Origin of the sequence: Arthrobacter sp. Soil736, assembly GCF_001428005.1 — a bacterium.
Classification (GTDB): domain Bacteria; phylum Actinomycetota; class Actinomycetes; order Actinomycetales; family Micrococcaceae; genus Arthrobacter.
In genome coordinates, this window is record NZ_LMSB01000023.1 from 57397 (window position 1) to 115067 (window position 57671).

Consider the following 57671-nt stretch of genomic DNA (forward strand, 5'->3'; position numbering starts at 1 on the left):
ACTGGGCAGCATGGTCGGCGGCGACGTCTTCTTCAAGTGCGAGAATCTCCAGCGCGCGGGTTCCTTCAAGGTGCGCGGTGCCTACGTCCGGATGGCGCGGCTCTCCGAGGCGGAGAAGAGGCGCGGCGTGGTGGCCGCCTCCGCCGGCAACCACGCCCAGGGCGTGGCCGTCGCGGCCAAGAGCCTGGGCATCAAAGCGCGGATCTACATGCCGCTCGGTGTGGCACTTCCGAAGCTCGCAGCCACCCGGAGCCACGGCGCCGAGGTTGTTCTTCACGGTCACAACGTGGACGAGGCCCTCGCGGAGGCGCAGCGGTACGCGGACGAGACCGGCGCCGTCTTCGTCCACCCGTTCGATAACGTGGACGTCGTGGCCGGCCAGGGCACGGTGGGCCTTGAAATCCTCGAACAGGTCCCTGACGTTGACACCGTCCTCATGGGCGTCGGCGGCGGTGGCCTGCTCGCCGGAGTGGCGGTCGCCATCAAGGCCAGGGCCAAGGAGCTGGGCCGGGAGATCCGGATCATCGGGGTCCAGGCCGAAAACGCTGCCGCGTACCCGCCGTCGCTGGCGGCTGACGCACTGGTGCCGCTGAAAAAGGTTTCCACCATGGCCGACGGCATCGCCGTTGGCCGTCCCGGGCAGCTGCCGTTCAGCATCATCCGCGAACTCGTGGATGACGTGGTCACCGTCAGCGAGGATTCCCTCGCCAGGGCACTCATCTTCCTGCTGGAGCGGGCCAAGATGGTGGTGGAACCGGCCGGCGCCGTGGGGGTCGCCGCGCTCATGGACGGCAAGATCGAAAACCCCGGAACGACGGTGGTGGTCCTTTCGGGCGGCAACATCGATCCCATGCTGATGCTCAAGGTTATTCAGCGCGGTCTGTCCGCGGCCGGCCGCTACATGACCGTCCGGATGATGCTCGATGACCGGCCGGGTTCGCTGGCCACCATCGCCCGCATCATCGCCGAGAACGACGCCAATGTGACCGGCCTTGACCACACGCGGGTGGGCGGTTCCATCAGCATGGGGGACGTCTCCATCACGGTGAACCTGGAAACCAAGGGCCACGAGCACTGCGAACAGGTCCTGGCCGCCCTGCGTGCCGAGGGATTCCAGCCGATCGTGGTGCACTAGGAACCGGCATGCTGGACACTCCGGGGGACGTTCCGGCAACGCGGGAAACCCCTGCGGCGCGGGCCAAGGGCGGGTTGCTCGTAGTCGGATCCTTCGTGGCGCTGCTGTTCGCCATTGAGCTGGTGAACATGGTGACGCTGCACGCACTGAACGGAGTGTTCGGCCTGAGGCCCCGCAGCGCTGACGGCGTCCTGGACATCTTTACCTTCCCCCTGCTGCACGCAAACCTGAACCATGTCCTCTCCAACGCGCTTCCCCTGGTTATTTTCGGATTCCTGGTCTTCATGTCCGGGTTGCGTGTCTTCCTCACCGCCGTCGCCTGCAGCTGGCTGGGTTCCGGCGCCGCCGTCTGGCTGATCGGCAACGGGGGAGTCACGGTTGGCGCCTCCGGTTTGGTCTTCGGACTGTTCGCGTTCCTCCTGGTACGGGGCTTCTTCAACCGCAACTGGTGGCAGATCCTGCTGTCCGTGGTGCTCTTCATGGCCTACGGCAGCATCCTCTTCGGGCTGATTCCCAGCGTGGCAGGCTACGTTTCCTGGCAGGCACACCTCGGCGGCGCCGCCGGCGGCGTCTTTGCGGCCGTAGTGCTGAAGGCACGGGGCGCTGCCCGCCGCCGCTAACGAGGCTGCCGTCAGCGGGCCAGCAGCTAAAGAGGCTTAACGCACGACGCCGGCCGTCCCCGCGGAGGGGAAGCCAGCGTCGTGCGTTGTTCAGTACCGCCGGAAATGGCGGGAGGGCCGCTTAGCCCGCGTAGGGCTTGGCGGACAGGATCTCAACGGCAATGACCTTGCCGTTGGGGGCGGTGTAGCTGAGCTTGTCGCCCTCCGTGTGGCCCATGATGGCCGCACCGAGCGGGGACTTTTCGCTGAAGACATCCAGATCGGAGTCCCCGGCGATTTCACGCGAACCAAGCAGGAAAGTCTCTTTGTCCCCGGCAATCCGGGCAACGACGAGCATGCCCGGCTCGACGATTCCGTCATCTGCGGGGGCTTCGCCGACGTGGGCGTCGCGGAGCAGTGCGGTGAGCTGGCGGATGCGGGCCTCGATCTTGCCCTGTTCCTCCTTGGCAGCGTGGTAACCGCCGTTTTCCTTGAGGTCTCCCTCTTGGCGCGCGGCTTCGATTTTCTGGACGATTTCCGACCGGCCGGCGCTGGAAAGGTGGTCCAGCTCTGCCTTCAGGCGGTCAAAAGCTTCCTGGGTAAGCCAAGCTGCAGGCGCGCTGTTGGTGGTAGACACGGACTTCTCCTCTAGTGGTCAAAACAAGCAGTCATACAAGCAAAGACCCCGCCACGGTGGCCACTTGTGGAACTCAGTAACCAACTCGGCGGGGTAAAGGTATTGATCCATTGTAGTCAATCCTGTGGACAAAACCCAACGACCGAGCGGCGTGGGTCACATTCCTTCGCTACTTTGCCGCGTCCTTCGCGGCGTCGGGGATCCAGCAGTTGTCCACGATTCCGGACACGGACAGCGATTCGGTCCGCAGGACGGCCCGCTGGGCTGTGGTGCGGCCGCCGTCGGCGCCCTGGTCCTGCCGGGATTCCGGCTGTGCAGGGGGAATATCAATAACCTTCCAGCCCACGACGGCGAATTTGGAATCGAGGGCCTTAACGGCGCACTTCACGGCAGTGCCGGGTTCCCGCGTGACCTGGAAGTCCACCTGGGCCTGGGTGGCATCAACGGTGCTGTAGCCGATGTCCTTAAACGTGACGGACGACGTGGCCGAGGACGTGGAAACCCATGCCATGAAGCCGATCCCGGCCGCCAGGGCAGCAATTCCCGCCCGGCGTTTGTTTTTTGCGGACAGCCCGCGCTTTGGACCGCCATAGCGATTGGCTAGGCTAATGTCTGCAGGCTGGGGAGTGCCCGACTTGTCCTCGGTAGTCACTACTCCAGTTTAGTAGTGATCCGCAGGGGAATTATCCGGCGACAGACACTGCAACCGGCAGCAACAGTAGAAAGAGGAGCAGTCCCAGATGACAGCGTCCACCAGCCAGTCACCTTCGCTTCGCCTTTTGGCCGTCCACGCGCACCCTGATGATGAATCCAGCAAGGGTGCGGCGACCATGGCCATGTACGCGGCCAACGGGGTGGACGTCATGGTTGCGACCTGCACGGACGGCTCCCGCGGCGATATCCAGAATCCTGCGATGGAGGGCGAACCGCACCCGAAGCGCGACATGGCCGGTGCCCGCAGGCTCGAAATGAACCGGGCCGCCCGGATCCTGGGCGTCCGGCAGCGTTGGCTCGGCTTTGTGGATTCCGGGCTGCCTGAAGGCGATCCGCTGCCGCCGCTTCCCGCCGGATCCTTTGCCCTGCAGCCACTGGAACGGGCCGCCGCGCCCCTGGTGCGGCTGGTCCGCGACTTCAAGCCGCACGTGATCGTCAGCTATGACGAAAACGGCGGCTACCCGCATCCCGACCACATCATGGCCCACCGTGTAGCGGTCGAGGCCTTCGACGCGGCGGGGGACCCCGGCAGGTATCCGGGCACCGGGGAGGCATGGGAGCCCAGCAAGCTCTACTACGACCGCGCCTTCAGCCCCCAGCGCTTCCGCGCCCTGCACTTCGCCCTCGAGGAGGCAGGCCTCCAGTCGCCCTATGCCGAGCGCCTGGCCGCGTGGCTCGAGGCGGATGCCGAGGGGCACACCCCGCCCCAGCCGGTCCATGAGACCACCACGCAGGTGGACTGCGGTGACTACTTCGAAGCACGCGACGACGCCCTTCGCGCCCACCGCACGCAGGTGGATCCGCTGGGGTTCTTTTTCGCGGTGTCGGCCGACATGCAGCGGCGCGCCTGGCCGTGGGAGGACTACACGCTGATCCGCTCCCGGGTGCCGGCCGAACTCCCCGAGAAGGACCTGTTCGCGGGGCTAAGATAGAGACAAGAGATCATTTCTATCCCGCGTAGAAATGCGTAGGGTAGAAAAGCGCGGGCGTAGAAGCTGCGGGCGCAAACCTGCTAGGGCAGGAAATGCCCGCGTAGAAATTCAGCCCCGCGCACTTGTCCAGTGACAGGCAGTTGTCGAGTGACAGGCTGCGCGGCCAACAAGGCCAGGCGTCCCGCGCCCGGCCCCTGAGAAGGTTCCAACAGTGCACCACTTGCTCATCGCCCTGGCTTCGTCCCCGGCACCCTCGCCGTCGCTGCGTCCTGGTATCTCCGAGGACCAGGTGACCCCTGGCCTGCTCGGGTTCCTGCTGACGGCGTTCATTGTGGTGCTCACGGCACTGCTGATCGTGGACATGGTGCGGCGCATCCGGCGCGTGCGGTACCGCGCCCAGGTGGAGGAAGATCGCATGGCAGCGGCCGAAGCCGCCGACATCGCCCACGACGACGCCGCCGACGGCAATGCAGGCCGAACAGACACCTGACCCCGGCACGGGTGGCAACGGCCAGGGGACCAGCCAGCCCGGGGAAACCCGGCTGCGCGGACACAACGCGCTGGGCGGGGAACCGTCGGCCTACCTGCGCCAGCACGCCCACAACCCGGTGCACTGGCAGCCGTTCGGCGACCACGCCTTTGCTGACGCCGCCGCCCGGGACGTCCCGGTGTTCCTCTCCGTCGGGTATGCCGCGTGCCACTGGTGCCACGTCATGGCCCACGAGTCCTTCGAGGACCAGGCAACTGCCGACTACCTGAACAGCCACTTTGTCGCGGTCAAGGTGGACCGGGAGGAGCGTCCGGACGTCGACGCCGTCTACATGACCGCCACGCAGGCGATCAGCGGCCAGGGCGGCTGGCCCATGTCCGTGTTCCTGACCCCCGACGGCCTTGCGTTTCACGCCGGAACGTACTTTCCGCCCCGGCCGATGCCCGGCCGCCCGTCGTTCCGCCAGGTTCTCGAGGCAGTGCACGACGCCTGGACCGAGCGCCGGGGCGCGGTGCAACAGAATGCCCGCTCGCTCGCGCGCAACATGGGCGAGGCGCAATTGTCCGCCGCGGTTGACGTCTCCGGCCCGCCGGAACTGATCGACGCCGGGCTGCTGTCTGCCGCCGTGCGCTCCCTGGCCGCCGAGGAGGATTCCGACGGCGGCTTCGGCAGCGCCCCCAAGTTCCCGCCGTCGGCGGTACTGGAGTTCCTGGTCAGGCACGCGGCGGTCCCCTCGGAAACGGCGGCGGAGGCCCGGGACATGGCGGGCCGCACCCTCGCGGCCATGGCCCGTTCGGCGCTGTTCGACCAGCTCGACGGCGGGTTTGCGCGGTATTCGGTGACCCGCGACTGGTCCGTTCCGCATTTCGAGAAGATGCTCTATGACAACGCGCAGTTGCTGAGGGTCTACGTGCACTGGGTCCGGCTCGGCGGAACCGCAGGTTTCCCCGCGGCCGAAGCTGCCGACGTCGCCGGGCGCACCGCCGACTGGATGCTGGCGTCGCTGGGGCTGCCGCCCGCGGGCGCCCACGAATCTGACACGCACGCGGCGGGGGCCGGCCGGACTGCGGAGGCCGAATGCGTCGCGCTGGCGTCCTCGCTGGATGCCGATTCGGTGGTGAACGGGGAACACCACGAAGGCGCCAGCTACCTTTGGACGATCGGCGGCCTGGAGCAGGTGCTCGGCGCCGCCGGCGCTGCCGCTGTGGCCTGGATGATGAACGTTGGCGCCGCCGGAACCGTCTCCGAACTGGGCTCGCCGCTTCATCCCGGACGGGCGCTGGCCGGCGAAGAAGCCGACGCCTGGGCCCGCGCGCAGCCCCGGCTTCGGGCGGCCAGGGCGTCCCGTCCCCAGCCGGACCGCGATGACAAGGTGGTGGCCGGATGGAACGGCCTGGCCGTGGCGGCACTCGCCGAAGCCGGGGCGGTCTTGGGGCGCCCGGACCTCGTGGCTGCCGCGGAGCGGATCGCGGCGTACATCGAGCAGGTCCACTGGCGGGCTGCGGCCGGGAACCCCGCGGAGGGGGAGCTCATACGCGTTTCGCACGACGGTGAAGCCCGGGGGATCGGCGGCCTGCTCGAGGACTACGCGTTCTGCGCGGACGGCTTCCTGGCGCTGTACTCAGTCTCGGGAGATGCCCGCTGGTACGGGCTGTCAGAGGCAGTGGTTTCCGCGGCCTGCAGGCGGTTCGCGGCCGGCGGCAGGCTCGCCGATTCCGCCGGGGAGTCAGAACAGGTTTCAAACGCCCAGGGCGGCCAACCGGGACTGGACCCCTTCGACAACGCCACGCCCAGCGGTTCCGCCGCCTTCGCGGGGGTGTTGCTGAGCTACGCCGCCCTGTCAGGGTCCGCCGAACACCGGCTCATGGCAGGAAACATCCTGTCGCTCCTGCCGCAGATCGCAGCCCGTGCGCCCCGTGTGGCCGGGTGGCTGCTGGCCACCGCGCAAGCGGCGCTGGCGGGCCCGGTGGAGGCCGCCGTCGTCGGTCCTTCCGGTCCCGAAAGGGACTCGCTTCACCGGGCGCTGCTACTGGCCCCGAGTCCCGGGCTGGTGGTGGCGGTATCCGGCGCCGGCGCGGCGGCAGGTGCCCCGGAACCGCGGGAGACCGTGCCGCTGTTGCGCGGCCGGACGGCAGGCGCCGACGGGGCTCCGCTGGTGTACGTGTGCCGTGACATGGTCTGTGACCGGCCCGTGGCAACAGTGTCCGACGTGCTGGAACGGATCAGCTCAGCACGGCAATGACAATCGCCACAAAGTGGGCCGCGAAGGCGAGCACGGTGAAGGCGTGGAACAGTTCATGGAAGCCGAAATGTTCGAAGCTGAAGTTCGGCTTCTTGAGGGCGTAGAACACCGCGCCGGCGATGTACAGCGCCCCGCCGACACAGATGAGCAGGGCGGCCGGGACGCTTGCCGCGAAGAAATCAGGCAGGTAGAAGAGCGAACCGCAGCCCAGGGCAATGTAGATGGGCACATAGAGCCAGCGGGGCGCATTGGTCCACAGGAGCCGGAACAGCACCCCGAGGATGGCGCCGGACCAGATCAGCCACAGCAGCAGCACCGCGGTGGGCCGCTCAAGTAGGCTCCAGGCCAGCGGCGTGTAGCTGCCGGCGATCACCAGCATGATGTTGGTGTGGTCCAGGCGCTTGAGGACGATCCTCACGCCCGGGGACCAGTTGCCGCGGTGGTACACGGCGCTGATGCCGAACAGCAGGACGCCCGTGAGGGCGTAGATGGCGGACGTGACCTTGCGGTCCGGCGTGGGTGCCAGAACAACCAGGATGATCCCCGCGGCGAGGGCCGGCGGCGCTGTGACCGTGTGGATCCAGCCGCGCCACTTGGGCTTGATCATCAGCAGTTCGGCAATGCGGACAGCGGCGCCGTCCACGGCGCTCGGATGTGGTTCCGGGGCGCCGGAGCTTCCGTCCGGGGCGTTGCTCTTCATGCCTCCAGAGTAACCTACGCCTCAGTAAGTTACCCGCTGGTAACATGCCGGGGGCCGGAAGGCCGCCCCGAAACGGCGCCCGGCGATCCGATGTGTGCACGCGGCCGCCTCCTCCGGACGGTAGCCTAGGATGTGCATTAAGTCATTGAGCCAGGAAGTCAGGTGAATCTCCGGATGGAATTGCCCGGGTTCCTCTATGGCTTCTATGAGCGCCGGCTGCTCCGCTCGCTGGAGCCGGAACGCATTCCCAGACACATCGGCGTCATGGTGGACGGCAACCGGCGCTGGGCCAGGCAGTTCAACGCGCCCACCAGCCAGGGGCACCAGGCCGGCGCGGACAAGATCCACGAATTCCTCGGCTGGTGCCAGGAGCTGGGGGTCAGGGTGGTCACCCTCTACATGCTTTCGACGGACAACATGAACCGCTCCGGCGAAGAGCTGGACCTGCTCATGGGGATCATCGCGAACACGCTGGACCGCCTGGATGATGACGCCGACATCTCGGTCCATGCCATGGGCGCGCCGGAGCTCCTGCCTGACTACCTGGCTGACCGGCTCACGTCGTTGACCGCCCGGACGCCGGTGCGTGAGAAGCTCCACGTCAACGTGGCAGTCGGTTACGGCGGCCGCCGCGAAATCGTGGACGCCGTGCGCGAGCTGCTCCATGATGCCGTGGCGCGCAAGGCCGATATCAGCGAGCTCGCGGACAGCCTGTCGGTGGATGACATCTCCCGGTTCCTCTACACCCGGGGCCAGCCGGACCCGGACCTGGTGATCAGGACCTCCGGCGAACAGCGGCTGTCGGGCTTCCTGATGTGGCAAAGCGCCTACAGCGAGTTCTACTTCTGCGAGGCCCTCTGGCCCGCGTTCCGCAAGGTCGATTTCCTCCGTGCGCTGCGGGACTACGCCGGCAGGCAGCGGCGCTTCGGAGCCTAGCCTCCCGCCGGGTCCGCAGCGCCAGCGCGCGTGCCCCGGGGAGCGCCGGGAGCGCTCCGTTAATCTTGAATTCACATGACGGCAACAGGAATCGCCGGTCGAAGACTTTGGAAATTAGTTCGGGGAGATTTACGTTAAAACCATCAGCAGGCAAACCGCCGGCTGATCGGGGAGGCCAGTACATGGAGCGATTCTTCGCACCGGTTGTATGGGAGGCCGAGCCCGGCCTCCAGGCCGAGCCGCCTCACCAATAACAATTCCGGGCATGCGCCCCGGGGCTGGAGTCGATGTGGCTATTTCTGAACAACTGCCCGAAGTCATCACGGACCAGGGTGAGAAGGCTACCTCTCGCGCCAAGCGAGCTATTTCAAAGACCGGTGCGGCCACGAAAGACGCCGCAGCCGGTCTTGCTGTTTCCGGCCCAAGGTCTGAATCCCAGCCAGCCGTCTCCACCTTTGTCATAGATACCTCGGTGTTGCTCTCCGATCCCCGCGCGCTGCTGCGCTTTGCAGAGCACGAGGTCATTGTGCCCATCGTGGTGATCACCGAACTTGAAGGGAAGCGGCACGACCCCGAGCTGGGGTACTTCGCCCGGAAGGCCCTCCGGCTCCTTGATGACCTGCGCATCCAGCACGGCGGCCTCAACCGGCCCATTCCGCTGGGAGACGCCGGCGGAACCCTCATGATCGAGATGAACCACATCTCGGCGGAGGTGCTCCCGGCCGGATTCCGGGCCGGCGACAATGACAGCCGCATCCTTGCCGTGGCCAAGAACCTCTCCAACGAGGGCCGCAACGTCACCGTGGTGTCCAAGGACCTCCCCATGCGGGTCAAGGCCTCGGCCATGGGCCTGCTGGCCGACGAATACCGCAACGAGCTCGTCAAGGACTCCGGCTGGACCGGCGTCGCCGAAATCGACGCCAGCGAGGAGGAGATCGCCACGCTCTACGGCCACGAGCCGGTCTTCATCCCCGCAGCTGCCGAGATGCCCGTCAACACCGGTCTCGTGCTGCTCTCCAACCGGGGATCCGCCCTGGGACGCGTCGGCGCAGACAAGCAGGTCCGCTTGGTCAAGGGGGACCGTGATGTCTTCGGCCTCCACGGGCGCTCCGCCGAACAGCGGCTCGCCATTGACCTGCTGATGGACCCGGCGGTGGGCATTGTGTCCATGGGCGGCCGGGCGGGCACCGGCAAGTCGGCCCTTGCCCTGTGTGCCGGGCTGGAGGCAGTGCTGGAGCGGCGCGAACACCGCAAAGTGATCGTCTTCCGCCCGCTCTACGCCGTCGGCGGCCAGGAACTGGGCTACCTGCCGGGCTCGGAGTCGGAAAAGATGAATCCCTGGGCGCAGGCAGTCTTCGACACCCTGGGCGCACTCGTGAGCCAGGAAGTCGTGGAAGAGGTCATGGACCGCGGCATGCTGGAAGTCATGCCGCTGACCCACATCCGCGGCCGCTCCCTGCACGACGCTTTCGTGATCGTGGACGAGGCCCAGTCTCTCGAAAAGAACGTCCTGCTCACCGTCATGAGCCGCATCGGACAGAACTCGAAGATCGTCCTCACCCACGACATCGCCCAGCGCGACAACCTCCGGGTCGGCCGGTACGACGGCATCGCCGCCGTCGTGGAGACCCTCAAGGGCCACCCGCTCTTCGGCCACATCACCCTCACCCGGTCCGAGCGCTCGCCGATCGCCGCACTGGTGACGGACCTGCTGGAAGGGGCATAGATCTGGTTTCGGCGTTCCGTTCGCAGCCGCGCGGGGTCACCCTCGCGCGGCTGCGGCGTTCCGCCGTCGGGCCGTGGCCGGGTTCGCCGGGCCACGGCCCTTCGCCGTCGCTTAGACACGACGCATGTGGACCCGCTTCGGTCGCTGGGCGACCTCCGTGGGTCCGATGCGCCGCGATGCGCTCCTACGCGAAGAACCGCGTCCCGGCGTGTGCCGCTGGTTGAGCTTGTCGAAACCCGCGTGCCCGCCGGGCTAGAGGCCCAGGAACCTGGCCGTGGGTTCGTGGCCGTCCACCTTTAGCTGCCAGTCAGGGCGATTGAAGGTTTCCGGGGTTAGGCGGACGCGCTGCACCGTCTCCTGCTTGCCGCCCCACGACATGCGGGTCACGCCGTTCAGTTCGTAGCCCAGGGACCGCGATACGCCCAGGGACTGTGCGTTCCAGGCCGCTGCTTCGGACTCCGCCACTTCTGCGTTGAGCCAGTCAACGCATAAAGCGCGACGGCGGCGCGCATCTCCTTGCCGAACCCCCGGCCGTGCGCGCTAATCCTCAGCCACGATCCGGTGGCGACTGTCCGCAGGGTGGCGAAATCCTTGGCCTCCACGTCCTGGCAGCCGAGGAAGGTGTCCCCCTGCCAGATGCCCAGGATGAGTGTCCAGGCCTCCGGCGAGGTGTTGGCCCGGCACCGCCAGTACCACCGGGCCATGTTGGGCCCCAGATCCGCGGCAGCGGCCTCGGCCCACGGCGTGCTGAACGGGCTGCGGCCGCGTTCGTGGATGCCGCTGGCCGCAGCTTCCACCGCCGAAGGAATGTCTTCGTCACGGAGCGGCCGAAGGCTCAGCCGGGGCGTCGTCAGGGTGAGGGCGAAGGGAGGCCAAACGGAGGTCAGCTCAGTCATTCCGGAAGCCTAGCCGATGGCCGGGCCGCTAGCCGCCCGTGTGGTGCGAAACGCCCAGGGACAGCCGGGTGCCGTCCGGGCCCTTCAGGACCAGGGCAATGGCCTTGTCCGGAAGTTCGAAGACCATGGTGGCATCGAGCGACTCACCCTGGCGAATCTCCGCCTTGGCGGGGGACGCCCACAGCGGCCGAAGGTCGCTGCCGCCCAGGCCGCTGACGACGAACCCGGACGTATCCAGCAAGATTCCGCCGGCTTCCAGCGCAGTGAACTGTGCGAGTACGCGGACCCGGTGGGTGCCTGCGGACAGGCCCTCTTCCAGGACCTGCACATGCTCAGGCGGCAGTCAGCCGTCATCCTCCAAGGGAACGATTCCCTTGACCCTCGCCGTTCCGCCCGGCACCGCGGCACTCGCCCCGAGCGGCACGCCGGGCTCCGGCTTGGCGTTGAGGAAAAGATAGCCGAGAACCAGGCCCAGCGCACACACCAGGGCAAGGGGGATCACCATCAGCCGGCGGCGCCTGTTTCGTGGAGTGGCCAGTGCCGTGCCTGCTGTCGATTCTTCCGGGGCAATCGTAGGCATGGCTCGAGTCTGGACGGGCCAGCTTGGGAAAACCCTGTTTCGTCAGGCGGGGTTGGGCCGCAGCGGCCACTGGATGTGGGCGCGCACATCCGTGAGGTTCATCGGCTCCGCCACGAACAGGTCATCCAGCATGTATTCGTCCACAGCCAGAATGCGGATCCAGTGCCCCGTATGCCCCGATTCGGGGTCGAAGGGTTCGCTGGCCACGCAGACCCCGGTTCCGGCGTCAATCCGGACCCGGGTCCGGACGGGACCGCACAGCGGGGCCTCTGGATCGAGCGGACGGTAGCTGAGGTTTGGTGAAACCACTGTCTCCAGCGCCCGCCGACCCTCGTGGTCCACCTCGTGCACCGGCTCGAGTATCTCCACCGCGTTGGCGTTGGGGAACTCCAGCGGCACGGGCGCGTTTCCCGCCAGTTCCACGGGATCGAGGGCTGCCGCGAAGCGGCCGTTTCCGAACGACGGTTCCCCGTACGCAGCCTCCGGGCGGCGCCTGACCAGCCCGCCGTCGTCGTACACGGGGGTGACCAGGTGAGCGGGAAGCAGCCACGACCGCCTGGTGGCGCTGATGTACAGGCCGTCGCGTGAATCGTTGATGCCCGTGGTGCTGTTGAGCAGCGCTCCGTCGGCGGACTCGAGGCGGAGTGCCCCGGGGCGTCGCAGCCAGGCGCGTACCGGGCCCGTGCCGCTGACGGCTGAATCGGCGTATTCGAAGCGGAGGGACTGCCATTTCCACGGGGACGAACGGCAGAGGTTCCGGAAGGATGCGGCCGAATCCGCGGGCGTGACGGCCCCGCCGTGTTCCTGCCGGTGCTTGGCGTCCCAGGTCCCCATATCCACAGTTTACGCGCGGGTCCAGCCGCAGGCCTGGCAAATCCAGTAGCATCCGAGAGTGATCCAACGACTTGGCGGACTATGGGAAGCAGCTCCGTTCGCATTCTGGCTGGTGCTGGCGGCGTGCGCATATTTTGTGGTGATGGCCGTGAGGCTCACGGTGATCGATGTGCGGCACCATCTCCTGCCGAACCGGATCGTATTTCCGTCGTATGCCGTTGCCGGTGTGCTGCTGCTGGGCGCCGTGGCCAGCCTGGCGGTGTGGGGCCCGGCCGGTGCGGGCGTTCCCGACGGCGGGGCGCAGCTGTTCGGCGTTCCTGCGCTGAGGATCGCGGCCGGGGGAGCCGTCCTGTGGCTTTTCTATTTTGTCCTGCGGCTGGTCTATCCGCCGGGGATGGGGTTCGGCGACGTCAAACTGGCCGGGGTGCTGGGCATGTATCTGGGCTACCTGGGGTGGCCGCACGTCTTCGCCGGCACCTTTGCCGCCTTCCTGCTGGGCGGCCTGTGGAGCATTGGACTGCTGGCGTTCCGGCGCGGAACGCTGAAATCGGCCATCCCCTTTGGGCCGTTCATGCTCGCCGGTGCCGCTGCGGCGATGATGCTGCTGCCGGCCTGAGCAGGGCCGGACACTTAAGCGCGAACGGACACTTGAGTACCCCACCCCAAGCGCGAACGGACACTTGAGTACCCCACCCGAAGCGCGAACGGACACTTGAGTACCCCCCCGAAGCGCGAACGGACACTTGAGTACCCCCCCGAAGCGCGAACGGACACTTGAGTACCCCCCGCCGCAGCTCCGTTAACGCCAGCGGCCGCCCGCCTTCGCTCGGAAGGTGGGCGGCCGCCGTCGTACGTAAGCGGGGCCTCCGCCGCCTGGGCCCACGCTACCGAGGGCCCCAAACGAGCGTGCGAGTTTGGGGAGGTAGCGGGGAGGGTTCCCTGGCTGAGCGGAGCGAAGAAGCAAGGGAGGCGGTGGGAAACTATGCCTTGTGCGGCGGGCGGGTCATGGACATGACGTCCAGGGCCGTGTCCAGCTGTTCTTCGGTCAGCTCACTGCGCTCCAGGAAGCCCATGGCGACGACTGTCTCGCGGATGGTGAGGCCCTCGGCCACTGCCTTCTTGGCGATCTTCGCCGCGTTCTCGTAGCCGATGTACTTGTTCAGCGGGGTAACGATCGACGGCGACGCCTCGGCGAGGAAACGGGCGCGGTCGACGTTGGCGGTGATGCCGTCGATCATCTTGTCCGCCATGACACGGCTGGTGTTGGCCAGCAGGCGAACGGACTCGAGCAGGTTCGCGGCCATGACCGGGATGCCCACATTCAGCTCGAAGGCGCCGTTGGTGCCGGACCAGGCGATGGCGGTGTCGTTGCCGATCACCTGGGCGCACACCATGATGGACGCCTCGCAGATGACGGGGTTGACCTTGCCCGGCATGATCGAGGAGCCCGGCTGCAGGTCCGGGATGGCGATTTCGCCGAGGCCGGTGTTGGGGCCGGAGCCCATCCAGCGCAGGTCGTTGTTGATCTTCATGAAGGAGATCGCGATGTTCCGCAGCTGGCTGGAGGCTTCGATGAGGCCGTCGCGGTTGGCCTGGGCCTCGAAGTGGTCGCGTGCCTCGGTCAGCGGCAGGCCGGTGTCGGTGGCGAGCAGTTCGATGACGCGCTCCGGGAAGCCTGCAGGCGTGTTGATGCCGGTGCCCACGGCGGTGCCGCCCAGGGGAACCTCAGCCACGCGGGGGAGGGAGGCGTTGATGCGCTCGACGCCGTAGCGGACCTGCGCGGCGTAGCCGCCGAATTCCTGGCCCAGGGTGACGGGAGTGGCGTCCATGAGGTGGGTGCGGCCGGACTTGACCACGTCCTTGAACTCCACGGCCTTGCGGTCCAGCGAATCGGCGAGGTAGCCGAGGGCCGGGATGAGGTCGTTGATCAGGGCTGATGTGGCTGCAACGTGCACCGACGTGGGGAACACGTCGTTGGAGGACTGCGAGGCGTTGACGTGGTCGTTGGGGTGGACAACCTTGTCGCTGCCGGCGGCCTTCAGGGCGCGGGAGGCCAGTTCGGCGATGACCTCGTTGGTGTTCATGTTCGAGGACGTGCCGGAACCGGTCTGGAAAACGTCGATGGGGAAGTCGCCGTCGTACTTGCCCGCGGCTACCTCGTCGGCAGCGTCTGCGATCGCCTTGGCCAGCTCGCCGTCGAGCACACCCAGTTCTGCGTTGGCCTGGGCAGCGGCCTTCTTTACCCGCGCCAGGGCCTCGATGTGGGCACGTTCAAGGGTCTTGCCGGAGATGGGGAAGTTCTCGACTGCACGTTGCGTCTGCGCGCGGTACAGGGCGTTCACGGGGACGCGGACTTCGCCCATCGTGTCATGTTCAATGCGGAACTCTTCAGTGGAAGTCATGGGGCAAGCTTAGGGCGATCAGGGGCCGCACCGAAAACCGTGAACCGCTTGCTACGGGGCTCCTGGCGGGGCCGCGGGAACGCCGGTCTAGAGCTCGCCGATTCCGGAAACCAAGTCCGCGCGGCCCTCTGCAAGGCTGTAGGAAAGCCCGATCACGGCCGCCCGCCCGGTTTCGATTGCGTCGGAAATCACACGTGAGCTGTCCACGAGGCGCTGCGACGTCTGCTTGACGTGCTCCACCACCATGTCGTTGACCTCGGTTTCGTCGTTGCGCAGGGAGGTCAGGACGGACGGCGTGATCCGCTCCACGAGGTCACGCATGAACCCGACCGGCATCTGGCCCGTTTCCACGGCGAACTTGGTGGCGCTGACCGCGCCGCAGCTGTCGTGACCCAGCACCACGATCAGCGGCACGGCGAGGACACTGATGCTGTACTCGAGGGAGCCGAGCACGGCGTCGTCGATCACCTGGCCGGCGGTGCGCACCACGAAGGCGTCACCAAGGCCCAGGTCGAAGATGATCTCGGCGGCGAGCCGGGAGTCCGAGCAGCCGAAGATCACGGCGAAAGGGTGCTGGTTTTCCACCAGGGAGGACCTTCGTGAGGCGTCCTGGTTGGGGTGCGAGGATTCACCGTTGACGAAGCGTTCGTTGCCTTCGCGGAGACGGCGCCAGGCCAGAGCAGGGGTGAGATAGGTTGCCACGGCCCCTACCTTACGGTGCGGGGCTCGCCGAAGGGGAAACCGTTACTGCCGGGTGACTGTCCAGGGACTTTACGACGGCGGCGGCCAGCACCGCGAATTCGTCCAGTTGGGCCTCGCCGCTCAAGACAACGGTGGTGCCGCGGTGGTTCAGCACCATGCTCTTCTCACCCTTGCCGGTGTCGCGCAGTTCCCACTCCTGCCCTCCGGCGTTCCGGGTTCCGGTCACCGGCGCACTCTTGGTCTGCTGCAGGAGCCAGGTGGGATTGGCCTTCCGGGTCTGGACCAGGCCGATGAACGCCTCCTTCGGAGTGAGGTAGCCAACTTCCCAGGTGGGCACGCCGGTGCCGGTGCCGGCCTCCCAGCGGGCGTAATTGGGGCGGAATGTGTCGCCCGCCGCGGGGGTCACCGGTGTGAATCCCGCCACATCAGCGGCGTTGCGGGCCACGGCCGTCACATCGATGTTGGGATGGAAACCGTCGGACTTCGGTGCGGGGTTCATCAGGACGATCGGCAGGAAGGCGGCGATGCTGACCACCAGCGCGATGATCATGCCGATCACCGAGGCGTTGGCCCGCTTGGCGGCAGCGGCGGGGATTACCGGCTTGACTGGCGGCGCTGCCATGGCAGGGGAGGTGCCTTGGCCGGCTTCCGGGGTCGTGGGGGTGGACTTGTCCTGCGTTTCACTCACACCTCTATAGTCGCCCATGCGGGGGCCGAACTCACATTCCGCGGGCGCACCGTGAGGGAAACCGTGCGTTACGCGGGTGGGTCATCCCATGACCTTGGTGGTCCACCGCGACTATGATCAGTTACAGAGGAATCACCGCGATGGCCGCCTCAGGCCTTGCGGGTTCAATGATCGCCACTCGAAGAAGAGGTTCACGTGTCACCAGCGTCCATGACCCAGAAGTACTCCACGCTTTCCCCGTCGCTTGCCGTCGGCATCGACGAGCCGGACCGCAACCTTGCACTTGAGCTTGTCCGCGTCACCGAGGCCGCGGCGATTGCCGGCGGCCACTGGGTGGGTTTCGGTGACAAGAACAAGGCCGACGGCGCCGCCGTCGACGCCATGCGCTCGTTCCTCCAGACCGTCCACTTCAACGGCGTTGTGGTCATCGGTGAAGGCGAAAAAGACGAAGCCCCCATGCTCTTCAATGGCGAGCAGGTGGGTGACGGCACCGGCCCCGAGTGCGACGTCGCCGTCGACCCGATCGACGGAACCCGCCTGACGGCGCTGGGCATCAACAACGCCCTGGCTGTCCTGGCGGTGGCCGAGCGCGGTTCCATGTTCGACCCCTCGGCGGTGTTCTACATGGAGAAGCTTGTCACCGGTCCCGAGGCTGCCGACATGGTGGACCTGCGCCTGCCCGTCAAGCAGAACCTGCACCTGATCGCCAAGGCCAAGGGCGTCAAGGTGAACCAGCTCAACGTGATGATCCTCGACCGGGACCGCCACCGTGGGCTCGTGGAGGAAATCCGCGAAGCCGGCGCGCGCACCAAGTTCATCATGGACGGTGACGTCGCCGGCGCCATTGCGGCGGCCCGCGCCGGCACCGGTGTGGATGCACTGATGGGCATCGGCGGAACGCCCGAAGGCATCGTCGCCGCGTGTGCCATCAAGTCCCTCGGCGGCGTCATCCAGGGCCGGCTGTGGCCCACGAGCGACGACGAGAAGCAGAAGGCCATCGACGCCGGACACGACCTCGAGCGGGTCCTCTCCACGAACGACCTCGTCAAGAGCGACAACTGCTACTTCGCCGCCACCGGCATCACCGACGGCGACCTCCTCAAGGGCGTGCGCTATGCCAAGGACAAGGTGCTGACGCAGTCGATCGTCATGCGTTCCAAGTCCGGCACCATCCGGTTTGTGGACGGCGAGCACCAGGCCAGCAAGTGGGAAGGCTACGCCCGCCGCTAGCCCACCCGCCTCCCGGCGCGAACGAACACTTGTGGCCCCTCATCCGACCGGATGCGGGGCCACAAGTGTTCGTTCGCGCTTTTCTCTTAGCCGAGGGAATCGGCGGGAACGACTGGGAGACGCCGCTGCCGGGCCTCAAGTACCGCCCGGACCTTCTCGATGAGGAAGGGCTTCTCGCCCTCAAGGTCCTCTTTGAAAACCCTGACTTCGGTCCAGCCCAGTCGCTGGGTCACGGCCCTCCGCTTGCTGTCCAGCTGGCACTGGTGCGGATCCGAGTGGTGGGCGCCGTCGTACTGGAGTGCCAACCGACGCTCGGGGTAAGCGGCGTCCGGCCACACGGCAGGCTGGCCCCAGCTGTTCAGGATCACATGATTCAGAACTGGCTCGCCGAGCTTTGTGCGGGAAAGCAAGAGGCGCATTTTCGTTTCCTGAGGTGAATCGGAGCCGACGCGGATCTCTGAGAGGGCAAGCCGCGCCGTTTTCATGCCGCGCATGCCCGGATGGGACGCCACCATTCGCCGCAGATCCTCAATCGTGGCCAGCGGAGTCTTCGGCCGCGGGAAGTCCGGACCGTGTGCCGCGACGATGGAGTCACCAGCGGAGATCAGTTCATCGACGGTGAGCAAGCTTGCGAGATCCAGCCACGTCCTGGCGGGCGAGGTGACCCGAACGCCGTCGTGCATCACAACCTCACCTGGCTTGAAGGTCAGGCGGTGTCCTACGACATTACGGCGCCTCGGCTTGCTGGAGTTCCGGTCGCGCGCAATGTGGATCCTCCAGTCCTCCTGCATCCAGGCCGGCAGGCCGGCGCACCAGATACGTGCTCCGGAGTGATGGGTCAGGACCGACGCCTCATCCAGTGCCGTGTAGGCGTGCAGGTTTGCGGGCGCGTCGGCGCTGCCGGCCAGGGGGATCCGGATGCCGCGCGAGGGAATGGCGATGTCAGACTGGCGCTGCCGCTTGCGCGACATTCCGGCGGATGCTGCGGCAGCGGAGGTGAAGGATCCGGCGAGGAATTCTTCCGGGAGCGGTTTTCGGGCCATGATTCAGTGTGAGTGGACTGAAAGGCTCCGAGGACGTTATCCACAGGCCGGATCCCTCCGAGCAGCGCGAACGGACACTTGGGGCCCTTTCCCATCGCGGACGTGGGGGCTTAAGTGTTCGTTCGCGCTCGGAGCGGGGGCTTAAGTGTTCGTTCGCGCTCGGGGGGTGGGGCGTTTCAGGGCGGAGCGCACCGTGTCGCGGAGTTTGCGGGCCACCTGGTACGCCGCGTAGCGGGGCTTGTTCACCGGCAGGTCCCAGGTTCCGGGGTAGGCGATTTCGCGGCCGCCGAAGGACTTCTTGAACGCCGTGAAGCCCGCCCACTTGTGATCGGGCTGGTCGGCCGGGGCAACGCCCCAGAGGTCCACGTGCTTGAGGCCCTTGTCCTGGGCATCGGCCATCAGCGTCACCAGCAGCGGAATGCCGGCGCTCAGCTTCCGGTGCGTGTCGTCCATGGCCGCGTGGGCGTAGGTCCGGGTGTCTGCGGAGTCGTAGGCCAGGGCAGCCGCGATGGGCCCGCCGTGAAGCTCGGCGATGTACAGCGTGGCCGCGCCGGCGGGCATCAGGGCGGCGGCAACCTGGCTCAGGTACTCGTCGCTCTGCGGCTTGAAGCCGTTGCGCCTGGCCGTCATGTGCAGGAAGTTCAGGAGCACGCGGATGTCCTCCGGATCCTGCGACGAGCGGAAGGTGACGCCCTTCTTGTGGATGTTCCGGTAGAGGTTGCGGTTGACCGGTTTCATGTCGGCCAGCACGTCTTTGAAGTCCCGGTCGAGGTCCACAATCCAGCTGAGCTCCGGCTGCTGGTTGACCGGGGCAGGCTGCAGCCCGCGGCTCCGCAGCGCCGCCGGGGCCGTCGTCGGGTCCAGTCCGGCCGCCGCGGGCTCGATCCGGACGAAGACGGCGCCGCAGGACTTCGCCACGTCCCGAAGGGCCGCCAGCGCGGCGTCAAATGCCTCGACGGACTCGGCCACGGGACCGTAGGGCGCGTACAGCACCTTGCCGGCCGGGTTCTTTTCCTCGACCGCGAGGAAGCTCCAGCCCGGGCCGGAGTGCCGGTGAACTGTCCGGCCCAGCGACGTCTGGAAGTCAGCCCATGCCTGGGTCTGCAGGAAGTATTCCACCGGGCTCAGGCCTTCATCGAGGTGGTCACGGCGAAGGCCACGGCGGTGTCTCTTGAGCCGGAGACAGGGTGGACGTTGACGGGCGCGTCAGCGGCCGGCAGGAAGGCGCTTCCGCCGCGGCCCAGCTGAAGGTCACCCTTGGGCGAGTCAAGGTAGACGGACCCCTCAACCACGATGATCACCGCCGCGCCTGATTGCGCGAGCGGCACGGGGGCGCCCTCCGGCAGCAGCTCGATCCGTTGGAGCTGGAATTCGCGGAAAGGCGGCTGGTACAGCTCCTGGCCGAGGTCCGAGACTTCCGCGCGGAGCATGGGGACGCCCACGGATTCGAAGGCAATGGTGTTCAGCAGCTCGGGAACGTCGATGAACTTCGGCGTCAGGCCGCCCCTGAGCACGTTGTCGGAGGAGGCCATGACCTCGACGCCGAGGCCGTACAGGTACGCATGCACGTTGCCCGCGGGCAGATAGACGGCTTCGCCGGGCTCCAGCGAGAGCCGGTTCAGCAGCAGGGAAATAAGCACACCCGGGTCCCCGGGGTACTCGCTGTTGAGGCTGAGCACGGTGGACAGTTCCAGCTGGTAGGGCGTCATCGGGGCGCCGGACGTCAGCGCCTCCACAACCCTCGACGTCGCCTCCTGGACGCCGTCTCCGCCCGCGATCAGCCGCTGGAACGCTGCCCGCAGGGCGGCGTCCTCCTCCGGCAGGGAGAGATCATCGATCACCTCGGTCAGGATGTGCGGTACGCCGGAGCCGGAGAGCTCCAGGCACCCTGCCAGGTGAAGGAAGACATCGCGTGACTTCGCCGTGTCACGGAAACCGCACAGCGCATCGAACGGCGTGAGCGCGAAGATCATTTCAGGCTTGTGGTTGTCGTCCCGGTAGTTGCGGTGCGGGGCGTCGGCCGGGACGCCGTCGGCCTTCTCGCGGGCAAAACCGGCCCTGGCCTGTTCAAGGCTGGGATGGACCTGCAGCGAGAGCGGCCTGGCTGCAGCAAGAACCTTGGTGAGGAAAGGAAGGCGGGGGCCGAATTCAGCCACCGATGCCTCGCCGAGGAAATGGTCCGGATCCTCGGAAATCAGCTCGTTCAGGGGCGCCGTAGTGCCGTCCGGACGGGTGGCCACCGACGGGGAGTCAGGGTGCGCTCCGATCCACAGCTCCGCTTCCGGGCCGCCCGACTCCGGCCTGCCGAGCAGTCCGGCGATCGCCGTCGTCGATCCCCAGGCGTACGGCCTGAGGACATTGTCGATTTCGTACACTGCCGGGTGTCCTTCTCTCTTGAAGCAGGTGTGACCTAAAGGGGAGCGCACTGGCCGTTGGTGGCCACGAGATCGCGGATGGCCTGCTCGTTCCCCTCGCGCTTGAGCTGGTTCAACATCTTTTCGGTAATGGGTTCACCTGCCGGCGTGGTGGTCACCGGCGTGAAGTCCGACGACGACGACGGCGACGGCGCGGGCGTGGTGGCGGGCACGCCCAGCGGGGGACCGGCCGCCGTCAGCCCGCTGCCGCCGGCCGCGCTCCGCGGCTGGAGGATGGCGTCGTCAGAACCTGCCGCGGCCGGTGACGAGGAACTCTGCGACTGGAGGAGTTTCCGGACCCGTTCGTGGATGACGTCGAAGTCGGGCACCGTGGAGAATGACGCATCGAAGTCCGGCGGACCAATGGTGAGGCGGCCGATCTCCTTGCCCTTGGCCTTCATGGCCAGGTCAACGAAGCTTCCCAGCTGGCTGGCGGAGATGTTGGACTCGACCACCTTGGTGCCGGCGTTGGCAATGTCCTCGAACTTCGAAAGGAGTGTCGCCGGGTCCAGCTGCCTCAGCATGGCCTGCTGGACGCACTGCTGCCGCTGGATCCGTGCGTAGTCGTCAACGAACTCGCGGGAACGCCCGTACCACAGTGCATGGTAGCCATCCAGCTTCTGTTCGCCGGCGGGGATCCACCCCAGGGGCATGCCGTGGATGCCGTTGGCCTCGTCGATCATGTCGCCGCTGATGGGCACCCAGCCGCCGGCCTTGATCCGGATTCCGCCCATGGCATCGATGAGCTTGGCGAAGCCGTCCATGTCCACCAGGACGTACGCCTGGACGGTGATCCCGAGGGTTCCGGACACGGCTTCCAGCGTCGCCTGCGCGCCGGGATCGGCAACGCCGGGGTAGAGGTCCTTGTGTTCGTTGGTGACCTCGGTGTTGATGGCGTTGATGAGGCAATCATTGCCGCAGTCGTAGCCGTCCGGATAGATCTGCCGCATGGGGGAGCCCTCGCTGAACCGTGCGTTCTGCAGGTTGCGGGGAATCGAGATGATTGCGGTCTTGCCGCTCTCTGCATCCACGCTGAGCACGGACAGGCTGTCCGGGCGCCGGCCCGTGCGGTCGGCCCCCGCGTCGCCGCCCATCATCAGGAAGTTGTACCGGCCATCCACAGGATCGATGGCCGGGCCGTTGGCGTTGAAGATGCTGCCGATCGCGTTGCGGCTCACATTGAGCAGATAGGCCGCGTAACCGAGCGAGCCGCTGCTCACCACCATGGCGAGGGCCAGTGCGATGCCGACCGCAGGCCGCATGCGCTGCGGCAGCAGAACGGGCCGGATCAGCCGAAGCGTGTTAACGAACAACACCAACCAGCCGACGGCCAGGGCCGAAAGGATCAGGACGATCAGCAGCGAGGCGATCGGGTTGGTGACAATGTTGATGAGCAGGGTCCGGTTGGTGAACAGCAACACCAGGGCCAGGATCACCAGCACCCAGACGCTGAGCGTGACACGCAGCGCAATGCGGCCAAGCCTGCGGTCTCCGGCCACGACCTGGGCGCTCCCCGGCACGAAGAGCGTGAGGAGGATCAGCAGGAAGGCGCGCTTCGTACGGACCGGCTCAGGCGCACTCGCCGGATTCCGGACGGGGTCCGTGAGCAGGCCCTTGGATGGCAGTTCGGTGTTGGACATGACAGTTCCCTAACGGCTACCCCGGAGACCGACGTTGTTGTCGGAGAAGACTTCATTGACTTTCTGCCGGAGGTTGGCGCCCTTCCGGCTGGCCACATCGTTGAGCTCCTGCGCGAAGTCCAGGAGTTCGGCGCGGAGGCGCACGGCGAGGTCGTCCGTCCCGGCGGCCAGCATCCGCACGGCCAGCAGGCCGGCGTTCCGGGCGCCTGCGATGGAGACTGTGGCCACCGGGACTCCGGCGGGCATCTGCACGATGGAGAGCAGCGAATCCATGCCGTCGAGGGTCTTGAGCGGGACAGGCACGCCGATGACGGGCAACGGAGTGACCGAAGCCAGCATGCCCGGCAGGTGGGCGGCGCCGCCCGCGCCGGCGATGATGACGCGGAGACCGCGCTCATGGGCCGTCTGTCCGTACCGGATCATTTCGGTGGGCATGCGGTGCGCGGAGACAACGTCGGCCTCGAAGGGGATGCCGAACTCTGCCAGGGCATCAGCGGCGGCCTCCATGACGGGCCAGTCCGAATCCGACCCCATGACGAGGCCGACCAGTGGGGCGGGGGCTGTTTCGGGGCTCATGCGTTCTCCTCGGTTATTGCTGGTCCCGCGTCGGCCGGCAGCCTGCCGTCACGGATGATGCTGGCCACGGCGGTGGCCCGTTGCCGCAGGGATCCGACGTCCGCCACGGATGCGCCTACCAGGTTGACGTGACCTATCTTCCTGCCTGGCCGCACGGATTTCCCGTAGCAGTGGACTTTTGCGGCGGGTTCAGCCGCCAGCGCCGCCGGATAGGCGGAGAACAGATCCTGGTTGTCGCCGCCCAGGAAGTTCTTCATCACCACAACCTGGCCGAGAACGTCCGTGGCGCCCAGCGGCAGGTTGAGGACCGCCCGGAGATGCTGTTCGAACTGGCTGGTGACGGAGCCGTCCTGGGTCCAGTGCCCGGTGTTGTGCGGACGCATCGCCAGTTCGTTGATGAGGAATCCAGCCCCTGTTCCGGGCGTCTCGAAGAGCTCAACAGCCATGACTCCGGTGACGCCGAGTTCGTTGGCGATCCGCAGGGCCGCCTCTTCGGCCGCCGCGGCAACCTCGAGGGGGATGTCCTGGGCGGGCGCGATCACTTCATCGCAGACGCCGTCCACCTGGATGGTGTGGACCACAGGCCAGGCCCGGGACGCGCCGTCCGGCGTTCGTGCCACGAGGGCAGACAGTTCACGGCTGAACTCCACCTTGGCCTCGGCGAGGAGCGGGCTCATGGCCTCGAACCAGTCCGCCGTTTCTGCGGCGTCCTCTGCGGAGCTGACCATGCGGACGCCCTTGCCGTCATATCCGCCGCGCGGCATTTTGAGCACCACGGGCCACCCGGTCCTGTCGCCGAAGCCGATGAGCCCGGCCACATCGTCCACGGAAGCCCATACCGGGTTGGGAAGCTCCAGGCGGTCGATCGCGGCACGCATGACGAGTTTGTCCTGGGCGTTGATGAGGGCGTCGGGCCCCGGCTGGACATTCACTCCGGCTTCGATCAGGGCGTAGAGGTGCTCGCCGGGAACGTGCTCGTGGTCGAAGGTCAGCACGTCCAGGCCCTTGGAGAACTCCAGGAGCGCAGCGAGGTCCTTGTAGTCGCCCACCGGCGCGTTCGCGACGGCTGAGACTGCGGATACGTCCTCGCCTTCCGCCAGGACGCGGAGTTCGAAGCCCAATGCGGTGGCGGCTGGGGCCATCATGCGCGCAAGCTGGCCGCCGCCAACCACGCCGATTACTGGAAAAGTCACATATGCCAGCCTACAGAAAAGGAGCGCGGTTACCGGCTTCCACGGCGGTGAAGCTCCCTAAATTGCACAATATCCATGCCGCCGCCCGCTGCAGGAGCACCAGGGGCGGTGCCCCCGTTGAGGTTACTCACAGCAAACCGGGCTAAAATGGGAGCTTGGCCCAACGGCCCCCAGTATTCAGACGGCCACGGAGGGTCATGATTAACACACTTGCAGAGCGCATCCGGGGACTCGCCTCGCTATTTTGGCGCGAGGTGGCGAAATTCGGTGCCGTGGGCGGTGTGGCGTTCGTCATTGACAACGGACTGACCTACTACCTGATGCATGGCCCCATGACGGACAGCGAGGCCAAGGCCCGGTTCGTGGGAGCCACCGTGGCCACCGTGTTTTCCTGGATCGCCAACCGCCTCTGGACCTTCCGCCACCGCCGCCAGGCCAACGTTTTGCGTGAGTTCCTGATGTTCGTCCTGATCAACGGCATCGGCATTGGCATTTCCACCGGCTTTACCGCCCTGGCCAAGTATTCGATGGGCGTCACGGACAAAAACATGCTCTTCGCTGCCGGCATCGTGGGCATCCTGGTGGCTACCGTCGTCCGCTTCTTTGCCTACCGATTCCTCGTGTTCAACCAGGAACTGGACCAGGAACCGGAATTTTCCCACGACCACGAACTCATCGAGCACCACCATGCTGCCAAGCCGGTGGCCCGCCTGGCGGAGCCGGCAGCGGAGGACCCGGAAGTTCCCGCACGCCGGGAGTGACGCGGCGGGCGTTTGCCGCCGGTGTCGGCGCGGGACGTCAGTCGCCGTCGATGCGCTCCGCCGCGAGCAGTTTGTCCGTGAGCTCCACGTCGCCGTGGACCAGCACCACTGACCCGTCGTTCCTCCACACACCGAGGGCGTTGGCCAGTGCTGCCTCAAGCCCGTCAGCCGCCTTGACCAGCAGCCTCGCGCCGCCCTCGTGCCCTGCGGCGAACCCGTCCAGCAGGTCCGCATGGCGCACGGCTGTCCCGCCGGAGCGTCGGACGGCCGGCTGGCCGGGATCCGGATCGTTGTGGGCCATGAAGACGTCACCGTGCGAGCGGACCTCGGCCGCGTAGTCGATAACGCCGGCGGGCAGTTCACCCGGCCACCGCATGGCAAGGGCCGGCAGCGGTACCGCAATGACGGCGTCGAACCCGTCCCCGGCCTGCGTGGGCTCGGAGGTCGCCAACAGCTCCGCGTCGTCGCCGTCCAGGATCACCTCCATGCCGAGCTGCCATGCCGCAAGGGCCCAGATCATGGATTTCCAGTGTGCCGGAAGGTCAAGCCGCAGCCGCGTTCCGGGGCCGGCGTCGAGTTCATCCTGCAAAAGGTTGCTCGTCTTCGCCACCCAGTTATCAAGCACCCGGCCGGAGAGCTCCACACGTTCCGAGTCGGGTCCGTACCAGGTGAGGCGGGGGGAAGTGGAGTGGCCCGAGCGCAGGGCCGTCATCAGATCAATGGCCGGGATGTTCATGGCTACATCTTGCCACGCACGGAAGTGGTGTCTACGGGCACTTTGCCTTCCTGCTGAAGCACGTGATCTCCGACACAACGTTTTTCTAACGTCATTTGCGTAAAGGTGCCGGATTCCTGCGGTTTCCGCGGAATTGCGGCGGAATCTAACGAAACAGTAAGGTTGCTGTCAAGTTAAGTGACCTCCGGATCCGCCCCGCGAAAAAATTCCCGGGCGTGGCGTGGCCGATGATCAACTCAGGCATTGATTATTATCCGGTCGACGGCTTGACTCCCCTTACTTACACGCGTGTAATTAGTTATCAAAGCCACTGCGAAGCCCGGGCACACAAATCTAGTGTCCTGAGCGTCCGGGAAAAAGGCTGCACTATTTGGGGAGGGGACGCCATGGGGCAAGTTGAGCGTATCCATGAGGAAGCCGTTGTGGCCGGCCAGGCCACGGCAAAATACCGCTCACGCGGCGTGCCGGGTGACTGGTACGTAGATCCGGCTGATCCGGATGCCGCCGAGCGGTACAACCTGGACACCTCTGCGTCATTGCAGGACCAGGCCACCGCTTTCCTGGCAGAGCATGAAGCGCTGCTGGGCGGCCAGCCGGAACTGGACGAAGACCTTAGCGATCCGCCGATGGAACTGCGGACCCCCGGCGCGGGCACTCTGGTCCAGCCGGTGTGGATCGGGTTGCCGCGAGAGCAGGACTTCGACGACGAAGGCGAGCTCAGCTGGCAGACTGATGCTTTGTGCGCGCAGACTGATCCCGAGGCGTTCTTCCCCGAAAAGGGAGGGTCCACACGGGACGCCAAGAAGGTCTGCGGAGCGTGCAACGTCCGGTCCCAGTGCCTGGAATACGCTTTGGCGAACGATGAACGATTCGGTATTTGGGGAGGCCTCTCCGAGCGTGAGCGCCGTCGGCTGAGGAAGCGAGCAGTCTAATTCTTCAGGAAGTACACGTCACTGCCGTTGTGGTTGCCCATAACGGCAGTGACTATCTCCCCAGGACCCTTGCGGCATTGGCGGGCCAGACCCGGCCGGTGGACGTTGCGATCGGGGTGGATACAGGTTCACAGGACAATTCCGCTGCCCTGCTGGAAGGCGCGCTCGGCAGAGCCAGCGTCACCCGCATCAGTGCCGGCAGAACAGGGATGGGCGCTGCCGTAACCGCAGGACTTTCCGCCCTGGCCCCGTGGAACCCCAAAGCCCAGGAGACAGCCTCCGAGTGGATCTGGCTCCTGCACGATGATGCAGCCCCTGCCCCGGAGGCGTTGGCGGAACTGCTTCAGGCCGTGGAGCGTGCGCCGTCAGTCACAGTGGCCGGTTGCAAGCAACTGGACTGGGACGTCAAGCGGCGGCTGATCGACGTCGGACTTTCCACGAGCCGCTGGGCCGAGCGGCTCACCCTGATCGAGGCGGATGAGCTCGATCAGGGCCAGTATGACGGCCGCTCCGACACGTTCGCGGTCAACTCTGCAGGAATGCTGGTCCGGCGCGACGTCTGGGAGCACCTCAAAGGGTTTGATCCGGCGCTCCCCGGCACCGGAGACGATGTCGACTTCTGCTGGCGGAACCGGCTCGCCGGGCACCGCGTAGTGGTGGTGCCCAGCGCCAAAATGTTCCACGTTGCGCACCGGCCGCATGCCCTGGGCACCGCCTCGGCCGCGCGCCGGGCCCAGGTGCACCTCCGGCTCAAGCATGCACCGCTCTGGATGGTCCCGCTGCACGCCGTGGGAGCGCTGCTGGGGAGCATCTTCAAACTGGTCTTCAGCATCGCCGTGAAGGACCCGGGGCACGGTTTCTCCCAGCTTCTGGCAACACTGGCGGCCCTTGGCAGGCCCGGCGCCGTTTTCCGCGGGCGCCGGAATGCCGCCCGCACCCGCCGCGTGCGGCGCTCGGTGGTCAACGCCCTCCAGACCGAACGGCGTGAAGTGTGGGGCCACCGGCGTTCCCTTATGGAATCCCTGGGCGCGGACGACGCACAGTCCGGGGACAGCGGGAACGATTCGCTGGCGGATCAGCCCAGCGGCGACTCCACGAACGACTTCGCCGCACTCTCCACCAGCGAACGCGGCTGGGTGGGCAACGGCGCCCTCGTCGCCGTGATTCTTGCCTCGGCGGCTTCGATCGCCGGCTTGGCCGCACTCTTCCAGGCAGGCGCCGCCGCCGGAGGCGCACTCCTGCCGGCCTCTGCCAGGATTGGGGACATTTGGCATCACGCCTCCAGCTGGTGGATCGGACTCGGCGCCGGCTTGCCGGGCCACGGTGATCCGTTCGGCTACGTCCTCTGGGTTTTGGGCGTGCTGGGCGGCGGCAACGCAAACGGCGCCCTGATTTGGCTGCTCCTGCTCGCCATGCCATTGGCCGGGCTGGCGGCCTGGTTCGCCTCGGGCGCCTTGACTTCCCGCCGCCGGTTCCGCCTCGCTGCGGCGATGGTATGGGCTGGGGCGCCTGCCCTACAGATCGCCGTAAACCAAGGACGCGTGGGCGCCCTCGTGGCACACATCATGATGCCGCTCGTCGTGCTCGCGCTGCTGCGCGCCACAGGCTCGGCTATCGGGCGCGGCCGCTTTGCCATGCCCGCTCAGGGCCAACGTCATCAGGCCGACAGGCTGCCGGTGAAGCCCGGTGTCAACGGGACGCCGTCCTGGACAGCCGCAGCTGCGGCAGGGCTCGCCCTCGCCGTGGTCACTGCCGCCGCCCCGTCGCTGCTGGTGCCGTCCGCCGTCGTCGTCATCCTTTGCGGCCTGCTGCTGCGGGGGAGGGGACGCACCCTGTGGTGGGCCCTCCTGCCGAGCGCCGCGCTGTTCGTCCCCTTCGCCCTGTCCACCCTGGACCGTCCCCGGGCACTTCTTGCGGATCCGGGCCTTCCGCTGGACTTCGCTGCCGCTCCGCTCTGGCAGCAGATTCTGGGCCAGCCCCTCAGCTTCGATCCAGCCGGCGGGCTTTCCGGACTGGCACTTTTCGCGGGCGGCCCCGTGCCGTGGGCGCTGGTCCTGGCGCTCTTGATCGGCGCGCCGGTGCTCGCACTGGCCGTGGCTGCGCTGTTGATTCCCGCACGGCGCGTCCGCGTTGCCAGGGCCCTGTGGGTGGGCGCCCTCGTTGCGCTGGCCGGCGGCTGGCTGGCCGGGCACGTCGCCACGGGAGCCACTGAGCAGGCCCTGGTGGCGCCGTTCGCCGGACCCGCGGTATCCGCCGCCGTGTTCGCGTTGCTCGGGGCGGCACTCATCGGCGGTGACGGCCTGCTTTCCCTTGCCGACGCCGGCGCCGTCGTTTCAGCCGGCAAGGATCCTGAAAATGGACGGCGCGGCAGACGGGATGTCGTGATCCGTTCCGCTGCGGCGCTCGCCGTAGCGCTCCTCCTGGCCGGTCCCGCGGCGGGGCTCGCCGCCTGGGCGGCCCAGAACGTTCTCCAGCCGGCCGCTACCGCCGGGGCCGCCGCCGACACGCCGGCCCTGGGAACCCCCCGTCTGGTGGCTGCCACGAATCCGCGAAGCCTCCCTGCCACGGCAATCGACCGCGGCGAGGGTCCGGAGCAGTCGCGCACCCTGCTGATCGGCACCGGTGAGGACGAGACGTACGATGCCTCGCTGATGCGCGGTGCCGGCACAACGCTTGACGGCCTTTCCGCCATCGCCTCGGCCCGCGATATCCGGGGGAATCCGGGCAGCGAATCGGTGCGCGAGGACGACGAAGTCACGGCAGCCCTTCGCAAAACCGTGGCCACGCTCGTCGCGGGCCAGGGCGTTGACCCGCGGCCCGAACTCGAGCAGCTCGGTGCCGGCTTCGTGGTGCTCCGCGCGTCGGACACCGCGGCGCAGCTGACGGCGAGCCGCATGGACGCAGTGCCCGGACTCGTGGCCGTGGGCCAGACGGACTCCGGCTGGCTGTGGCGGGTCAGCCCGCTGAACCAGACCGTCCTGCAGCCCGCCGACGTCGCCCACCGCGTGCGCATCGTTGACGGCAAGGGCACCACGATCAACCTCCTTCCGTCGGGTCTGACCAACGTGGAAACCGCCGTGCCCAAGGGGCCCGAAGGCAGGCTCCTGGTGCTCGCGGAGCGCGCGGATCCGGGATGGACCGCCTGGCTCGACGGACGCAAGCTCACGTCCACCACATCCGGCTGGTCCCAGGCCTTCACGCTGCCTACGCAGGCGGGGCAGGTCACTGTCCGCTACGAGAGCCCCTGGGCGCCGTGGACGGGAATCATCCAGGCGGCGGTGATCGGCCTGACAGTCCTCTTGGCGCTGCCCATGCCGACACGGCGCCCCAACACCGGCCTGTCCAGGGACGAAGGCTCCCTGCGTAAGGAATACCAGAATGCATAAGGAAGAGAACGACGGCGGGACGCCGGCAGCGGCGAAGCCTGCGAAAAAGGGCAGGCGTCCCGCGCGCCGCGGCATGGTCACCGGCCTGCTGTCGTCGGCAGCGATTCTGGTGGCCGGGGGAGGGATGGTGGCAGCAGCCTCCCTCGCCACGCAGCCCTCCACTGGCCGGCAGCTCGAGATCCCGCTGGCCTCCGTCCCCGCAGGAAGCAGCCAGGATGTGTGCCCCGGCCCGGCGAAACTGCTCGAGGGAACGCCGGTGGGGACGGACCCGCAGTTCAGCCCGGAATCGGCCACGGCCAAGAGCTGGGTCTCCGCGGCAGTCATCAGCGCGGCCGGCGGTTCGCTGCCGGGCAGCAGGCTGTCAGCACTGGGCGGCTCGGAACTCCTGCGCATCGCCGACGTTCCCGGCGCCGCCACTGCCCCGGCTGGCGCCTCCGGCCAGCTCGCCGGGATCATCGCCCAGCGGAGCGTCAAGGACGTCAGCGTCCTCAGTGCCGACGCGCTGGGCAACCGGCAGCCGGCCGCAGCCGCCGTCATGAACTACACGGCAACGGACGGGGACCTTCAAGGATTGGCCGCCGCTGCCTGCCAAGCGCCCTCGAACGACGCCTGGCTCACGGGGGCCAACACGGCAGTGGGCCGCACCAGCCTCCTGAACCTGACCAACGCCTCAACCACGCCCGCCACGGTGAGCCTGGAGCTCTACGGCAAGAACGGCCAGATCAAGGCCCCCGGCAGCAGGGGGCTGCTGGTCGCCCCGAAATCCACGCGCTCCATTGTGCTGGCGGGCCTGGCCCCCGGCGAAGAGCGGCTGAGCGTCCACGCCCGCAGCACGGGCGGACCGGTGAGCGCTTTCATCCAGCAGAGCGTGCTGCGCGGGCTGACACCCGGCGGCATCGATTTCATTGCACCGGGGACCGCGCCCGCACCACGCCAGGTCATAACCGGAATCGACATCCAGGACCCGGAGGGGCTGGCAGCACTCACCGCCGCGCCAGGCTTCCGCGACGCCGCACCTTCCCTGCAGATCACCGTTCCGGGGCCGATTGATGCCGTGGTGGAAGTCAAGGTCTTCGGGAGCGCCGGGCAGAAGGCACTGCCCGGCGGGGGCGTCGTCACCGCCAAGGCCGGGACTGTGACAGAAGTTCCGCTGGCCGGCGTTCCGGCCGGCCAGTACACCGTTTCAGCGATGTCGGATGTGACCATCGTGGCCGGCGCCCGCGTGAGCCGGGGCCTCAAGGCCAGTCAAAGCTCGGACTTCGGCTGGGCGCCGTCGACGGCCCAGCTCGGTAGCCAGCACGTTGTGCCGGTTCCGCAGGACGGCGAACGGTTGCTGGTCTTCGGGGCGCTGGATGACAGGGCCACCATTTCCTACACCCCCATCACGGCGGACGGGAAGCTCCGCCCGGCCGCCAGCGCGAACATCGCCGGGGGCACCACGACGTCCCTGAAGGTGCCGGCGAAGATCGGAAAGTCGCCGGTCGTCGCCTACCTGGTGTCCGCCTCCGGCGGCGCGGCGTACGGTACGGTCCTCCTTGAGCGGGAGGGCCGCAATGACGTCTCCATCGTCGCCATTGCACCGGGCGCCGAGGGACAGGAAAAGGTGCGGGTGACGCTGGGCCAGTAGGTCAGCTAGTAGCGGCGCCGGTAAACAGGGTCCAGGGTCTCCGGCGCCACGCCAAGCATTTCAGCGGTATGTTCGACCACGACGTCGTGCACCAGGTCCTGAAGCTCTTCCGGGACCGGGCACGCCTGTTCCACCACCCTGCGGTACAGGGTAATGATGGGTCCCTCGTCCTCGGTGGGGGGCGTGTAGGAGCCCAGGGGAGCCGGCGAGCGGTCAGCCACGAGCTGCTCCAGGTTCGGCGGAATCTCCTCGACGGCGAACCGCACGCCGTCGAGCGGCTTGCCCCAGATGTCGTGAAGGCGCTCGGCGGAGTCCATGACGAATTCGTCAAACCGGTCCGAACGGGTGCGGTAAGCAGGCAGCGTGGGCAGCATCAGTTCTCCGCGGAGGCCGCGTCCGTGCCGGTTGCGCCTGCGCTGCGCAAAGCTACGCGCGGGAACTGAGCCTGTGGCGTCCCGGGGAGCGTCGGGGTCAGCCAACCGGACCGTAAAACCCGAATCATGGTGCGATGACTGCATATACAGACTCTAAACCCGCCGGATGATTTGCGCGACATAATCCGTGCCGCGGGGCACGGCCGCGGCGCGGGCCGGCGTCAATGTCGGAAAATGTTCCCCACCCGGAGTAGTCTGTGATGTCGTGGGTGCTATCCGTCAATGTTCCAGGTCAGCCTGCCGCCAGTCCGCGGTGGCAACTTTGACGTACGTTTACGCTGATTCCACGGCGGTCCTTGGGCCGCTGGCCACCTACGCCGAGCCGCATTGTTACGACCTCTGCGAGCAGCACGCCGGCTCCCTAACCGTGCCGCGGGGTTGGGAAGTCCTGCGCCTGGCCATGCCGTCGCAGCCGCCACAGCCCGGCCCGGACGACCTGCTGGCGTTGGCCGACGCCGTACGTGAGGCGGCCTCCCGGCCGTCGGCGTCAGCCCCGGCCCAAGGGCAGCGCGGCACGCATTCGGCGCTCGAGGCGCCGGCCGGCACGGAGGGTGCCCGCCGCGGCCATCTGCGTGTCCTGCGCGAACCGTCCTGACGCCGAACTGGCGGTAGGCTGGGAGCTGCAAATCCGTCAGCCACAGCGCGCCGCGCCCAGCAGGGAGCATCCATCATGCCAAAGATCAGTCCTGAACTGTTGTCCGTCCTGCGGTGCCCGGTCACCGGATCGGCCCTGACCCAGGAAGGCGAGGAGCTCGTCTCAACGGCCCCGGCAGAGGGCGGCGAACCGATGCGCTACGCCATTGAAGACGGCATCCCCCTGCTCCTTCCCCCCGAACTCCTCGCGGCGGCCAACGCTGCACGTTCGGACCAGCACGACGGCCCCGCAGCGGCCGCGCCCACACCCTAAACTCCAGCCCGCACCGCAGAAGGCAAGACGCCGGATACAGCAAAGGATTCCCATGACTCTCGATTACAAGGTTGCCGACATCTCCCTGGCCGAGGCCGGGCGCCACCAGATCCGCCTCGCCGAGCACGAAATGCCGGGGCTGATGTCCCTTCGCCGGGAATTCGGGCCTAGCCAGCCGCTGAAGGGCGCACGCATCGCGGGTTCACTGCACATGACGGTGCAGACGGCCGTCCTGATCGAGACCCTGACTGCGCTCGGGGCCGAGGTCCGCTGGGCATCCTGCAACATCTTCTCCACCCAGGACGAGGCCGCGGCCGCCGTCGTCGTCGGCACGGGGACCGTGGAGGACCCCCAGGGTGTTCCGGTCTTTGCCTGGAAGGGCGAGACCCTCGAGGAATACTGGTGGACTGCCGAGCGGATCCTCACCTGGCCGGGCGCCGACGCGAACCCCGAACTGGGGCCGAACATGATTCTCGACGACGGCGGCGACGCCACGCTGCTGGTGCACCGCGGTGTCGAGTTCGAGGCAGCCGGCGCCGTTCCGGCCGCCGGCGCGAACGATCCCGAGGAATATGCCATCGTCCTTGACGTCCTGCGCCGGACCCTGGCCGAGGACCCGAAGAAGTGGACGCGGCTCGCCGCCGGAATCCACGGCGTCAGCGAGGAAACCACCACCGGCGTGCACCGCCTCTACCAGCTGGCGGAGCAGGGCAAGCTGCTCTTCCCCGCCATCAACGTCAACGACTCCGTGACCAAGAGCAAGTTCGACAACAAATACGGGATCCGCCACTCCCTGCCGGATGGCCTCAACCGGGCCACCGACGTCCTGATCGGCGGCAAGGTCGCCGTCGTCTGCGGTTACGGTGACGTCGGAAAGGGCGCCGCCGAGGCGCTCCGCGGCCAGGGCGCCCGGGTGATCGTCACCGAGATCGATCCCATCTGCGCACTGCAGGCAGCCATGGACGGCTACCAGGTGGCCAAGCTGGAGACTGTGCTCGCGCAGGGTGACATTTTCATCACCACTACGGGCAACAAGGACGTCATCATGGCCGAGCACATGGTCGGGATGAAGAACAAGGCCATCGTGGGCAACATCGGCCATTTCGACAACGAGATCGACATGGCCGGCCTCGGCCGGGTTCCCGGCATCAGGAAGGTCGAAATCAAGCCGCAGGTCCACGAGTGGGTCTTCGAAGGCGACGCAGCGGACGGCGCCGATGCGCGGTCCATCATCGTCCTCTCCGAGGGACGGCTCCTGAACCTGGGCAACGCGACCGGCCACCCGTCGTTCGTCATGAGCAACTCCTTCGCGAACCAGACGATCGCGCAGATCGAGCTGTTCACGAAGAAGGACCAGCCCGAGGGCGCGAGGGAGTACGACAACCAGGTCTATGTCCTGCCGAAGATCCTCGACGAGAAGGTGGCCCGACTCCACCTCGGTGCGCTGGGCGTGGAACTGACCGAGCTGTCCAAGGACCAGGCTGACTACCTGGACGTGGACGTGGCCGGTCCGTACAAGCCGGAGCACTACCGCTACTAGGCAGCCGGCACGCCGGGTGCCCCGGAGGGCGGCGCCCGGCCTCATGTCCCGCCCGCATGGCGCGGGCGGGTGTTGCCGTGCCGTGCGATAAAATTGACTGGTCAGCGTTACCGCTGGGCATACGGACGGACGCCGACTGGCGGCCCGGCGGGGGACATGGAGATTCAGTCATGACGGATAAGAGCACGCGGAAGATCGGCAAGATCCTCGCCGTCGTGGCGATCTGCGCTGCGGTTGCCGCAGGAGGAATCGGCGTAGCCACCGCGCCGGGCTGGGCCAACCCCGCGCCTGAATCCGAGGCTTCCACGCCCGTCCGCAATGAGCCCGGACTTGCCGCCCCTGTGGTCAAGGCCGTCGAACTGGGCGTAACGCCCACGGACGGCGCAAAGGGCGTCAATCCGGCGGTGGCACCGTCGGTGAAGGCTGTCAACGGCCTCGTCAAAGACGTCGTGCTGGCGCCGACCGCGGGCGGCGAGCCCGTCAAGGGCACGGTGAGTGCCGACGGCACTACGTGGACCACCATGGACCCGCTGCTCTTCAACACGGCCTACAACTACAGCTTCACGATTGTTGACGAAGCAGGCCGCGAGACCAAGAAAACACAGACCTTCACCACGGTGGAGAGCGCCAACGAGGCGGACGCCGCCGTCTATCCGGAGAACGGTTCCACCGTCGGGGCCGGGCAGCCCATCGACATCGTCTTCAGCGAGCCTGTTGCCAACAAAGCCGCCGTGGAGAAGGCAGTGAAGATCACCGTTTCCTCCAAGCAGCCCGTGGCCTGGCACTGGTACTCGGACCAGCGCGTGCGCATCCGGCCGGAGAAGTTCTGGGCTTCCAACAGCCAGGTCATTTTGGACATGAAGCTTTTCGGCGTCGACTTCGGCAACAAGATGATCGGCAACTTCAATGCCAAAGTGCAGTTTAAGGTTGGCACGCAGCGCCTGGCCGTCGTGGACGACATCACGAAGACCATGAAGGTCTATTTTGACGGCAAGCTCGTCAAGACTGCTCCCGTGACCCTCGGCAATCCCGAATGGCGGTCGCCCACGGGTTACGCCGTGATCATGGAGCAGGAACGGCGTTCCAAGTTCAACGCCGGCAGCATCGGCCTCAAGCCGGGGGACAAGGGCTACTACCCGCCGCTCACCGTGGAGTACGCCAACAGGCTCACGTCGTCCGGCGTCTACGTCCATCAGGCCCTTGAATCTGCGTGGGGCTACGTGGGGGTCTCCAACGTGTCGCACGGCTGCGTGGGGCTGCTGCCCGCAGACGCCGTGTGGTTCTTCAACAACATGAAGACAGGGGACGTGGTCCAGGTCCTCAACACCGGCGCCCCGGCGGTCGAACCGCTGGAGGGCTACGGTGACTGGAACATTCCCTGGGCACAGTACGCCAAACGCTAGTCCGCGGGGGTGTCCCGGCCGGCGCTGAACGGGAGGCGGTGGAGGCGTTCGCCGATCCGCCCGCTCTGTTTCCTGGCTTCCCCGAGGCGCCGGAGCTCGCGGCTGCGGCGCTCGGCCAGGACTGCCGCAAGGTAATCGTCGGGAGTCGTCCCGGGCGGCGGAGCCGGGGCCACGAAGCCCGCCATCTCCGAGGCAAGGGACGCGGCCATTCCGTTGCGTGACAGCGGGGACATCCGGGGTGCCTGCCGGATGAACTGCGCCGCGCGGCGGCCCAGGGAATCCGGGATCCGGCCGATGTCCGCCGCGGCCGCCCAGGCGTGAAGATACCGCGGGGTGACCGCCACGACCGGCGGTTCCAGCGGGACGCGCCTGCGCAGCGAATATGTTCCGGCCACAATGTCACCGAGCCGCCGCGACCTGTCATCGAACAGGGCAACGGCGATGGCGATTCCGCCGAAGGTCAGGTAGATCTCCAGGAAGCCAATCAACGCCCGGATGACCGCGTGGCGGAAGCGGATGGCCCCGCCGTCGTCCCGCACGATCCGCAGCCCGGCGGCCAGCTTCCCGAGCGAGAGGCCCCTGGTCAGCGTCTCGACGGCCGCAGGAACCATGACGAGGCAGAACACCACGCTGACCAGGACCAGCGCCTGCACCGCAGCTTCGTCCAGCTCATCGCCCGAGGCGGCCACTGCCAGAAGGATCAGCACCAGCAGCGCGGCATTCACCAGGACGTCCAGCAGCAGTCCCAGGGCGCGGGCCGCAAAGGACGCCGGGCGCAGTTCAAGGACAACTGCCTCGCCTGTGATGAGTCGACTCAATTCCTGCCCCGTACCTCGTGCGGCCTACCGGTCGACTAAAGTCTAGTTCGGGCAGGCTAGGGTAGTGGCGTGGACATGGATGCCTTCTCCGCCGTCAATTCGGACACGTGGTCGAGACTGCATTTCCTCGCGCACAAGCGGCGCCTCAGCGGCGCTGATGCTGACGAACTGTTGCGCCTCTACCAGGCGACTTCCGCGCATCTGTCCCTGCTGCGCTCCACGGGCGCGGAAAGCGGGCTCTCGGCGTCGTTGTCGGCCACGCTCGCTCAGGCGCGCACGCGATTCACCGGCGCACGGTCGAACTTTTTGGAGGACCTTGCGACATTCTTCGTGGTTGCACTGCCCGCCGCCTTGTTCCGTATCCGCTGGCTGACGCTTGCCTGCGGGGTCGTGTTCTGCATCATCGGCTGCGCCTATGCCTGGTGGATAGGAACGTCTCCCGAGGCCCTGCGGGCCGTTGCGTCGGAGGCAGAGGTCCGGCGGTATGTGGAGGAGGACTTCATCGACTACTACTCGGAGAACCCGGCGGCCTCGTTCGCGGGGGCCGTGTGGACCAACAACGCCTGGATCAGTGCGCAGGCGGTGGCTCTGGGCATCACAGGGTTCTGGGTCCCCATGATCCTGCTGTCCAATGCGCAGGGAGTGGGGGTGGCCGCCGGAATTTTCGCCGCCGTGGGAAAGGCGGACGTCTTCTTCAGTTACATCCTGCCGCACGGACTGATGGAGCTGACGGCTGTCTTCGTGGCGTGCGCCGCGGGGCTCAGGATCTTCTGGGCGATGGTATCGCCGGGGGCGCGGACCAGGTCCCGCGCGGTGGCCGCTGAGGGGCGGTCCATGATTACTGTTGCCCTGGGGCTGGTCCTGGTGCTGTTCGTATCAGGCCTGGTGGAGGGTTTCGTTACGCCCAGCGCACTGCCGGTGTGGGCGAAAATCAGCATCGGCGGGGCCGTGCTGGCCGCGTTCTGGGCGTACGTGCTCGTCTGCGGCGGCAGGGCATACCGTGCCGGGGCGCGGGGCGACCTTGACACCCGGGACGCCGGCTACGGAGAAATAGCTGCGTGATTCCAGCCGGACGCGGGGTGGCATCTCGCGGTGCCGGAGCGCCTGACGGTAGGCTCTTCAGGAGATACACAGCGCTGCCTGGCCCCAGACCCGGAGCGCGGACGCCTACGGAAGTGAAGCTGCAGTGAACGACAATACTCCGACCCCGTCCAGACGGCTCGATCCGCAGCTGGATCCGGCCAATGAGCCGGCCATTGACCCTGCCGACGATTCAAGCGAGCCCGCGTTTGACTGGATGAAGCCGGCCCCCGCAGCCCGGACCGCCGCAGGCACGGATGGCGCCTCTGTTGGCGGCGATTCCGCAGGCGTTGGCGCGGCTGCCCAGCCCGGCAGCCGTGCCGACCGCAAGGCGGCGGAGGCGGCCGCTGCGGACACCGCCGAGGATTCGGATGCCGCCGAGTCGGCAGATGCCACAGACTCCTCCGTGCCCGCCCGCGGCGCCCACATCAGCGAACCGCTGCCCACCTCCGCGCTGCAGGTGCGTCCGCCCCGCGAGGACGTGGAGCGACGCAACGCCGAACGCGAACAGGCAGCGAACGCCAAGCCCGTGCTGCCGCGGATCCTGCAGGTCCTGTTGGCCGTCTTCTATCCGGTGATCCTCCTTGTCCTGGCCGTGCGCGCCGTGACCAGCCCGCTTTTCCTGTGGGTCGAGTACCACCGGCCGGGCTTCCCGGGCGACGGCTATGGCTTCAACGCCGACGACCGCATGACCTACGGTTCCTACGCCGTGGACTACCTGAGCAACTGGTCTGGCCCGCGCTACCTGGGCGAGCTGGTCAACCGCAGCGGCGACAAGCTCTTCATGGACGGCGAGGTCAGCCACATGGCCGACGTCAAGCTCGTGATCCTCGCGGCTTTCGGCGCCGGAGCACTTCTGGCCCTCATCAGCATCGCGGCCGTCATCTACCTGCGGCGCCGCACCCCGGGCGGAGTCCGCCGGGGGCTGTTCGCCGGTTCCATCGCCACCCTGGTCATCATCATCGGCCTCGGCACACTGGCTGCCCTTGGCTGGCAGCAGTTCTTCACGGAATTCCACCACATCTTCTTCGCCAACGGGTCCTGGACGTTTGCCTTGGAAGACACGCTGATCCGGCTCTTCCCGGGGCAGTTCTGGATCGATGCCGGCATCGTCATCGCGGCACTCGTCCTCGTCACTGCTGTCGTCACCCTTGTGCTGACCTGGCCCACGCGCCGACGCCGCGGACTGGCCAAGGCCGTCAAGAAGGACCGCGAGGAAGACGCCGGCACCGAAGCAGCCACCGGAGCCGGTGCGGACCAGCCTTCCCGGCTGTAAACCGCGCCGGCTGTAGACGGCGCCGGCCATAGACGGCGCCCGCGGGATCGTGCCTCAGATCCAGGAGGGCATCCACATCCTGACCCGCCACTCCTGGTACGGGATGATCTCCGCTGTCCAGACCGGATAGAAGAAGGCCGAGATCAGGACCGCGCCCACAACGAACAGGGCAACCCCGTACAGCCCTGACCGCCTGCGCCACAGCGGGTCCGTCCTGCGCCCCAGCACCAGGCCCAGGCAGTACACGAGGGCGAGGATCAGGTACGGCTCAAAGGACACTGCGTAGAAGAAGAACATGGTGCGTTCCGGGTACAGGAACCAGGGCAGGTAGCCGGACCCGACGGCCGCCAGTACGGCACCGGCCCGCCAGTCGCGGCGGCCCGCCCACCAGAACAGCAGGACCACCAGGGAGACTGCCGCGCTCCACCAGATCAGCGGGTTCCCCACGGACAGGATGGCCGACGTGCAGCTGGAAAAATCGCAGCCTGGGGTGCCCTGCTTCGGGGATTCATAGAAGAAGGACGTTGGCCTGCCCATGACGAGCCAGCTCCAGGCGCTTGCCTCGTACGGGTGCTCCGAGCTGAGCCCCTGATGGAACTTGAAGGCCTCGAGGTGGTAGTGCGCCAGCGACCGGACCGAGTCCGGCAGCCAGCCCCATTCCGCGCTCGGATTCGAGGCTGCCCACTGCCGGTAGTAGGCATCCGTGGACCGGAACCAGCCGGTCCAGGTGGCGGCGTACGTCACCGCGGCCACGGGGACGATACTCCCGAACGCCAGCAGGCCGTCCTTGATGATGCCGCCGCTGATCCAGCCGCGGATGCCGGCGATCCGGCGGGCACTCAGGTCCCAGAAGACCGTCAGGAGGCCGAAGCCCGCCACGAAGAAGAGCGCCGACCACTTGGTTCCCACGGCGAGGCCAAGGCACACGCCCGCAGCGACCCGCCACCACCGGATGCCAAGCCAGGGGCCGGACAGCAACTGGAGCGGGGACGGCCGCGCGGCCGGCGTGGCGGCTGCCTGCCGGGCGAGCCGGAGGGCCAGCCGGCGCCGGCCGTCGTCGCGGTCCATCAGCAGCGCCCCGAAGGCGGCCAGGATCCAGAACGTCAGGAAGATGTCCAGCAGCGAGGTGCGTGACATCACCAGGTGATGCCCGTCGACGGCAAGCAGCAGCCCTGCCAGCGCCCCCAGAATGAGGGAACTGAAGAGCTTCTGGGCGATCAGGGCGAGCAGCGCAATGGACAGCGTTCCCGTCAGCGCCGCTCCAAAGCGCCAGCCCACAGGGTTGTCCGGCCCGAACAGCCACATGCCCGCGGCGATCATCCATTTGCCCACGGGAGGGTGGACCACGTACTCGGGCGTGTTCAGCAGCACTCCGGGATTACCCGCGATGAACGAGTCGTTCGCCTTGTCCGGCCAGCTCCGCTCGTAGCCGCTCACCAGCAGGGAATAGGCGTCCTTGACGTAGTACGTTTCATCGAACACCAGGCTGCGGGGGACGTCCAGGCGGACGAACCGGAGGACGCCGCCCACAGCGGCGGTCAGGGCAGGAACCAGCCAGAACCAGAGCCTGAGCGACGGCGGGTAGTCCCGCCAGCTGCGGATGCCGCCGAGCAGCCGTTGGGCAAGGGCTTCAGCGGTGAAGGCTTCCGCGGGGCGGCTGATCCAGCGGGCACCTCCCGGCTTGCCGCCCGGGGGTGCCGGGGCTGAATCCGGTGTGCTGGCTGTTCCGGCCCCGTCAGGCCGCACGGAGGTCTGCGTCACCTGCCCATGCTACCTTTCGCCCCATGGAGTCAGCTGACACCCAGCCGTGTGCCCCCTTGAAGCGCGAACGAACAGTTGAGGCCCGCTCTCTGAGGGCCTCAACTGTTCGTTCGCGCTGTGAGCCGTGATCCTGTGCCGTGATGGTTCCGGCCGGCAGTAGGCTGGACCTGTGGACCAAGACCCGAACGACGCCCAGACCAGCAGCTCCGAACCGCCAGCAAGCTCGGGGCAGGACGTCTCCGCCGGGGGTCCCGGACGAATTGTGCTGGCGGCCACGCCCATCGGCAACGTCGGCGACGCGTCAGCGCGGCTCATCGAGCTGCTGTCCTCCGCGGACATCGTCGCCGCCGAGGACACCAGGCGCCTGCACCGTCTGGTCCAGAGCCTGGACGTCACCGTTGCCGGACGCGTCATCAGCTACCACGAGCACAACGAGGCCACCAAGACAGCGGAGCTGCTGGACCAGGTCCGCGCGGGCAAAACGCTTGTCATGGTCACCGACGCCGGAATGCCCTCGGTTTCCGATCCCGGCTTCCGGCTCGTCGAAGGGGCCGTAGCCGCGGGGCTCACCGTCACGGCCGTTCCCGGCCCCTCCGCCGTGCTCACCGCACTGGCGCTGTCCGGACTTCCCACCGACCGGTTCTGCTTCGAAGGATTCCTTCCGCGGAAGGCCGGTGAACGCGCATCGCGCCTGGCGGATCTCGACGCCGAACGCCGCACCATGGTCTTCTTCGAGGCGCCGCACCGGCTCGAGGCCATGCTCCGGGCCCTGCACGAGCGCTTCGGACCGGACCGCAAGGCGGCGGTGTGCCGTGAGCTGACCAAGACCTACGAGGAGGTCATCCGGGGCACGCTGCGCGAACTGCTGCAGTGGGCGGAAACCAACGAGGTCCGCGGCGAGATTGCCGTCGTCGTGGGAGGCGCGCCGGAACGGGCCCCGGGGACCCCGGAGGATAGCGTGGCGGCCGTCAACGAGCTTGTTTCGCAGGGCATCCGGCTCAAGGATGCCGTGGCAGCCGTGGCCGAAGAGGTGCGGGTCAGCAAGCGCGAGCTCTATGCCGCCGTGCTCGCGGCCCGGTAATTTCCCCTCCGTTTCGGGCCGGCCAGCGGCTGTGCAGTTGCACAGCGGATGGTGGCATGTGTAGTGCGTGCATGCGTAGACACTGGTGAGACGCGGGCAGTAGCGTGGCATTAAACCAGCCAAGCAAGCAGCAGGCTGCAGGCGGCCCGATGCCGGATGCAAGAGCTGCACATAAACCGCAAACCCGAATTGCTGACGAGGGAGTCACCGTGTCTGTTACTACACAGTCCACTGTTACCGCAGAACGTGAAAGCGAACTGCTCGCATCTGTTCCCACCGGCCTGCTCATCAACGGTGAGTGGCGTCCGGCGGCGTCAGGCAAGACCTTCGACGTCGAAGACCCCTCAACCGGCAAGGTGCTGCTGAGCATCGCCGATGCCGGGGCCGAAGACGGCATGGCCGCCCTTGATGCTGCCGCTGCCGCCCAGGACTCCTGGGCCAAGGTGCCCCCGCGCGAGCGCGGCGAAATCCTGCGCCGGGCATTCGAGCTGGTCACCGAGCGCGCCGAAGACTTTGCCCTGCTGATGACCCTGGAAATGGGCAAGCCGCTGGCCGAGGCCCGCGGCGAGGTCGCCTACGGCGCCGAATTCCTGCGCTGGTTCTCCGAGGAAGCAGTCCGTGCCTTCGGCCGCTACTCGGTGTCCCCGGAGGGCAAGACCCGCCTGCTCGTGCAGAAGAAGCCCGTTGGACCCTCGCTGCTGATCACCCCGTGGAACTTCCCGCTGGCCATGGCCACGCGCAAGGTCGCCCCCGCTGTCGCAGCCGGCTGCACCATGGTGCTCAAGTCGGCCAACCTCACGCCGCTGACCTCCCAGCTGTTCGCAGCCGTCATGCAGGAAGCCGGCCTGCCCGCCGGTGTCCTGAACGTCATCCCCACGTCCACGGCCGGCGCCACCACCGGGCCGCTGATCAAGGACGCCCGGCTGCGCAAACTGTCCTTCACCGGCTCCACCGAGGTGGGCCGCCGGCTGCTCACCGATGCCTCCGAGAATGTGCTGCGGACCTCGATGGAGCTCGGCGGCAACGCCCCGTTCGTCGTGTTCGAGGACGCCGACGTCGACGCTGCAGTCGCCGGGGCCATGATCGCAAAGCTGCGCAACATGGGCGAGGCCTGCACCGCGGCCAACCGGTTCATCGTGCACGAATCGGTCGCCGATGAGTTCGCCGAGAAGTTCGCAGCCAAGATGGCGGACATGACCACCGCCCGCGGCACCGAGCCCGAGTCCAAGGTGGGCCCGCTGATCGACGCCAAGAGCCGGGACAAGGTCCACGAACTGGTCAGCGACGCCCTCGCCTCCGGCGCTACGGCCGTGGTCGGCGGCGCCCCGGTGGACGGGCCGGGCTACTTCTACCAGCCCACCATCCTCAAGGGCGTCACCGAGGGAACCCGGATCCTGTCCGAGGAAATCTTCGGACCCGTCGCACCGATCATCACCTTCGACACCGAGGACGAGGCCATCCGCCTGGCCAACAACACCGAATACGGCCTGGTCGCCTACGTCTTCACGAGGGACCTCAACCGCGGCATCCGGATGGGCGAACGCCTCGAAACCGGCATGCTCGGCCTGAACGCCGGCGTCGTCTCCAATGCCGCGGCACCGTTCGGCGGCGTCAAGCAGTCCGGGCTGGGACGTGAAGGCGGTCTCGAGGGCATCGAGGAATACCTCTACACGCAGTACATCGGCATCGCCGACCCGTACGCGGGCTAGCCTTCGCGCAGCCGCCGTACGCCGTCGCGGGCTTTGTCCCAGAGTCCCGCGACGGCGCGGCGGACGCGTGCAGCGACGCCGCGCACCGTGCGGAAGGGCGATCCGGCGATCCAACCCCAGCGGGACATCACGGACGGCGGCAGCCAGTCCGCGCGGAGCCGCGCCATGAGTCCCGCGTTTCGGCGCAGCGCCTCCCGCACAAGGGCGATCTGCTGCGCACGTGTTTGTTCCCCCTTGCCGCCCGATTCAGCCTGGCCGGTGCCTGGCCGGCCGTACTCGTGCCGCTCGAAGTCTCCGGTCAGGGTGATCACCGCGCGGCGCCCGGCGTCCACGCTCCCGGCGGATACGGCACCTTCCGGCTTCCCGCCGTCGTCCCGGTTCAGGGCCGGCGACCGGCGTAGCCGCGCTGAAAAACTCCGCGGCGTTTCACTGGCCACCGGCGGCACGCCGTAATCCGCGGCCAGATCCAGCAACTCTGCCCAGGCGAGCGGCACCGCGGCCTTGCCGTTCCTCCCGGAGGCCGGCCTCCGGAGGCGGCGGGCACGGATGCTGCCCCGCACAAGCCGCGGGGAAGCGGCAACCAAAACCAGCACCAGAACCGCGGCAGCGCCGTAGAGCAGAGGCGCCAGCTGGTTGCCGGCGGCGTCCCCCGTTCCCGGCAGGGGGAGAGGCGGGGTTTCGGGTGTAGCAGGCGGTGTTGCGCCGCCGGTCGGCAGCAGGCCGTCGTTGTTCCCCTCATGGGTGCTGGCGCCGCCGGACGACGGATCCTGGGCGTAAGGCGGCACCACGCCGCGTGAAGGCGTGGGCTCGAACGGAACCCAGCCCAGGCCCTGGAAGTACAGCTCCGGCCACGCGTGGGCGTCCCTGGCATCGACCTCGAACTCAGGGAGTGCGCCCTGGCCGGCGACGGACACCGTTGCCCCGGTCAGCCGGCCCGGGGCGTAGCCCACGGCGATCCTGCTGGGGATGCCCTCGACCCGGGCCATCACGGCCATGGCCGAGGCGAAGTGGATGCAGTAGCCGCTCTTCTGGGTCAGGAAGTCGGCCAGCACGGACAGTCCGTTTCCGTCATAGCCTCCCTGGACCGGTGATTCCAGCGAATAGGTGAAGTCACCCGCACGCAGGTACCGCTGGATTGCCATCGCCTTTGCGTAGGCTGTCCCGCTGTTTTGGGTCACCGAATCGGCAGTAGACCGGACGATGTCCGGCAGGTTGGCCGGTGGCCTGATGAACTCCTCCGGAATCCCCCGGACCGGCGCGGAGGACTCGTTCAGCAGCTCCGTTGTCAGCTTGGGGGAGGACGACAGGACGAGGTACTGCTGGTTCCTGGAGTTGGTGTCGGTGCCTTTGATGGTCAGGGTGGCCGGGTCCCAGCTCCACCGGCCGGTGAGGCCGTTGACGGCTTCGGGCGCGTAAGGCGCGGGGAGATAGGGGCTGGTGAAGTCTCCGGTGTTGACCGCCGTTATTTGCCGCACCTGCTCCGGAGCGAGAATCTCATGCCCCACGTCCATCCGGCCGGCACCTGCCCGGCGCGTGGACTCGCGGTCGTCCGGGGACCAGGACTCGCCGTCGAACCGGTCCACCGTGACGGAGCGCAGATACAGGGGCGTGGTGGCATTGGTGGCGTAGGTGATCCGGCCGTCACCTGACGGGCTGCGCAGGCTGTTGCCCAGGCTGATCATGGGATTCAGCCCGTTGGATGAGCCCCAGGGGTTCAGCCGGGACCCCTGGGGGAAGGTGCCCTGGTCGAAGCCCGGAATGACAAGCTGCAGCAGCAGGGCCGCCACCAAGGCCACGGATCCCGTGAGGGCCGCGCGTTTGATCTGTCCGGGATTCCGGGCGGTGTCCGCCTGCGTGCGCGCATCGGGGGCGAACCACTGGCTGCAGGCGAGAATGACGAGATATCCGGCCGCTGTCCCCACGAATCCCGCAAGCCCCACGCTTTGCGGCTTGATCATGGCGGGCACCACAAGCACCGCCAGGAGGCCCAGGCCACTCGTGGCAGGCATACCCAAGGGCAGGGCCAAAGCGTCCACCAGGATGACCACGAGGCCCAACGCGGCGCACGTGACCAGAACGATGCCGGCGTTCGGTGCCACCGGAGAGCTTTCGGCCAGCACCGTTTCGCTGGCCCGCCGGAGAAGCCGGCCCAGCGCGGCCAGCGTCTTGTCGGAAGGAATGAACCCGGCGATGCTGTCCCGCCGGAAGAAGGTGAAGGTCAGGATGAGCACCAGCGATGCCAGGCCGCCCAAAGGCACCAGCACGGGCTGCGCCCTGACGCTGCGCAGGACGGCCATGGCCAGGGACACCACGATGACGGTGGTGAGGACCGGCAAGTACCAGGCCCATCCCCTGAGGACGCCGTTGAGGGACAGCGCTGCGCCGCAGACCGAGACCGCAACGGCGCCCGCCATGACCCACGGATAGGCGCCGGCGCCGCCGTGTGTGGGGCCGCGGGAAGGCTCAGCCTGAGGTGGCCGTGCGGCGCTGACCTGGCGCTGGGGCGTGAGCGTCACCGGGCCACCCCCGCGCCGCGGCGAACGTCGGCGGCCGCCGTCCCGAGTGCTGCATCGCCTTCATCGAAGTACGTCCAGGCGGCGGGCAGCGATGTGGCCGCCTCCACCGCCACCGCACGCCAGCCGCCGAGGCGCAAGGCCTCGAGGACGTCGTGGCACTCCCCGGGCCTGTCAGCGATCACCAAGGCGAACGCGTTCGCCGCGTAACCGGCCGCCGGCGACAGCGCCCGGGCCTCCGCCAATGAGATTTTTCCGAGGACCGCCACCACCGGACCGCGCATCCGGTGCGCGGCGAGCTTGTCCATGAGCCTGTCGTCGAAAACGGACTGTCCGGAGTCAGAGCCCCCCGCGTGCTCGCGGCGGGCCGTGTCGTGGTCACGGCGCAGGTGGTGGGGGCCGGAAAGCTGGATGGCGGCAAGGCTCTCTGCAACGGACTGCAGACCGCCTGCGCCGCTGTACTCCTCAGCGTCAGGTTCCGGCGCGGACTGCGAGCGGTGGAAGGCAGGATCGCCCGCCGCGTCAAGGAACCTGAGGGAGTAATTACGTTCGGCGAGATGGGCGCTGACGGATATGACTGCAGTGACGGCCCACTCGAAGGTGTCGCTCGTGACAAGGTCTTCGCCGTCGTCGCTGCCGAAGACCGCGCCGAAGCCCGTGGCGAAGGAGACGAAGCGCTGGTCCAGGATGATGGTGGCCTCAGGCGTGGTGACCGATTCCTCCTGCCTGACCATCAGCGCGCCGTGGCGGGCTGTGGCCGGCCAGTGGACCCGGCGCATCGGGTCGCCATGCCGGTACTCGCGCGTCATGACGTCGTCGTCGCTGGGATTGGCCCGGGTGCGGGTCGCCGTGATTCCGTCGTTTCCGCGGGCGCCGGCCAGTCCCGTGGCGGGCAGTTCGACGGCGGCCGGCGTCACGGTGAGCGTGTCGCCATCGTCGATGCAGTGCCTGTGCAGCGAAAGCCCGAACGGATCAGTGAACTCAGCCGTGACGGGGCCGATGGTGAACTGCCCCCGTTTTCCTGAACGCAGGTGGTACTCGTAACGGCTGGTGCCGCCTGAGGCGGACCGCGCGGGGAAGCGGAACGCCGGGGACTCGCCGAACCTCGGCGGCAGGCGCTCCTCCATGATGACCCTGCCGACGCCGATCCCGGTCCGCGCAACGGCCAGCCGCACGGTCGTGATGGAGGCGGTTTCGACCGTGGAGGGGCTGAACTCGCGGTACACCCGGAACCGCGGCTTGACCACCCGGATGCCGGCGAGCGAAATGAGCGGGAGGACAATCAGCAGCAAGCCGAGCACCAGGAGGTCCCGGCGGCCCATTACTTGGGCGAAGAGCAGCGAAATGACACCGGCGGCCAGTAGGCCCCAGCCGCGAGTGCTGAAGAGGTGGCGGGGAAGGCTGTCCAACAGGGCCACGGCAACGATCCTGACTAGCGGCTATGGCGCAGTTCGGGCGCCTGCCGCCCGGAGCGGGGTACCGGCTGCCCGGAGCCTGCTGCCTGCCGGTGGGCTCTGGCTGAGTCAGCCATCTCCTGGCTGATGGGCAGCTTGGCCAGTACCCCGCGGATGACGCTCTGCGGGGTCTCACCGGTGCTGGCCGCCTTGCGGTCCAGGATGATCCGGTGCGCCAGCACCGATTCGGCAACGGCAACGACGTCGTCCGGCAAGACGAAATCCCTGCCGTCCAGCGCCGCCGTTGCTTTGGCTGCACGGAGCAGCTGCAGCATGGAGCGCGGGCTGGCGCCGAGGCGGAGCATGGCGCTGTCCCGGGTAGCCCGGCCCACGGCGACGGTGTATTCCTTGACGGCTTCAGAGACGAACACCTGCTGGACCGTGGCGATCATTGCCGCAACGTCTGCCGAGGTGACCACCGCCGTGACACGCTCCAGGGGAGAGGTGGCCTGGTGCGTTTCCAGCATCTCGATCTCCGAGTCCTTGTCCGGGTAGCCCATGGAGATCCGGGCCATGAAACGGTCCCGCTGCGCTTCCGGCAGCGGGTACGTCCCCTCCATCTCGATGGGGTTCTGTGTGGCCACCACCATGAACGGCTCGGCGAGCCCGTAGGAGTGCCCGTCCACCGTCACCTGGTGTTCCTCCATGCATTCGAGGAGGGCGGACTGGGTCTTTGCCGAGGCGCGGTTGATTTCGTCCCCGATCACGATGTTCGCAAACACGGCGCCGGGCCTGAACTCGAACTGTCGCGAGGACTGGTTGTAGATGGAGACGCCAGTGACGTCCGAGGGGAGCAGATCAGGGGTGAACTGGATGCGGCTGACGGAACAGTCGATAGTTCGGGCCAGGGTCTTGGCGAGGAGCGTCTTACCCACGCCGGGCACGTCTTCGAGGAGCAGATGGCCCTGGGCGAGCAGGACCGTCAGCGCCAGCTTCGCGGCTTCCGCCTTGCCGTCGATGACGGTGTTGATGGCTGTCAGGATGCGTTCGCTTGCAGCGCGGAAAGCCACGGCATCCAATGGGGCCGTCTTGCGGCCGTTGAGCTGGTGTCCGCCCTGCGCAGCAACCCCTGCGAAGCCGTGCCCGCCCGGGAGTACTTCGTTGATCGCGGTGCGTCGGTGCGGTTCCATCGGCAACCTTTCAACCCTGAGTGACGCCCGGAACGGTGCGGCGGAAGTCTGCCGATGCCCGTTGGCGGGCGTTCACATCTATCCGTACCAGCGTACTAAGACAACTGCCGTGGCTAACAGAGAGTTCCGGGTAATTCTGCGGGCGGCGCCAGGACGGCACGCCGGGCCCTTCGGCCGGCTGTCCGCCGCCCACTGTCCGCCCCATGGACGACGGCGGGGCTGCCGCCGCTAGGCTGGAGGGATGCGCCATTCCCTTACCCCCAGCCCCTATCGAGCGCCCGGAAGCGACGGGTCCGGCAAGCAAGGCTACCCGCCGGCGCCCGAGCCCCTGCCGGTGCCCGTGATGGACAACCACACCCACCTCGATTTCCCCGGCGACGACGTCCGCGTGGAGATTGCCGCCGCCCTGGACGCCGCGGAGGCCGTAGGCGTGCGCGGCGCAGTCCAGGTTGGCTGCGACCTCGAATCGTCCCGGTTCACGGTGCGGGCCGTTGATTTGGATGACCGGCTGCTCGGAGCGGTGGCAATCCACCCCAACGACGCACCCCGTTACGCCCAGCGCGGTGAGCTGGAGGCAGCACTGGCCGAAATAGAGAACCTGGCGGCCCATCCCCGGATCCGCGCCATCGGCGAAACCGGCCTGGACTTCTTCCGCACCCAGGGAGACGGGCTGGCCCACCAGCGGTACTCCTTCCGGCGGCACATCGACATCGCTAAGCGGCTGGACCTGACCCTTCAGATCCATGACCGCGACGCCCACACCGACATAGTCCAGGTCCTGCGGGAGGAGGGCACTCCGGAACGGGTGGTGTTCCACTGTTTTTCCGGCGATGAGGACCTCGCCCGGATCTGCAACAGCGAAGGCTGGTTCATGTCGTTCGCCGGCACGCTCACCTTCAAGAACGCCGCCAACCTCCGTGCGGCACTGGCCGTGGCGGACCCGGAACTGGTGCTGGTGGAAACCGACTCCCCGTTCCTGACACCGCATCCCCACCGCGGCCGCCCCAACGCGAGTTACATGGTTCCGTACACAGTGCGGGCCATGGCCGAATTGACAGGATCCGACCTTGCCGGCCTGTGCACCGCAATCAGCAGCAATACCGTGCGGGCGTACGGATCCTGGGACTGAACGGTGCCGTAGCAGCCCCATCGCCGTGCATACCAGGTAGGCAATAATTTTGGCGGCTTTATAACGCTTCGGTTACAGTGAAAAACTATTAGCCGGGGTCGGGGAAGGCCTCCGGATGATGTCACTCACTTCTTTCAGGCAGGGCGCCTTCGGATGTCCTGCCATGTGAGTGTGGCGGCGCACATGCCTGCTGCAGGCTCCGGAACGGTCCGGATCCCACCCCTAGGGTGATTGCCTCAGGTTCCTCTGTGCGTTTTTCCCCGTGCCCGGACAGCTCAACAGTTACGGGCAATCGTGGTCAACTTCTTCAAGTCGGACGGCAAGTTCAGTTTCGTCAAGGTCGGCACCCAGCTGCTAGTGCTCTCGGCACTCGTGCTCGGGCTCGTCGCCTTCGTGGGCAACAACAAGACAGTCACCCTGAATGTTGACGGCAAAGTCAGCTCCGTCCAGACTTTCGGCGGCACAGTGGGCCAGGTGGTCAAGAGCGCCAAAGTGGACCTGCAGGCAGCCGACCGCGTCTCGCCCTCGGTGGACGCCCACGTTGACAACGGCTCCGTTATCAACGTGAACCTGGCCAAGGCCGTGAAGGTCAGCCTGGACGGGGCGGAGAAGACCGTCAGCACCACGGCACCGGACGTGGGCGGGCTCGTGACGCAGCTTGGCGTGGCCAGCGCCTCCGAGCTTTCCGTGCCGAAGGACGCCCAGCTGTCCGTCGATGGATCATTCGTGTCCATCTCGACCCCCAAGACGGTGAGCATCCTCGCCGACGGCAAGGCAGCCAAGACCACCACTACGGCCCCCAACGTCGGAGAGGTCCTCAAGGACGCCGGGGTCAAGCTGGCTGCGGCAGACCGGGCCTCGCAGCCTGCGAACGCACCGGTGGTCAACAACATGGTGATCAAGGTTTCCCGGGTTGAGACCGGCAAGACCGCGACCACCACTGAAGAAGTTCCGTTCGAGACGCTGTCCACGGACAGCGCCCAGCTGCCCAAGGGCGAGGAGAAAGTCACCCAGGCCGGCGTCCCGGGCGCGGTGACGAAGACCTACAAGCTGGTGCTCGTTGACGGCCGCGAAGCCTCCCGGACACTGGTCTCCACTACGGCCACCCGGGAGCCGGTGACCGAGAAGGTCACCGTGGGCACCAAGGAAGAGCCGGAAGCCGCGAACACCGGCGCTGCTGCACCCGCCATGATGAACGTGGCGATGTGGGACAAGATCGCGCAATGCGAATCGGGCGGAAACTGGTCCATTAACAGCGGCAACGGCTACTACGGCGGCCTGCAGTTCGACGTCCAGACCTGGATCGGCGCCGGCGGCGGAGCCTACGCCCCGAACGCCAGCCAGGCTACGAAGGCGCAGCAGATCGACATCGCCAACCGGATCTACGCGGAGCGCGGCCTTCAGCCGTGGGGCTGCGGCTGGGCTGCAAGCAGCTAACCGGAAACATCAAAGCCACCTGGCGCCGCGGCAGCTGACCACAGCTGCGGAGCCGCGACAGGCCGGGTCCGGAACCTCCGGGCCCGGCCTTTGCCGTGCCGCCGTCGCCGTGCCCGCCGTTTCCAAACGGTGCCGCCCGCCGGGATAGGATACCTAGGTGACTGACCCGATTCCCCCCGCCTCCGGTACTGCGCCAGCCCCGCTGTTTGGCGCCTCCGATATCCGCAGGCTGGCCGAGGAAATCGGCGTCCGCCCCACCAAGACCTTGGGCCAGAACTTCGTGATCGACGGCAACACCATCCGCCGGATCGTGGCCGCGGCGGGCATCGGCGCGGAGGAAACCGTCCTTGAGATCGGCCCCGGTCTCGGTTCCCTGACGCTCGGCCTGCTGGACGCGGCAAAGTCCGTGGTCGCCGTCGAGATTGATCCCGTCCTGGCCGCCAAGCTGCCGGAAACGGTCCGGCAGTGGCGCCCCGACGCCGCCGGGGAATTCCACCTGGTGCGTGCCGACGCCATGAAAGTCACGGAGCTCCCGGCGGAGCCCACGGCGCTGGTGGCAAACCTGCCGTATAACGTGGCCGTGCCCGTGGTGCTCCACCTCCTGCAGCACTTCCCGTCGATCCGGCACGGCCTTGTGATGGTGCAGGACGAAGTGGCGGACCGGCTCGCCGCCGGCCCCGGCTCCAAGATCTACGGCGTGCCCTCGGTCAAGGCCGCGTGGTACAGCAGCATGCGCAAGGCGGGTGTCATCGGAATGAACGTGTTCTGGCCGGCACCCAAGATCCAGTCCGGACTGGTGGCCTTTACGCGCCGCGAACCGCCGGCCACCACAGCCAGCCGCGAGCAGGTTTTCGCCGTGATCGACGCGGCCTTTGCCCAGCGCCGAAAAACGCTTCGCGCCGCCCTCGCAGGGTGGGCGGGGAGCGCCGCCGAAGCGGAGCGCTGCCTCGTGGCGGCGGGCGTGGACCCCACCGCGCGCGGCGAAGTCATCGACATCGCCGCGTTCGCCCGGATCGCCGAAGCCCGCCAGGCCGCAGGCGCCTGATGCGGCGAAGCCGGACCCCGGCAACAGTGTCCCAGGACCACGCCGCGCTGCCGGGCCCTTCTTGGAGCCCGGCACCACCATGCCCTAGCTTGGACTCATGAACGCAGTGAGAGGGCGCTTTGCGGCAAGGACCGTCCGGGTCAAGGCTCCGGGCAAAGTGAACGTCTCACTGGATGTGGGCCCTCTGCGTCCGGACGGCTACCATTCCGTGGCCAGCGTGTACCTGGCCGTCTCCTTGTACGAGGAAGTGGCTGCCACCAGCACTCCGACCGACGGCATCACCGTCAGCATCAGTCCCGCCAGCACCCTGGACCTGGACGGCGTTGATATTCCGCTCGATGAGCGCAACCTCGCCTACAGGGCGGCCGCCATCATGGCTGATGTTTCGGAACACCCCACGGGCGTGCACCTGGAAATCACCAAACGGGTGCCGGTGGCCGGCGGCATGGGCGGGGGATCGGCGGACGCCGCCGCCACCCTGCTGGCCTGCGACGCGTTATGGAACAGCGGCCTGTCCCGGGATGAACTGGCCCACCTCGCCGCCGAGCTTGGTGCGGACGTGCCGTTTGCGCTGCTGGGCGGTACGGCAGTGGGGCTGGGCGTGGGCGATGACCTGTCGCCAGCCCTGGCCAGGGCGCAGATGGACTGGGTGCTGGTCACTGCCGAATTCGGGCTCCCCACCCCGGAGGTCTTCCGGACGCTGGACAGGCTGCGTGATGCCGAGGGGCTCGACGTCGCGGAGCCCACAGCCGTGGACCCGCAGGTCCTGCAGGCACTGCGGAGCGGCGACGCCGACGCCCTGAGCCGGGTCCTCGTCAACGACCTCCAACGGGCATCCATCGAACTTGCGCCGAGCCTCCGGGACACCCTGGGCCTTGGCGAGTCATCCGGAGCCATTGCCGGGATCGTCTCCGGCTCCGGCCCCACCGTTGCGTTGCTGGCCCACAGCCCCGAGGCCGCGGAAGGGCTCGCCGAGGAGCTCTTGCACAAGGGCCTCAGCGCGATTGCCGTCCACGGCCCGGTGCCCGGCGCCCGCATCATCTCCGATACCCTCCTTTAATACCCTTCCAACTTTCAGATTCCCCGTTTGCAGAAGAAAGCAGTTCCCCGTGGCACACCTGCTCGGCGGCGAGAACCTCTCGGTCTCGTACGCAACCCGCACCGTTCTCGATGGCGTAACCCTCGGACTCGAGGAGGGCGACCGGATCGGCATGGTGGGCCGGAACGGCGACGGCAAGTCCACGCTGATGCGCCTGCTTGCACTGCGGTCCACCCCTGATTCCGGCCGGGTCACCAAGCGCGGGGACGTCAACGTCGGATATCTGGACCAGAGTGACGTGCTCGACGGCGACCTCACCGTCGGTGCCGCCATCGTCGGCGACCAGGCGGACTACGAATGGGCCCGAAACCCGCAGATCCGCGAGGTCATGGGCGGACTGGTGTCCGACGTCGACTGGCACGCCAACGTGCACGCCCTGTCCGGCGGCCAGAAGCGCCGCGTTGCGCTGGCCAAGCTCCTCATCGAAGACCACGACGTCATCATGCTCGACGAGCCCACCAACCACCTCGACGTCGAAGGCGTGGCCTGGCTGTCCCGGCACCTGAACACCCGGTGGCGGGCCAACCAGGGCGCGTTCCTGGTAGTCACCCACGACCGCTGGTTCCTCGACGAAGTCTGCAACAAGACCTGGGAAATCCACGACGGCATCATGGACCCGTTTGAAGGCGGCTACGCGGCCTACGTCCTGGCCCGCGCCGAACGCGACCGCGCCGCATCGGTGATGGAAGGCAAGCGCCAGCAGCTCGTCAAGAAGGAACTCGCCTGGCTGCGTCGCGGCGCCCCCGCACGCACCGCCAAGCCCAAGTTCCGCATCGAGGCGGCCAATGCCCTGATCGCCGACGTCCCGGAGCCGCGCGACTCGATGGCGCTGAGCAAGATGGCCACGGCGCGCCTCGGCAAGGACGTGCTGGACCTCGAGCACGTCTCGCTGGACTTCCTGGGCGGCGATCCCGGACAGAAACTCTTCGACAACATCACCCTCCGCCTCGCGCCGGGGGAGCGGCTGGGGCTCGTCGGCGTCAACGGCGCCGGCAAGACCACCCTGCTGAAGCTCCTCAACGGAGAAATCCAGCCCACCTCGGGCAAGGTCAAACGCGGCAAGACGGTTGTCACCGCCGTGCTGACCCAGGAGGTCAAAGAGCTCGACGACGTGTCGGACCTGCGCGTCATCGAAGTGATCGAGCGCGAAAAGCGTTCCTTCAACGTCGGCGGTAAGGAATTCAGTGCCGGCCAGCTCGTGGAACAGCTTGGCTTCACCAACGAAAAGCAGTGGACACCGGTCAGGGACCTCTCCGGCGGCGAGCGTCGCCGCCTCCAGCTCCTGCGCCTCCTCGTGGGCGAGCCGAACGTGCTGATGCTCGACGAGCCCACCAACGACCTCGACACCGACACGCTCGCCGCCGTCGAAGACGTCCTGGACGGCTGGCCGGGCACCCTCGTTGTGGTCAGCCACGACCGCTACCTGCTGGAGCGCGTGACTGACCACCAGATGGCGCTCCTTGGTGACGGCAAGATCCGCGCCCTGCCGCGCGGCGTGGACCAGTACCTCGAACTGCGCGAGTCGGCGCTGGCCGGTTCCACCATTACCGGCGGCGGAAACCCGGTCATCTCCGCCAGCTCAGGTCCGGCACAGGCCGTCTCTGGAGCCTCGGAAGCGGAGAAGCGCGACGCCCGCAAGGCCAAGAACCGCATCGAGCGGCAGCTGGGCAAGCTCGAACAGCAGGAGAAGAAGCTCCACGAGCAAATGGTGAAAAGTACCGCGGACTCCGACTTCGACGCCCTCGCCGAGCAGAACAAAAAGCTGAAGACCCTGGCCGAAGAACGCGAAGCCCTGGAACTCGAATGGCTCGAAGCCCTGGAAGTCCTGGGCGAGTAGCGCCGTCGGGTGCCGGAAGCGGCCCTTCCGCGTCGCTTAGACACAGGGCAAAAAGGGACGCTCCGGTCGCTGGGCGACCTCCACGTCCCGATGCCCTGCGATGCGCTCCTTTCGGAAGAACCGCCTCCGGCGGTCGCACGCGGCAGACTCTCAGAGGATGCGCCGCCCCGAACGGAACGATCGGCAATAGCGGTGCGGGGGACCTTCGCGTAGGAGCGCATCGCGGCGCATCGGGCTCCGAAGGTCGCTCAGCGACCGTAGGGGCCCTTTTGCGTCGTGTCTAAGCGACGGCGAAGGGCCGTTGCGCCGCGGACGTGACCACGGGCGACGGCGAAGGGCCGTTGCGCCGCGGACGTGACCACGGGCGACGGCGAAGGGCCGTTGCGCCGCGTAGGTGACCACAGAGGGCGATGGGCGGCGGGCTTAGGACTCGCTGCGCAGCTCAGGTTCCTTCTTGAGGCCGGTCAGCCCGTTCCAGGCGAGGTTGACGAGGTGCGCGGCTACGGCGCGTTTGTCGGGCTTGCGGCTGTCCTGCCACCACTGGCCGGTCATCGCCACCATCCCCACGAGCATCTGGGCGTACATGGCGCCGTCGGCTGCACTGAAGCCGCGGCGGGCGAATTCGTCGGACAGTATGTGCTCCACCCGGGCCGTGACGTGCGAGAGCAGGGTGGAAAAGGCGCCTTCGGGCTGGGACGGGGGAGCGTCACGCATGAGGATGCGGAAGCCGTCGGTGCGGTCCTCGATGTACGTCAGCAGGGCCAGGGCGGCACGTTCAACCAGGACCCTCGGTTTGGCTTCGTCGGCCAGGGCGTCGTTGATGGAGGCCAACAGGATCTTGAACTCGAATTCCACCACCTGGGTGTACAGGCCCTCCTTCGAGCCAAAGTGTTCATAGATCACGGGCTTTGAGACGCCGGCCGCGGCGGCGATCTCCTCGATGGTGGTGCCGTCCAGGCCGCGCACCGCGAAGAGGCCCCGCCCCACTTCCACCAGCTGGGAACGCCGCTGCGGCCCGGTCATCCGGGACCGCGGGATGCGCGCGGGGACCGCCTCCGGCTTTGCTGTCCGGTTCCCCGCACCGTCAGTCGTCCCTGTGCTGTTGCTCACCGTCCCATCATGCCTTACGCCAAGCGGTGCCCAGCGGTCCGTGGTAAGTCCGGGCGCGCTGTCCGCGCCGGTCCGGCGGCCCGGCAGGCCGAGGTCGCACGAGCATCAACGTTCGTGGCAGAATTGGTTCTCGTGCCTCGGCCTTTGGGCCTAGGCGTGGTCCGCCCTGGTGTAATGGCAGCACCCCGGCCTTTGGAGCCGTGGAGTATAGGTTCGAATCCTATGGGCGGAACTGCTGCATCAGAGGTGTCCAGTAGGATAAAGCCTGTTGCCGGTTCCGGGCACACGCTCGGACGCCGCGCATGTAGTACCGCGCAACCGAGCAAGGAGAGCCCGTACGTGAGCCCCGAGAAGTCCGGCCCAGCCGCCGTAATCGTCCTAGCTGCAGGTGCCGGTACCCGGATGAAGTCCCGTACCCCCAAGATCCTCCACGAAATCGGAGGCCGCTCCATGGTCGGCCACGCCTTGCTGGCCGCGCGCAGCATCAACCCCCAGCGGCTCGCCCTTGTGGTCCGCCACGAACGGGACCGCGTGGCAGCCCACCTCAAGGGGCTCGATCCCGAGGCCCTCATCGTGGACCAGGATGAGGTTCCCGGCACCGGACGGGCCGTTGAAGTGGCGCTCGAGGCACTCGACGCCGACGCCCCGGTGGCCGGCACCGTGGTCGTGACCTACGGCGATGTCCCGCTGCTGACCGGCGAGATGCTCGCCGAACTCGTCAACACCCACGAATTCGAGGGCAACGCCGTCACGGTGCTGACCGCGCTCCTCGAGGATGCCGCGGGCTACGGCCGCATCCTGCGCGGAGAAGACGGAACGGTCACCGGCATCCGCGAGCACAAGGACGCCACCGACGCCGAGCGTGAAATCCGCGAAATCAACTCAGGAATCTACGCTTTCGACGCTTCCGTGCTGAGGGACGCCCTCCGGCACGTCACCACCGACAACTCGCAGGGCGAGAAGTACCTGACCGACGTCCTGGGGCTGGCCCGCGAAGCCGGCGGCCGGGTCGCCGCCGTCGTCACCGCCGACCGCTGGCAGGTCGAGGGTGCCAATGACCGCGTGCAGCTCGCCGCCCTCGGCGCCGAACACAACCGCCGGATCGTGGAGTCGTGGATGCGCGCAGGGGTCACCGTGGTGGACCCCGCCACCACGTG

Annotated in this window: 50 protein-coding genes, 1 tRNA gene and 1 pseudogene (2 of these 52 only partly in view); 28 read left to right on the plus strand and 24 right to left on the minus strand. The window is 67.4% G+C overall.

Features of this window, described 5'->3' with window-relative positions:
• Both ilvA and ASG92_RS13710 read left to right on the plus strand, forming a co-directional pair.
• On the plus strand, positions 1 to 1135 hold the 3' portion of the coding sequence (gene ilvA / locus ASG92_RS13705) for a threonine ammonia-lyase (RefSeq protein WP_056629253.1). Its footprint begins 104 nt before the window's first position; the window shows 1135 of its 1239 coding nt (coding positions 105-1239); the start codon falls outside the window, past its left edge; its stop codon occupies positions 1133 to 1135.
• Between the two features lie 8 nt (positions 1136 to 1143).
• Entirely contained in the window at positions 1144 to 1755 is a 612-nt protein-coding gene (locus tag ASG92_RS13710; protein ID WP_056629254.1) for a rhomboid family intramembrane serine protease, read from the plus strand.
• A gap of 121 nt (positions 1756 to 1876) precedes the next feature.
• Here ASG92_RS13710 and greA read toward each other — a convergent pair whose 3' ends face one another.
• Both greA and ASG92_RS13720 read right to left on the minus strand, forming a co-directional pair.
• Complete coding sequence (gene greA / locus ASG92_RS13715; protein WP_056629256.1) at positions 1877 to 2371, minus strand: transcription elongation factor GreA; 495 nt, start codon at positions 2369 to 2371, stop codon at positions 1877 to 1879.
• 169 nt (positions 2372 to 2540) lie between these two features.
• Positions 2541 to 3023, minus strand: a complete 483-nt coding sequence (locus ASG92_RS13720; protein WP_056629257.1) for a DUF4307 domain-containing protein — start codon at positions 3021 to 3023, stop codon at positions 2541 to 2543.
• Positions 3024 to 3111: 88 nt separating this feature from the next.
• Here ASG92_RS13720 and mca point away from each other — a divergent pair, with 88 nt between their 5' ends.
• From mca to ASG92_RS13735, 3 genes are all read left to right on the plus strand, one after another.
• On the plus strand, positions 3112 to 4017 hold the full coding sequence (gene mca / locus ASG92_RS13725) for a mycothiol conjugate amidase Mca (RefSeq protein ID WP_056629258.1): 906 nt from the start codon (positions 3112 to 3114) through the stop codon (positions 4015 to 4017).
• Between the two features lie 211 nt (positions 4018 to 4228).
• The gene (locus ASG92_RS13730; RefSeq protein WP_056629259.1) at positions 4229 to 4507 is read left to right on the plus strand and encodes a hypothetical protein; all 279 of its coding nucleotides are present in this window, start codon (positions 4229 to 4231) and stop codon (positions 4505 to 4507) included.
• Complete coding sequence (locus tag ASG92_RS13735; RefSeq protein ID WP_056629260.1) at positions 4485 to 6749, plus strand: thioredoxin domain-containing protein; 2265 nt, start codon at positions 4485 to 4487, stop codon at positions 6747 to 6749. The genes ASG92_RS13730 and ASG92_RS13735 overlap by 23 nt, the downstream gene beginning before the upstream one ends.
• On the opposite strand, the gene ASG92_RS13740 is transcribed toward ASG92_RS13735, so the two are convergent.
• Positions 6730 to 7371 (minus strand): hemolysin III family protein, encoded by a 642-nt coding sequence (locus tag ASG92_RS13740; protein ID WP_056629638.1) that lies wholly within the window; start codon positions 7369 to 7371, stop codon positions 6730 to 6732. The two genes, ASG92_RS13735 and ASG92_RS13740, sit on opposite strands and share 20 nt — an antisense overlap.
• A 252-nt stretch (positions 7372 to 7623) precedes the next feature.
• On the opposite strand from ASG92_RS13740, the gene ASG92_RS13745 reads away from it, so the two are divergent.
• Positions 7624 to 8385, plus strand: coding sequence for an isoprenyl transferase (locus tag ASG92_RS13745; protein WP_056629640.1), 762 nt, complete (start codon positions 7624 to 7626; stop codon positions 8383 to 8385).
• Positions 8386 to 8674: 289 nt separating this feature from the next.
• Positions 8675 to 10111 (plus strand): PhoH family protein, encoded by a 1437-nt coding sequence (locus tag ASG92_RS13750; RefSeq protein WP_056629263.1) that lies wholly within the window; start codon positions 8675 to 8677, stop codon positions 10109 to 10111.
• 252 nt (positions 10112 to 10363) lie between these two features.
• Here ASG92_RS13750 and ASG92_RS13755 read toward each other — a convergent pair.
• The 4 genes and pseudogenes from ASG92_RS13755 to ASG92_RS13765 form a co-directional block, all read right to left on the minus strand.
• A pseudogene (locus ASG92_RS13755) lies at positions 10364 to 11007 on the minus strand (GNAT family protein).
• Between the two features lie 28 nt (positions 11008 to 11035).
• A complete protein-coding gene (locus tag ASG92_RS29830) occupies positions 11036 to 11335 on the minus strand; it encodes a hypothetical protein (RefSeq protein WP_240987132.1) in 300 nt (99 codons plus the stop codon).
• Between the two features lie 15 nt (positions 11336 to 11350).
• The gene (locus ASG92_RS29835; RefSeq protein ID WP_240987133.1) at positions 11351 to 11587 is read right to left on the minus strand and encodes a hypothetical protein; all 237 of its coding nucleotides are present in this window, start codon (positions 11585 to 11587) and stop codon (positions 11351 to 11353) included.
• A gap of 42 nt (positions 11588 to 11629) precedes the next feature.
• Positions 11630 to 12421 carry a hypothetical protein gene (locus ASG92_RS13765; protein WP_056629265.1) on the minus strand — a complete coding sequence of 264 codons (792 nt, stop codon included), beginning with the start codon at positions 12419 to 12421 and terminating at the stop codon, positions 11630 to 11632.
• A gap of 58 nt (positions 12422 to 12479) precedes the next feature.
• Here ASG92_RS13765 and ASG92_RS13770 point away from each other — a divergent pair, with 58 nt between their 5' ends.
• Positions 12480 to 13037, plus strand: a complete 558-nt coding sequence (locus tag ASG92_RS13770; protein ID WP_056629267.1) for an A24 family peptidase — start codon at positions 12480 to 12482, stop codon at positions 13035 to 13037.
• Positions 13038 to 13401: 364 nt separating this feature from the next.
• Here ASG92_RS13770 and ASG92_RS13775 read toward each other — a convergent pair whose 3' ends face one another.
• The 3 genes from ASG92_RS13775 to ASG92_RS13785 form a co-directional block, all read right to left on the minus strand.
• Positions 13402 to 14823 carry a class II fumarate hydratase gene (locus ASG92_RS13775; protein WP_056629270.1) on the minus strand — a complete coding sequence of 474 codons (1422 nt, stop codon included), beginning with the start codon at positions 14821 to 14823 and terminating at the stop codon, positions 13402 to 13404.
• Between the two features lie 87 nt (positions 14824 to 14910).
• A complete protein-coding gene (locus ASG92_RS13780) occupies positions 14911 to 15525 on the minus strand; it encodes a carbonic anhydrase (RefSeq protein WP_056629271.1) in 615 nt (204 codons plus the stop codon).
• Between the two features lie 10 nt (positions 15526 to 15535).
• Complete coding sequence (locus ASG92_RS13785; RefSeq protein ID WP_056629273.1) at positions 15536 to 16231, minus strand: DUF4245 domain-containing protein; 696 nt, start codon at positions 16229 to 16231, stop codon at positions 15536 to 15538.
• A gap of 192 nt (positions 16232 to 16423) precedes the next feature.
• On the opposite strand from ASG92_RS13785, the gene glpX reads away from it, so the two are divergent.
• Complete coding sequence (glpX, locus tag ASG92_RS13790; RefSeq protein WP_200951969.1) at positions 16424 to 17443, plus strand: class II fructose-bisphosphatase; 1020 nt, start codon at positions 16424 to 16426, stop codon at positions 17441 to 17443.
• Between the two features lie 86 nt (positions 17444 to 17529).
• On the opposite strand, the gene ASG92_RS13795 is transcribed toward glpX, so the two are convergent.
• From ASG92_RS13795 to ASG92_RS13820, 6 genes are all read right to left on the minus strand, one after another.
• Entirely contained in the window at positions 17530 to 18486 is a 957-nt protein-coding gene (locus ASG92_RS13795) for a hypothetical protein (RefSeq protein ID WP_056629277.1), read from the minus strand.
• Between the two features lie 141 nt (positions 18487 to 18627).
• A complete protein-coding gene (locus ASG92_RS13800) occupies positions 18628 to 19605 on the minus strand; it encodes a peptidoglycan bridge formation glycyltransferase FemA/FemB family protein (protein ID WP_056629278.1) in 978 nt (325 codons plus the stop codon).
• Between the two features lie 5 nt (positions 19606 to 19610).
• Complete coding sequence (gene manA / locus ASG92_RS13805) at positions 19611 to 20861, minus strand: mannose-6-phosphate isomerase, class I (RefSeq protein WP_056629279.1); 1251 nt, start codon at positions 20859 to 20861, stop codon at positions 19611 to 19613.
• Positions 20862 to 20896: 35 nt separating this feature from the next.
• Positions 20897 to 22540 carry an LCP family protein gene (locus ASG92_RS13810; RefSeq protein ID WP_056629281.1) on the minus strand — a complete coding sequence of 548 codons (1644 nt, stop codon included), beginning with the start codon at positions 22538 to 22540 and terminating at the stop codon, positions 20897 to 20899.
• A 9-nt stretch (positions 22541 to 22549) separates the two neighbouring features.
• Positions 22550 to 23116, minus strand: coding sequence for a 5-(carboxyamino)imidazole ribonucleotide mutase (gene purE, locus ASG92_RS13815; RefSeq protein ID WP_056629283.1), 567 nt, complete (start codon positions 23114 to 23116; stop codon positions 22550 to 22552).
• Entirely contained in the window at positions 23113 to 24309 is a 1197-nt protein-coding gene (locus ASG92_RS13820; protein ID WP_082579501.1) for a 5-(carboxyamino)imidazole ribonucleotide synthase, read from the minus strand. The genes purE and ASG92_RS13820 overlap by 4 nt, the downstream gene beginning before the upstream one ends.
• Positions 24310 to 24506: 197 nt before the next feature.
• On the opposite strand from ASG92_RS13820, the gene ASG92_RS13825 reads away from it, so the two are divergent.
• Complete coding sequence (locus tag ASG92_RS13825) at positions 24507 to 25070, plus strand: GtrA family protein (RefSeq protein ID WP_056629285.1); 564 nt, start codon at positions 24507 to 24509, stop codon at positions 25068 to 25070.
• A 37-nt stretch (positions 25071 to 25107) separates the two neighbouring features.
• Here ASG92_RS13825 and ASG92_RS13830 read toward each other — a convergent pair whose 3' ends face one another.
• On the minus strand, positions 25108 to 25806 hold the full coding sequence (locus ASG92_RS13830; protein ID WP_056629287.1) for a TIGR03089 family protein: 699 nt from the start codon (positions 25804 to 25806) through the stop codon (positions 25108 to 25110).
• A gap of 386 nt (positions 25807 to 26192) precedes the next feature.
• On the opposite strand from ASG92_RS13830, the gene ASG92_RS29840 reads away from it, so the two are divergent.
• From ASG92_RS29840 to ASG92_RS13845, 3 genes are read left to right on the plus strand one after another with little or no spacing between them, the layout of a single operon-like run.
• Positions 26193 to 26738 (plus strand): WhiB family transcriptional regulator, encoded by a 546-nt coding sequence (locus ASG92_RS29840; RefSeq protein WP_082579502.1) that lies wholly within the window; start codon positions 26193 to 26195, stop codon positions 26736 to 26738.
• Positions 26738 to 30124 carry a glycosyltransferase family 2 protein gene (locus ASG92_RS13840; protein WP_277309281.1) on the plus strand — a complete coding sequence of 1129 codons (3387 nt, stop codon included), beginning with the start codon at positions 26738 to 26740 and terminating at the stop codon, positions 30122 to 30124. The genes ASG92_RS29840 and ASG92_RS13840 overlap by 1 nt, the downstream gene beginning before the upstream one ends.
• Positions 30117 to 31751: a DUF5719 family protein gene (locus ASG92_RS13845; protein ID WP_056629292.1), complete on the plus strand. Its 1635-nt coding sequence runs from the start codon at positions 30117 to 30119 to the stop codon at positions 31749 to 31751. The genes ASG92_RS13840 and ASG92_RS13845 overlap by 8 nt, the downstream gene beginning before the upstream one ends.
• Positions 31752 to 31756: 5 nt before the next feature.
• Here the strand turns inward: ASG92_RS13845 and ASG92_RS13850 are convergent, their stop codons facing one another.
• A complete protein-coding gene (locus ASG92_RS13850) occupies positions 31757 to 32269 on the minus strand; it encodes a metallopeptidase family protein (RefSeq protein ID WP_056629293.1) in 513 nt (170 codons plus the stop codon).
• A gap of 121 nt (positions 32270 to 32390) precedes the next feature.
• On the opposite strand from ASG92_RS13850, the gene ASG92_RS13855 reads away from it, so the two are divergent.
• The 4 genes from ASG92_RS13855 to ASG92_RS13870 all read left to right on the plus strand — a co-directional run bounded on the left by ASG92_RS13855 (position 32391) and on the right by ASG92_RS13870 (position 36035).
• Positions 32391 to 32780 (plus strand): DUF3499 domain-containing protein, encoded by a 390-nt coding sequence (locus ASG92_RS13855; RefSeq protein ID WP_056629295.1) that lies wholly within the window; start codon positions 32391 to 32393, stop codon positions 32778 to 32780.
• 75 nt (positions 32781 to 32855) lie between these two features.
• Complete coding sequence (locus ASG92_RS13860; protein ID WP_056629296.1) at positions 32856 to 33092, plus strand: hypothetical protein; 237 nt, start codon at positions 32856 to 32858, stop codon at positions 33090 to 33092.
• Positions 33093 to 33144: 52 nt separating this feature from the next.
• Positions 33145 to 34632 carry an adenosylhomocysteinase gene (gene ahcY / locus ASG92_RS13865; protein WP_056629298.1) on the plus strand — a complete coding sequence of 496 codons (1488 nt, stop codon included), beginning with the start codon at positions 33145 to 33147 and terminating at the stop codon, positions 34630 to 34632.
• A 170-nt stretch (positions 34633 to 34802) separates the two neighbouring features.
• Complete coding sequence (locus ASG92_RS13870) at positions 34803 to 36035, plus strand: Ig-like domain-containing protein (protein WP_056629300.1); 1233 nt, start codon at positions 34803 to 34805, stop codon at positions 36033 to 36035.
• Here ASG92_RS13870 and ASG92_RS13875 read toward each other — a convergent pair.
• On the minus strand, positions 36032 to 36853 hold the full coding sequence (locus ASG92_RS13875) for an RDD family protein (RefSeq protein WP_056629302.1): 822 nt from the start codon (positions 36851 to 36853) through the stop codon (positions 36032 to 36034). The genes ASG92_RS13870 and ASG92_RS13875 overlap by 4 nt on opposite strands.
• A 69-nt stretch (positions 36854 to 36922) precedes the next feature.
• Between ASG92_RS13875 and ASG92_RS13880 the strand changes: the two genes are divergently transcribed.
• Complete coding sequence (locus tag ASG92_RS13880) at positions 36923 to 37915, plus strand: stage II sporulation protein M (protein WP_200951970.1); 993 nt, start codon at positions 36923 to 36925, stop codon at positions 37913 to 37915.
• A gap of 124 nt (positions 37916 to 38039) precedes the next feature.
• Positions 38040 to 39209 (plus strand): TIGR01906 family membrane protein, encoded by a 1170-nt coding sequence (locus ASG92_RS13885; protein ID WP_056629305.1) that lies wholly within the window; start codon positions 38040 to 38042, stop codon positions 39207 to 39209.
• Positions 39210 to 39263: 54 nt separating this feature from the next.
• Here ASG92_RS13885 and ASG92_RS13890 read toward each other — a convergent pair whose 3' ends face one another.
• The gene (locus tag ASG92_RS13890; protein ID WP_056629308.1) at positions 39264 to 40970 is read right to left on the minus strand and encodes a phospholipid carrier-dependent glycosyltransferase; all 1707 of its coding nucleotides are present in this window, start codon (positions 40968 to 40970) and stop codon (positions 39264 to 39266) included.
• Positions 40971 to 41229: 259 nt separating this feature from the next.
• On the opposite strand from ASG92_RS13890, the gene rsmI reads away from it, so the two are divergent.
• A complete protein-coding gene (gene rsmI / locus ASG92_RS13895) occupies positions 41230 to 42051 on the plus strand; it encodes a 16S rRNA (cytidine(1402)-2'-O)-methyltransferase (RefSeq protein WP_240987143.1) in 822 nt (273 codons plus the stop codon).
• Between the two features lie 209 nt (positions 42052 to 42260).
• Positions 42261 to 43760 carry an NAD-dependent succinate-semialdehyde dehydrogenase gene (locus ASG92_RS13900; protein ID WP_056629310.1) on the plus strand — a complete coding sequence of 500 codons (1500 nt, stop codon included), beginning with the start codon at positions 42261 to 42263 and terminating at the stop codon, positions 43758 to 43760.
• Here ASG92_RS13900 and ASG92_RS13905 read toward each other — a convergent pair.
• Genes ASG92_RS13905 through ASG92_RS13915 form a run of 3 tightly spaced genes read right to left on the minus strand, consistent with a single transcriptional unit; the run spans position 43757 to position 48857 of the window.
• Positions 43757 to 46276 (minus strand): DUF3488 and transglutaminase-like domain-containing protein, encoded by a 2520-nt coding sequence (locus ASG92_RS13905; RefSeq protein ID WP_056629312.1) that lies wholly within the window; start codon positions 46274 to 46276, stop codon positions 43757 to 43759. The genes ASG92_RS13900 and ASG92_RS13905 overlap by 4 nt on opposite strands.
• Positions 46273 to 47691 (minus strand): DUF58 domain-containing protein, encoded by a 1419-nt coding sequence (locus tag ASG92_RS13910; RefSeq protein WP_056629313.1) that lies wholly within the window; start codon positions 47689 to 47691, stop codon positions 46273 to 46275. The genes ASG92_RS13905 and ASG92_RS13910 overlap by 4 nt, the downstream gene beginning before the upstream one ends.
• A gap of 14 nt (positions 47692 to 47705) precedes the next feature.
• Positions 47706 to 48857 carry a MoxR family ATPase gene (locus tag ASG92_RS13915; protein WP_056629315.1) on the minus strand — a complete coding sequence of 384 codons (1152 nt, stop codon included), beginning with the start codon at positions 48855 to 48857 and terminating at the stop codon, positions 47706 to 47708.
• 241 nt (positions 48858 to 49098) lie between these two features.
• Between ASG92_RS13915 and ASG92_RS13920 the strand changes: the two genes are divergently transcribed.
• From ASG92_RS13920 to ASG92_RS13940, 5 genes are all read left to right on the plus strand, one after another.
• Positions 49099 to 49986: a TatD family hydrolase gene (locus ASG92_RS13920; RefSeq protein WP_056629317.1), complete on the plus strand. Its 888-nt coding sequence runs from the start codon at positions 49099 to 49101 to the stop codon at positions 49984 to 49986.
• 294 nt (positions 49987 to 50280) lie between these two features.
• On the plus strand, positions 50281 to 51423 hold the full coding sequence (locus ASG92_RS13925; RefSeq protein WP_056629319.1) for a resuscitation-promoting factor: 1143 nt from the start codon (positions 50281 to 50283) through the stop codon (positions 51421 to 51423).
• 157 nt (positions 51424 to 51580) lie between these two features.
• Positions 51581 to 52468: a 16S rRNA (adenine(1518)-N(6)/adenine(1519)-N(6))-dimethyltransferase RsmA gene (gene rsmA / locus ASG92_RS13930; RefSeq protein WP_056629321.1), complete on the plus strand. Its 888-nt coding sequence runs from the start codon at positions 51581 to 51583 to the stop codon at positions 52466 to 52468.
• A gap of 97 nt (positions 52469 to 52565) precedes the next feature.
• Positions 52566 to 53528 carry a 4-(cytidine 5'-diphospho)-2-C-methyl-D-erythritol kinase gene (locus tag ASG92_RS13935; RefSeq protein ID WP_056629322.1) on the plus strand — a complete coding sequence of 321 codons (963 nt, stop codon included), beginning with the start codon at positions 52566 to 52568 and terminating at the stop codon, positions 53526 to 53528.
• 49 nt (positions 53529 to 53577) lie between these two features.
• Positions 53578 to 55404: an ABC-F family ATP-binding cassette domain-containing protein gene (locus ASG92_RS13940; RefSeq protein WP_056629324.1), complete on the plus strand. Its 1827-nt coding sequence runs from the start codon at positions 53578 to 53580 to the stop codon at positions 55402 to 55404.
• Positions 55405 to 55827: 423 nt separating this feature from the next.
• On the opposite strand, the gene ASG92_RS13945 is transcribed toward ASG92_RS13940, so the two are convergent.
• The gene (locus ASG92_RS13945) at positions 55828 to 56427 is read right to left on the minus strand and encodes a TetR/AcrR family transcriptional regulator (RefSeq protein ID WP_056629650.1); all 600 of its coding nucleotides are present in this window, start codon (positions 56425 to 56427) and stop codon (positions 55828 to 55830) included.
• A gap of 247 nt (positions 56428 to 56674) precedes the next feature.
• Here ASG92_RS13945 and ASG92_RS13950 point away from each other — a divergent pair.
• Together ASG92_RS13950 and glmU are read left to right on the plus strand one after the other, a co-directional pair.
• Positions 56675 to 56746, plus strand: a tRNA-Gln gene (locus ASG92_RS13950).
• A gap of 107 nt (positions 56747 to 56853) precedes the next feature.
• Positions 56854 to 57671 carry the 5' portion of a bifunctional UDP-N-acetylglucosamine diphosphorylase/glucosamine-1-phosphate N-acetyltransferase GlmU gene (gene glmU, locus ASG92_RS13955; protein ID WP_056629325.1) on the plus strand. It continues 682 nt past the right edge of the window, so the window shows 818 of its 1500 coding nt (coding positions 1-818); the start codon lies at positions 56854 to 56856; its stop codon lies beyond the right edge, outside the window.

Bases quoted from the DNA above. Each gene is read 5' to 3' on its own strand.
- ASG92_RS13810 (WP_056629281.1), bottom strand. From the start codon at position 22,540: ATGTCCAACACCGAACTGCCATCCAAGGGCCTGCTCACGGACCCCGTC.
- ASG92_RS13860 (WP_056629296.1), top strand. From the start codon at position 32,856: ATGCCAAAGATCAGTCCTGAACTGTTGTCCGTCCTGCGGTGCCCGGTC.
- mca (WP_056629258.1), top strand. From the start codon at position 3,112: ATGACAGCGTCCACCAGCCAGTCACCTTCGCTTCGCCTTTTGGCCGTC.
- ASG92_RS13745 (WP_056629640.1), top strand. From the start codon at position 7,624: ATGGAATTGCCCGGGTTCCTCTATGGCTTCTATGAGCGCCGGCTGCTC.
- ASG92_RS13830 (WP_056629287.1), bottom strand. From the start codon at position 25,806: ATGAACATCCCGGCCATTGATCTGATGACGGCCCTGCGCTCGGGCCAC.
- ASG92_RS13845 (WP_056629292.1), top strand. From the start codon at position 30,117: ATGCATAAGGAAGAGAACGACGGCGGGACGCCGGCAGCGGCGAAGCCT.
- ASG92_RS29840 (WP_082579502.1), top strand. From the start codon at position 26,193: ATGGGGCAAGTTGAGCGTATCCATGAGGAAGCCGTTGTGGCCGGCCAG.
- ASG92_RS13795 (WP_056629277.1), bottom strand. From the start codon at position 18,486: ATGGCCCGAAAACCGCTCCCGGAAGAATTCCTCGCCGGATCCTTCACC.
- purE (WP_056629283.1), bottom strand. From the start codon at position 23,116: ATGAGCCCCGAAACAGCCCCCGCCCCACTGGTCGGCCTCGTCATGGGG.
- ASG92_RS13825 (WP_056629285.1), top strand. From the start codon at position 24,507: ATGATTAACACACTTGCAGAGCGCATCCGGGGACTCGCCTCGCTATTT.
- ASG92_RS13775 (WP_056629270.1), bottom strand. From the start codon at position 14,823: ATGACTTCCACTGAAGAGTTCCGCATTGAACATGACACGATGGGCGAA.
- ASG92_RS13945 (WP_056629650.1), bottom strand. From the start codon at position 56,427: ATGACCGGGCCGCAGCGGCGTTCCCAGCTGGTGGAAGTGGGGCGGGGC.
- ASG92_RS13765 (WP_056629265.1), bottom strand. From the start codon at position 12,421: ATGGGGACCTGGGACGCCAAGCACCGGCAGGAACACGGCGGGGCCGTC.
- ASG92_RS13915 (WP_056629315.1), bottom strand. From the start codon at position 48,857: ATGGAACCGCACCGACGCACCGCGATCAACGAAGTACTCCCGGGCGGG.
- ASG92_RS13785 (WP_056629273.1), bottom strand. From the start codon at position 16,231: ATGGGCGACTATAGAGGTGTGAGTGAAACGCAGGACAAGTCCACCCCC.
- ASG92_RS13870 (WP_056629300.1), top strand. From the start codon at position 34,803: ATGACGGATAAGAGCACGCGGAAGATCGGCAAGATCCTCGCCGTCGTG.
- ASG92_RS29835 (WP_240987133.1), bottom strand. From the start codon at position 11,587: ATGCCTACGATTGCCCCGGAAGAATCGACAGCAGGCACGGCACTGGCC.
- ASG92_RS13935 (WP_056629322.1), top strand. From the start codon at position 52,566: ATGAACGCAGTGAGAGGGCGCTTTGCGGCAAGGACCGTCCGGGTCAAG.
- ASG92_RS13850 (WP_056629293.1), bottom strand. From the start codon at position 32,269: ATGCAGTCATCGCACCATGATTCGGGTTTTACGGTCCGGTTGGCTGAC.
- ASG92_RS13735 (WP_056629260.1), top strand. From the start codon at position 4,485: ATGCAGGCCGAACAGACACCTGACCCCGGCACGGGTGGCAACGGCCAG.
- ASG92_RS13920 (WP_056629317.1), top strand. From the start codon at position 49,099: ATGCGCCATTCCCTTACCCCCAGCCCCTATCGAGCGCCCGGAAGCGAC.
- glpX (WP_200951969.1), top strand. From the start codon at position 16,424: ATGACCCAGAAGTACTCCACGCTTTCCCCGTCGCTTGCCGTCGGCATC.
- ahcY (WP_056629298.1), top strand. From the start codon at position 33,145: ATGACTCTCGATTACAAGGTTGCCGACATCTCCCTGGCCGAGGCCGGG.
- ASG92_RS13710 (WP_056629254.1), top strand. From the start codon at position 1,144: ATGCTGGACACTCCGGGGGACGTTCCGGCAACGCGGGAAACCCCTGCG.